The organism is Natronomonas aquatica, from assembly GCF_024449025.1.
Classification (GTDB): Archaea; Halobacteriota; Halobacteria; order Halobacteriales; family Haloarculaceae; genus Natronomonas; species Natronomonas aquatica.
In genome coordinates, this window is sequence record NZ_JAHLKM010000004.1 from 1 (window position 1) to 56,840 (window position 56,840).

The following is a 56,840-nucleotide window of genomic DNA, read 5'->3' on the forward strand; positions in this document are numbered from 1 at the left end:
ACCCAGTTCATGAACTGGTCGAACTTCGTGAGGATAAACGGCGTCGAACCGAACGCCTCCCGGAGCTTCGAGTTGAATCGGCTGTCGACGCCCTCGCCCATTCGGGCTTCCTGCGTCGAGACTGTGTCGTTGTGTTGGTCGCTGCTCATAGTTGGCTCTTGATCTCTACACGCTCGCTTCTGATCCAGCGAACGGCGCCGTTGCGCCACGCCCACCCGAGTCCGACGACGAGGATCACGAGGAAGACGAGCATCGGTCCCAGTACCGATCCGAGTCCGAACTCCGCGACGGCGTCGCTGTAGATCAGCGCCCACGGGAAGATGAGCACCGTTTCGATGTCGAAGACGACGAAAAGCAACGCCACCATGTAGTACTGGATGTTGAACCGGATCCGCGTGTCCCCGGTCGGGACTTCGCCGGACTCGTAGACGGCGCGTTTCCCCTGTTCGGGCACGCTGGGGCGGAGAAGACTCGAGACGACGATCATCGATATCGGGATGGCGAGCCCTACAAGCGCCAGCGCGCCGACGGCGATCCATGGATCACTCATGCGGTCTGTATCGTACGCAAATTCGGAAGTCAGCCTAATAAGGATTGTTGAGTTGCGTGACGGCGGCGTGACACGTTCGGGACGAACGTCCGGTATGTCCGGTATCGCCCCGCGAAGGCGACTCCCGCGTGGCTACCGGTTCTCGCGGAACCGCTCGGTCCCGTCGCTGTGGAGCCGCTTCGAGACCGCCCCTACCCCCTCCTGCAGGTCGTCGTGGTACTCCTCGAGCCGTCCCTCCAGTTCGGGGTGGGCCCGCGAGAGGATCTGTACGGCCGACAGCGCGGCGTTGAACGACTTGCCGGCGTCGACGGCGACGATCGGCGCGCCGGTCGGCATCCCGATGACCGAACTGACGGAATTCTCCTGGACCGGGACCCCGACGACCGGGATCGGGTAGGCGATCGAGGCCGTCATGTTCGGCAAATCGGCCGATTTCCCGCCCGCCCCGGCGATGATGACGTCGAGGCCACGATCGCGGGCGGTCTCGCCGTAGGCGTACATCAACCCGGGCGTCCGGTGGGCCGAGACGACGAACGTCTCGAAGGTGAACCGACTCTCGGGGGGGTCGTCGTAATCCGTCACTTCCTCGAACCCGAGTTCGGTCAGCGCCTCGTATGCCCCGTACATCGTATCGAGATCCGAGTCCGACCCCATGACGATCCCGACTTCGGGCGTCTCCTCCTCGGAGCGATCGCGGTCGGCCTCGGCTTCGAGAAGATCGATGAGGTCCCGTACCCCGGCGGAGCGTGTCATATCGAGGTCCCCGTCCGGCGGGCGCTTGGGCGTTGTGGTTCGGTGCCCGCGTCCGGACCGGATCCGTGGTGGCGACTCCGATATATGCCGTCCGCGACGATCCGTGAAACGCCCCTTTCAGTTTCCGGCAGGACTTTTTTCGACGCCCTCCCCTTCGGACGCATGAACCGGCGGGAACTGCTCCGGTGTTCCGGCGCCGTCGGCGCGCTGGTCCTCGCCGGTTGCGTCGGCGAACGCCCGCGGGATCGGCTGGCCGTCGAGGGATCGTCCCCGACGATCGGGCCGGGCGATGACGCTACGATCGTGGCTCGCATTTATCGGGCGGATCGGGTCGCGTTTTCCCTCCCGGCCGCCGACCGAATCGAGGCGACGGGGACGGACGTTTCGCCGTCACCGGACGGGCAGGCGGACAGCTTCCCGCCGATATGGCTCTGGGACGACCCCCAGCAGTCCATCGAAGCGACGCTCGATGTCTCCGTCGCGTCCGATGCCGACACCGGCGCGTACACCTACAGCGTGACCGCATCGAACGGGACCAGAGAGATCGTCGCCGAGTTCACGGTCACGGTCGGTGACACTGCCTGAAGGGGGATCGACTGGTTCTGACTCGACGGTACTGGCCGTGATCTCGTCACATCCGTATCAAAACTCATTCGTCCGCCCCGAACCGGGCCGACATCCTCCGGCTACTTGAAGGACACCGAACCGACCAGCTTTCGCGCCCGCGAGAGAAGCGTGTCCCGGTCGGCGTCGGCCTCGGTCAGCGTCACGTGACCCATCTTCCGGAGCGGGCGGGCCTCGCGTTTCCCGTACCAGTGCAGTGACGCCTCGGCTGTCCCGAGGATCGACTCCGTGCCGGCGAGCTCGGCGACCCGTGGGTCCGTGACGTCGCCCAGCAGGTTCGCCGTCACTGCGGGCGAACGGAGCGACGCGTCCCCCAGCGGCCACCCGAGCACGGCCCGGACGTGCTGTTCGAACTGCGAACAGCCCGCGCCCTCGATGGTCCAGTGTCCGGAGTTGTGCGGCCGGGGGGCGATCTCGTTAACCAGGATCTCGCCGTCGGCCGTCTCGAACAGCTCGATCCCGTAGACGCCGCGGCCCTCGAGGATCTCGAGGACGTCGAAGGCGATCTCCCGCGCCCGCGAGCGGACGGCCTCGTTGGTCCGGGCCGGTGTGACCGATTCTCTGAGGATCTCTTCTTCGTGGATCGTCTCGGTGACCGGATACGCACGCGTTTCGCCGTCGCCGACTGCGCCCATGACGGCGAGTTCCCGCTCGAAGTCGACGAATTCCTCGGCCAGCGCCGCACCGCCGACCTCTTCGAGCGCCTCGGCCGCCGCTTCGGGCCCCTCGACCGGGCGGTTCCCCCGGCCGTCGTAGCCGCCCTCGCGGGCCTTGAGCATCACCGGCCAGCCCAGTTCCTCGCCCGCCTTTCGGAGGTCGGCCTCCGTATCGACCCGCCGGAACGCGGGGACCGGTAACCCACCCTTCTCGAGCGTCCGGTTCTGGACGAGTTTGTCCTGGATCGTCCGCAGCGTTCCCGGGTCCGGATGGATCGGCGTGTCGGTCTCCTCGCCGACCCGCTCCATCGCGTCCGGGTCGGCGAGTTCGATCTCGAAGGTGAGGACGTCGGCGCGTTCGGCGAGCGTTCGGATCGCCTCGTAGTCTTCGAAGTCACCGACGACTTGATCGCGCACGACCGGGGCGGCCGGGCAGTCCGGCGTCGGGTCGGAGACGACTAGCTCGACGCCGAGCGGACCGGCGGCCTCGCCCATCATCCGGCCGAGCTGACCGCCGCCGACGACGCCGACGGTCGCGGCTGGAGTGCGGTGGTCCATACCCGTCTTTGGTCGTCCGTCGACTGATAAGGTTGCTGTTCGGACCGGACAGCGGAGAGAACTTACGGATAATCGAGGAGAAAGCCTCGCGCTTCAGCGCGGGGAGGATGTCAAGCGTAGCGTTCGAGTTCGGGCCGGTCGAGCTCTTCGAGCACTTCCTCGGCGGTCTCGTCTAAAAGAGCCTTTCCCTCGCCGGTGACGGTCCGGCCGCGCTTCTCGGAGGTATCGACGTAGCCGGCCTCCTCGAGCTGCTGGAGCGCCGTCCGGATGATGTTCCCGGAGCCGTCACGTTTGTGATTCGGCCGGACGCGGTACCGTGTCGAGCCGTTCGCAGCGTCGCCGTAGGCGGATCGGAGCCGCTGGACGCCGACGGGGCCGTCCTCGGCGACCTTTCGGAGCAGACTGGCCGCACGGCGGCTCCAGAAGTCTTCCTGCTCGGGCGGGAGCTCTCGGCCGGTTCCGGTCGTCACGAACTCGAGCCACTCGGGCTCCTCGAGGTCGTCTTCGAGCTTCTCGGCGACCGCCTCGATGAGGTTTTCGGCGGGAACGTCGTAGAGTGTCGTCATTACGTTCCGGTTCCGCTCGGGCGCGTTTAACGCTGTTGATGTCCGGCGCCCCGTAATGATCCGTCCGTGAGGGTCTCCCGGGGTCGATCGCGCACCGACGGGCCTATTGTTCGGGCACTCGACGGGCCGATATGGACGAACGGGCGGCACTTTCGCTCGTCGGTGACACCCTCCCCCATGCGGGTGACGACTGTGCGGTGTTCGATGATCTCGTACTCACTACCGACATGCTCCACGAGACGACGGACTTCCCGGACGGGGTAACCCGATACACCGCGGGCTGGCGGGCCGTCGGCGCGTCGCTTTCCGACGTGGCGGCGATGGGTGCCGAGGCCGACGCCGCCCTCGCGGTCTATGCCGCCCCGCGATTCGAGGCCGCCGAACTCGGGGCGTTCATCGAGGGCTGTGTCGACGTTTGTGAGGCCGTCGACGCGGCCTACGTCGGCGGCGACCTCGACGGTCACGAGGAGTTCACCGTCTCGACGACGGCCGTCGGCCGGACGGACGCTCCGGTCTACCGGTCGGGGGCCGAGCCGGGTGACGCGGTCTGTGTGACGGGGACGTTCGGTCGGAGCGGGGCCGCACTCCGGCTGTTCGAGGCCGGCGAGACCGACCGGGCGAACGATCTCTTCCGGTTCGAACCGCGTGTCGCGGCCGGGCTGGCGCTGGCGCCGTACGCGACAGCCATGATGGACTCCAGCGACGGGCTCGCCCGGTCGTTGCACCAACTCGCCGAGGCGAGCGGTTGCGGGATGGCGGTCACCTACGCGGACGTGCCGGTCGACCCGGCCGTCGAGGCGGTCGCCGCAAGCCCGACCGAGCGGCGCGAACTGGGCGTTCACTTCGGGGAGGACTTCGAACTCGTCTGTACGGTCCCCGAAGCCGCCCTTTCGGAGGCGAAAACCTCCACCGCGGTCGAGCTGACGCGGATCGGGACCGTTACCGACGAGGGCGTTCGGATGGACGACGATCCCCTCGAAGATCGGGGGTTCACACACTGATGTGGCCCGACGGTCGCGGGGTCACCCGCCGACGATCTGGATCGGCACCGGCGTGAAACAGAGCACCCCGAGGACGAGCGTCAGAACCCCGACCGCGATCCGCCTCCGGTCGAGCGGTTCGTCGAAGATCGGGGTGACGGGGCCGACGTAGGCGAGCGCCATCGTTACGAGCCCCCAAAACCCCCACAGAACGGGCGCGTTCTGGCTCACGTTTCCGAAGGTGAGCAGATACGCCGCCAGCGAGAGGAGGGCGGCCGGGACGAGCGATCCGACGGTCTCGGCTCGCTCGCCGATCATCGAACGGACCATGTGGCCGCCGTCGAGCTGGCCGACCGGGAGGAGGTTGAGAAACGTCACGAAGAGCCCGACCCACGCCCCGAAAATAACCGGACTGGCGACGAGTTCCGGGGATTCGTAGGTGAGCTGTTGACCCGTCGCCCACGCCAGGAACTCGAGCAGCGGCGGGTACCCGAGTTCGATCATGACCGACGACTCGCTTTCGAGGACGTGTTCGGGGACCTGAATCGGATCCAGATGGAGGCCGATCACTGCGACGGTGACTGCCGCGATGAGGCCGGCAAGCGGTCCCGAGACGCCGATGTCGAAAAGCGCCTTCCGGTCGGGGATCCGCCCCCGGATCGAGATCATAGCCCCGAACGTCCCGATGAAGGTAGGCACCGGGATGAAATACGGCAGGCTCGCGTCGACGCTGTGGTACCGCGAGAGGGCATAGTGGCCGAGTTCGTGGACCGCGAGCACGCCGAGGACGGCGGCGGCGAAGGGCCACCCGGCGAGGAGATCGAGCGGTCCCTCGATGGGCTGGTAATACCAGATCGTCCCGGCATACAGCGTCGTCAGCACCGTCGCCAGAAACATCACGACGTTCGTCCACGGGACGCCGCCGCCCCCGACCCGCCGTGGTTTGGCGACGAGCGCACGGCGCGTCTCTCCGACCTCGACACCAGTGATCGGGTCGGGCTCGCTGTCCTGTACCGTCTCGAACCGGACCTCGTATCCCTGTTCGCGGAACAACGGCCACACTTGGCGTTCGAGCTGGCGGACGCCGGTCTGGGGGTGGCCATAGTAGATGAGGCGGCCGTCGTCGGTTCGTTCGATATCGGTCGTCCGAAAGGCCGGCAAAAGCGCCTCGGGTGACGGGCCGGCGCGGTCCGACGACCGATGGGGGACATCCATCGTTCGAACCGAACGCGTCTGAAAGGAATAAATCCCTTGGCACCGACGGCGTCTGCCGGTTGGTAGGTACCGCGGGACGATACGGCGGAAGACGGGGACCACGGGCAACGGTCGGTGTCGCCCCGCCGGCTGGCGGGTCGGCCGGAGGGATCAGCGGATACCGCCGAGCGGCCCTGCTACCCGTGTGTCACGCGCCACGTGGTCGCGGACGTGTAGGACCACTTTTCGATCTCGAGTTCGGCCGCGGAGTCGCGCAGCTTCACCATCAGGGCGCCGATCTCCTTCGGCGAGAGGTTCACGTCATCGGCGATGAACTTGCTTTTGATGTAGACCTCGCCGTCCTCGGCTCGCTGTCGGAGGTACTCGCGGAGCCGCGTTTCCTTGCTGTCGGTGGAGGGTTCCGTTGTGGCGCTCATGTATGACACCTCACTCCCCCCTTTCCCTCGGAGGGGTATATAAACGAGTGAAGCTTCGGCTCACTTCGGCCCGATTCGGAATAAATCGACGTTAAGGGTTCGTTTTACTATCCGCTTAAATGTTTTAGAACGTTTTATGAACTCCCTAGAATATTCTATTCAAAATTTTTGTCTAGAAATTAATAACCGGCGTCGGGCCCGGTTTCGGGGCGAAAGCCTCCTCCGTCGGCGGCCTCGGCGGCGTTTCCGACGTCACTCGCGTTCGTGAACCCAGAACGTCTCCCCGTCGGTGACCTCCTTTTTGAACAGCGGGACTTCGTCCTTCAGGCGGTTGATACCGTCCTCGACGGCGGCGAACGCCTCCTCCCGGTGGCCGGCGAGCACGACGACGAAGACGATGTCCTCGCCCCCGGGGATCCGCCCGGTGCGGTGGTGGAGCCTGACGTCCAACACGCCCTCGCGGTCCTCTAGGTCCGTCTCGATCGCTTCCATTCGGTCCTCCGCGACGCCGTCGTACTTTTCGAACTCCAGATACCGCGTTCGTTCGTCCGCCGGGTCCTCCTTCGCGCGGACACGCCCGGTGAAGGTCGCGATCGCACCCGAGTAGGTCGCCTCGTCGCTCCGTTTCACCGCGGCGGCGAGCGATTCGAGCGTCTCGTAGGGTTCGGTCCCTTCGACCGCCTCGATCGTCGCCGCCGGATCGAGCGCGTCGGCGCTCGGAGCCGAAACGAGCGCGTCGGCCCGTTCCTCGCCCACGACGATCTCCGGGAGCCGCGCACCCGGCGCTCCGATCACGAAGGCGTACCTGTGATCGGGCGCGAGCCGGTCGATCGCGCCGGTGACAGACAGCTCCGTTCCGCTTCCGTGCCAGCCGTCGTCGACGACGTACTCGGTCCCGTATCCGGCTTTCAGGACGCCGCCGTCCGTGTCGGTCGGTTCGTGTCGGACGATCCCGACCCGGCCGTCGGCCGCGGCCGAGAGCCGTTCGACCGCCCGCGCCGCCTCCGGGCCGAGTACCGAGACTGCATACATACACGTCCCTTCGCCTCGGACGGCTTGTAGGTGTCGGACGGCTTGATAACGCTTAAGACCGGAACACGGCAACCGGACCCCAATGAGAGTCGTTATCTGTATCGGCGGGAGCGTACTCGTGCCCGGACTCCAGGCCGATCGTGTGGACGCACACGCCGGCGTCATCGACGGGCTGGTCTCGGATGGCCACGAGGTCGCGACCATCGTCGGGGGCGGCGACGTCGCCCGCCGGTACATCGGGACGGCTCGGGATCTCGGGGCGACCGAGTACGACCTCGACGCGATCGGGATCGACGTGACGCGGCTGAACGCCCGGCTTTTGATCACCGCTCTGGAGAGTTCGGCGACGCCGGAACCGGCCGAGAGCCACGAGGACGCGCGCGCTTCGCTCCGTCGCGGCGAGGTCGCCGTGATGGGGGGAACCGTCCCCGGTCACACGACTGACGCCGTCGCTGCACTGCTGGCGGAGATGGCCGGGGCCGATCTGCTCGTTTACGCGACGAGCGTCCCCGGCGTCTTTTCGGCCGATCCGAACGAACGCGACGACGCCGAGCGATACGACCGGCTGACCGCGGGTGAACTCGTCGACGTGATCTCGACGATCGAGACGGCTGCCGGCTCGAAGGCGCCGGTCGATCTGCTCGCGACGAAGATCATCGAGCGATCCGGGCTCCGCGCCGTCGTGCTCGATGGGACCGAGCCGTCCCGGATCGCCGACGCCGTCGCCGGCAACGCCGACGGGACGGAGGTCGTCCCCGATGGGTGACCCCTACGAGATCGGGACCGGCGAACACCGCGCCTTCTGGGCCGACGCGGCCGCCGACGAGGTCGAGACACGCGTCGGCGACCCCGGAGAGCCGATCGTCATCAAGGGCGGCGTCTCCCCCTCCGGCGTCCCGCATCTCGGCCATTTCAACGAGATCATGCGGGGGTACTTCGTTGCCGAGGCGCTCAGAGAGCGCGGCTACGGGGTCCGGCAGGTGTTCACGACCGACGACAGGGACCGCCTGCGAAAGCTGCCGCGAAAACTCGCGGATCTGGAGTGGAACGTCGTCGGTCTCGGGGAGGTCGACGCCGGCGCCCTCGGTCGAAACCTGGGAAACCCCTACACCGATATCCCCGATCCGTTCGGCTGCTGTGACTCCTACGGCGCACATTTCACCGAACTGCTCCGACGCTCGGCGGCGGCGATCGGCGTCCCGATCGAGACCGTCTCCAACACCGAGCAATACGAGTCGGGCGGCTTCGACGAGGCGATCGCACACGTCCTTGAGAACCGCGAGACGGCCCGGGAAGTCCTCGGAGAGTTCCAGAACAAGGTCGACGAGGAGTACGTCCCCTTCTTCGCGCAGTGTTCGGAGTGTGGGCACCTCACGGAGACGATCACCGACGTCGATCTCGACGCCGAAACCGTCGGGTACGTCTGTGCGGACGTCACCGCCGGCGACGAGACGATCGAGGGCTGTGGCCACGAGGGGACGGCGACGTTCCGGGAGGGGAAGCTCCCGTGGCGATTCGAGTGGCCGGCCCAGTGGGTGACGCTCGGCGTCGACTTCGAGCCGTTCGGCAAGGACCACGCCGAGGGCTCTTGGCCCTCCGGCGAGACGATCGCCCGGGAGGTATTCGGCCTTGAGCCGCCGGTTCCGATGGTTTACGAGTGGTTCACGCTGAACGGCGAGGCGCTGTCGTCGTCGGCCGGCAACCTCATCACCGTCGCGGAGGTACTCGAACTGCTCGAGGTCGAGGTGCTCCGATATTTCTTTACGAAGAACCCGCAGAAACAGCGCGATTTCGACGTCGGGAGCCTCGATCGGCTGGTCGATGAGTTCGACCGGTTCGAGGCGATCTACTTCGGCGACGTCGAGGCCGACGACACGGAGACGGAACTGGCCGAACGCGCCTACCCGATGGTCGCACCGGAGAACGCCGGGAGGGACGACCGGCCGATCCGGATCCCGTATACGTTCGCCGCCGTCCTCGGGATGACCGACGACCGGGATCTGCGTGTACGGATGGCCCGGCGGTCGGGACACCTCCCCGAGAACGCCGCCGAGTCAGAGATCGACGCCGCCTTAGAACGCGTCGGGAAGGCGCGGGCGTGGGCGGTCCGGACCGACAACGCGTTCAACTACCGGCTCGCCGAGACGCTCCCCGACGTCGAGTTCGACCCGGCGACGGCGGCGGCGCTGGACGAACTGGCCGACTTTATTTCGGCGGAATCGCCCGACGAGGGGACGCTCCAGGAGGAAATATACGAGACCGCACGCCGAAACGACGTCCCCGTCGGCGACCTCTTCGAGGCCGGCTACCGGCTGTTCCTCGACGAGGACGAGGGTCCCCGGCTGGGCCCGTTCCTCGCGGCGATGGAGGAGTCGTTCGTCGTCGACCGACTCCGACGCGACCGGTAGATCCCCTTGTCCCCGTCCACCCGACCTGCTTTTATGATAATTCCTATCTGTGCCCGAGACCGTAGGGGAACACGATGAATACGCTGCTGTGGATACTGGTCGGGATCCTCCTGTATATGTCCGCGGCGATGGCGCTGAAATCGCGGGGACTGTTGCCCGACGCGGTCAAGGTGTCCGGCCCGATCGTCACCGTCCACACGAAGCGCGGGCGGGCGTTCCTCGATCGACTCGCGGCGCCGAAGCGACTCTGGCGCGCCTGGGGAAACTTCGGCGTCGGCATCGCTTTGGTCCTCATGGTCGGCTCGTTTCTCGCCGTGCTTCTGTCGGGAATCAGTTCGTTCACCGACCCCCAGACTGCGGGGTTCGTCAGACCGCAGGACGCCCTGGTGATCCCGGGTGTCAACCAGTTCCTGCCGTGGGCGGCGGCGGTCGATATCGTTGTGGGGCTGCTCGTCGGGCTGGTCGTCCACGAGGGCGGCCACGGGATCCTGTGTCGCGTCGAGGACATCGACATCGACTCGATGGGGATCGCGCTGTTCGCGTTCGTCCCGATGGGCGCGTTCGTCCAGCCCGACGAGGACAGCCAGGAAGCCGCCGACCGCGGCGGGAAGACCCGGATGTTCGCCGCCGGCGTGACGAACAACTTCCTCGTGACCGTGATCAGCTTCGCGTTGCTCTTTGCGATCGTCGGGAGCCTCGTTTCGGTCGCTCCCGGCGTCGCTGTCGGCGGCACCCTTCCGGGTTCGGCCGCCGAGGAGGCGGGGATCGAGCGCGGGGACGTGCTGGTCGGCGTCGACGGCGAGTCGGTCGACGGCGAGTCGTCCTTCTCGGCGGCGTTGTCCGACGCCGACAGGGAGGTAACAGTCGATCGAAAGGACGGCGACCCGGTGACTGTCCGGCGGGATCTCATCGTTACCCGCGCGGTCGTCGACGGGCCGATCGCGACCGGCACCGAGATCCGGCGCGTGAACGGCGAGCAGGTCTTCACCGAATCGGCCTTCGTCGCGGCGGTCGACGGCGAGGAGACCGTCGACCTCGGGACCGAGAACGGGACCGTTCGACTCCCGGTCGGCACGTTCGTGAGTACGGTCCCGTCCGACGGGCCGCTCGGGAGCGAGGGCGCCCCCGACACGCCGACGATCGTCCACAGCGTCGGCGGCGAACCGACGCCGGATCCGGAGGCACTCTCTTCGGTCCTCTCCGGGACCGCCCCCGGCGACACCGTCGAGGTCGTCGTCTACCACGGGGACGAAAGCGACGATCCCTGGGGCGGCGACCGGGCGGTCTATGAGGTCACGCTCGGCGAACACCCGAGCGAGGACTACGGTTTCCTCGGCGTCGGCGGGATCCAGACGGGAACGAGCGGGATCGCCGTCGACGATTTCGGTATCGACGCCTATCCCGCCGACCGGTATCACGCGACGTTGGGCGGGTCGGGCTTGGGCGAGGACCCGGTAACGACGTTCGTCTCCCGGACGTTCGCTGCGCTCGTGTTGCCCTTCATGAGCATGATCGATCCGAACGCCGGCTACAACTTCGCCGGATTCAACGGCGAACTCACGAACTTCTACTCGGTGTCGGGACCGCTTGGCGCCGGCGTCGTCTTCGCGCTCGTCAACGTTCTCTTTTGGACCGGGTGGGTCAACATCAACCTCGGGATCTTCAACTGCATCCCCTCGTATCCGCTCGACGGCGGCCACATCCTCAGATCGAGCGTCGAAGCGACGCTCGCCCGCCTCCCGGGCGACGGGAGTCAGGTCACGGTCAGCGCGATAACGGGGGTGATAAGCGTCGCGATGATCCTCAGCCTGCTCGGTATGCTTTTCGCTCCGTGGCTTTTGGGTTAGCTTCGTCGCCGTGAGACCCGCCAGACCGTCCGTGGCGACCGGGCGGCGATCGAAAAGGAAAGCCCCGGCGTCGAGCCCGAAAGCTCCCGGAGGAGTCGATCGATCTTCCCCGGCGGGAGATCCAGCGCCGGAGCGAGACGGTCGCCGTTGACGTAGACGTCGCCGCCCGACCGTTCGGTCTCCTGATGGAGGTATTCCGTCAGCTGTTCGACCTGATACGAACGGGGCGACGATCTCCCGAGGCTGTTCGTGCTCATGATCGACCACCTCCGGGGGTGTGTTCGTGTCCGACGACGGCACAGATCACGTTGAGCGCCAGCACGCCGGAGAGAACCGCGGGATACTGACCGACCGGCGCGGACACGATCGCGAGTATCACGGCGAGCGGCAGGACGGCGGCGCTCCAGAAGGCTGTCGCCCGGACCCCGGCGACGATCCGGTCGGTCCAGGCCGCGAGGGCGCTTCGGTCGTCTGCGGTGAGAGGGGCAGGACGGGAGGGCGTGGCGCTTGACATGGGTGATCTCCTCACTCGAGCCATGGGTCCGTACCCCTATATAAACCCCAGAGCCTTCGCGTCGATTCGGGAACGTTCGCACGCTTTAGGGCGAGCGAAACGGCGCCCTGTTCGTTTAACAACGCTTCAAATGACGCTTAGAGCTTTTATAATGTTCTCTAATGGCTTATTATCGTCACGAGCCGTATCCGTACGGGCGCGGTCCGCCGCCGGTCGGGATCCGCGTCGTGGCGACTCCGGCCGGGAGCGCGGACACAAAAGCGACATTACTCGGGCGGCCGAACGGTTTCAGTATGCAACAGCGACGACCACCGGGGACGGAGGAGGGCTGGTACGCTCTCCACGACCTCCGCCGGATCGACTGGGATGCCTGGCGCGACGCCACGGAACGGGAACGCGAGCGGGCCCTCGAGGAGGGCATCGAGTACTTGCGGGCCCACGTCGAGGTGACCGACAGCGAGGAAGGCGGCTCGGCGGCTTTCACCGTCGTCGGTCACAAGGCGGATCTCATGGTGCTTCACTTGCGACCGACGCTCGAGGACCTCGACCGGGCCGAGCGCCGGTTCGAATCGACCGCGCTCGCCGAGTTCACCGAGCGGGCCTCCTCGTACGTCTCCGTGACCGAGGTCTCGGGGTACATGCACGAGGAGCTCGCCGACGGGATCGAGGACATCGAGGACGCGGGGATGCGAAACTACATGAAACAGCGCATCTACCCGGAGATCCCCGACGCCGAACACGTCTGTTTCTACCCGATGGACAAACGCCGCGATCCGGAGTACAACTGGTACGATCTGCCCTTCGAGGAACGGAGCGAACTCATGTCCGCCCACGGCGATATCGGCCGCGAGTACGCCGGGAAGGTCAGCCAGATCATCTCCGGCAGCGTCGGTCTGGACGACCACGAGTGGGGGGTGACGCTCTTCGCTGACGATCCGACCGATATCAAGCACCTGCTCTATGAGATGCGGTTCGATCCCTCCTCGTCGAAGTTCGCCGAGTTCGGCACCTTCTACGTCGGCCGGCGGTTCCCGCCGGCGGATCTGCCGGCTGTCTTCGCCGGGGAGACCGTACCGACAGAGGGCCCGGATACCGGGACGGGTGAATCCGGGACTGACCGAGCCGAGGACGAACGCCACCCCGGCGGGACGGACGAGGGCTCAGGTTCCGGTTCCGGATCCGGCGGCCGCCCCGACACAGGCGGCCCCGACCACGAGGAGATCGACGCCGGGACGCTTTCGGCCCGGCTCGGGCAGTTCGGCGTCGATCTCGAGGAGTACCCCGAGGCCGGCTACGGCCTCCTGTTTCGCTCGGACGCCGACGCCGAGGAGCTCAACGAGGCCGTCGAGGGGCTCCGGGGGAACTTCGACCACTACGATACCCACGTTCTGACGGCGGTGCGGGCCGATTCAGGCGAGACGGCCGTCGTCTCGCTGTGGCGAAACGAGCGGGCCGCGAACACCGCCTCGGGGTTTCTGGCCGACCTCCCCGGCGTCGGAAGCGGGACCGGGGCGGCGTTCGAGACCGACAGCGCCGACAGCGCCGACAGCACTGACACGGAAACGCACGGCACCGACGAGGACGGCGATATCCGCGGGCAACTCGAGGATCTCGATATCTACGCCGGCACACCCCACGGCGAGGACGTCTACGCGTTGGTGTTGTACTCGGAGGCCGACCCCGATCGGCTCCGGTCGGAACTGAGCGACCTCGGTGAACGGTTCGACCACTACGATACCCACGTCAAATCAGCCGTCTACGCCGACGAACACGGCGGCGGTCGCTCGGCGATCGTCTCGATCTGGGAGACGAAAGACGCCGCCGACACCGCGGGCGGGTATCTCTCGGAACTGCCGGGGATCGTCGCCCGCGCCGGCGAGGAAAGCGGCTTCGGCACGATGGGGATGTTCTACACCGTCAAGCCGGCACACCGCGAGGACTTCGTCGAAACCTTCGGAGAGGTCGGGGGGATCCTCGAGGAGATGGACGGCCACCTCGAGACGGCTCTCATGACCAACGAGACCGACGAAAACGACATGTTCATCGCCAGCCAGTGGCGCGACCGGGAGGACGCCATGGAGTTTTTCCGCTCGGAGGCGTTCCGCGAGACCGTCGAGTGGGGTCGGGAGGTCCTGGCCGACCGGCCACGACACGTCTTTCTGGCGTAGGATTAACAGCTAACGTCCGAAGCCGCTTTTCGATTTACATGGGACGGTCGTTATAGTGACAGTTTTAACGTGATGGGGGGTCAAGCTGAGGTACATGAGCACTGACACACCGGTCGTCGTGAAAGCGTACCGAACCCCCCTCGGCAAGGAGGGCGGCGTCTTCGCCGACGTCCGCCCCGAGGACCTGTCGATCCCGCTCATCGATCGGATCCTCGAGGAGACCGACCTGACCGGCGGGGACGTCGACGACCTCAAGTGGGGCTGTGCCCAGCAGCGGAGCGAGCAGGGCAACAACATGGCCCGCGTGATCGCGCTGATGTCCGGGCTGGGCGAGGCCACGCCGGCGTCGACGATCAACCGCTGGTGTGCCTCCTCGGCGGAGGCGATCATCAACGCGGCGGACGCGATCCGCGCCGGCCAGCGGGAGTGTATCATCGCCGGCGGCGTCGAGTCGATGTCCCGGGTCCAGATGGGCGAAAACGACGAGATCCACCCCGGACTCGACGAATACCACAACATCGCGGATCTACGGATGGGGATGACCGCCGAGACAGTCGCCGAGCGATACGACGTGACCCGCGGGATGCAGGACGAGTACGCCGCCCAGTCCCAACAGCGCTCGGTCGCGGCGACCGAGGCGGGCCGCTTCGACGACGAGATCGTCCCGATCGAGGGCCACAACGAGGACGGCGAGTCGATCACTGTCACCGACGACGAGGGGCTCCGACCCGGCACGACCGCCGAGAAACTCGCGGAACTCCCGACCGTCTTCAAATCCGACGGGACGGTCACCGCCGGCAACGCCTCCCAGCGGACCGACGGCGCCGCCGCGCTGTTGATCACCTCCCGCTCGTTCGCCGACGAACACGGCTTCGAGGAGATCGCCGAGGTCGGCAACAACGCCGTCGCCGGCGTCGAGCCGGAAGTGATGGGGATCGGCCCGGTCCCGGCATGCCGGCAACTCTTCGAGCGTTCGGGGACCGGTGTCGACGATTACGATCTGGTCGAACTCAACGAGGCCTTCGCTTCCCAGTGTGTCTACTGTCGGGACGAACTGGGCTTCGACAACGACATCTACAACGTCAACGGCGGGGCGATCGCTATCGGCCACCCGCTGGGAGCGACCGGCGCGCGGCTCCCCGTCACCCTGATCCACGAGATGCACAAACGGGATGCAGACCGCGGGCTCGCGACCGAGTGTGTCGGGTTCGGACAGGGCGCAGCCATCGAGTTCCTCGTCCAGTAGGGACGCGAACGGTGGGCCGGCCGGTATCTCCCCGAAACCAAACCATTATTATCGCAATTGTCCATTCTCCGGACACTCTTGACCGGATTATACGGGTGGACCATCGTGCTAGGCTCGCTGGCCGCCGGCGTCGGGAGCCTTGCTTTGGTTCAGTATCTCTCCCGGTACCGCGGGGACGCCGGCGCGACCTGGTTCATGGCTACCCTCGCGATCCAGGCGGTGCCCGCGTTCGCCTACGGTGGTGGACTCCTGCTCTTCGATCCGGCGTGGCGGGCGTTCGCCGAGGCGTTCGTCTGGATCGGACTGGCCTGGATCGGCCCGCTCTTTTTGGGGTTCGCCCTCGAGTACACCGGTAGAGGCGAAGCCGTCCGTTCGAACTGGTTCCGGTTACTGTTCGTGTCACCGGTCGGCACGACCCTTCTGGCGTTGACCCATCCCTTCCATGACCTGCTGTGGCGCGGGTTCCGCCTCGCTCCCGTCCTCGATCTGGCGACGGTGCTGTACACGATCCGACCCTGGGGCTACGTCGCCGTCGGGATCACGCTGGCTACGGCCGGCGTCGGTGTGTTGTTGATGCTCGAGACGATCCTCTCGTACGGCCCGCTCTATCGGCGGGAAGCGGTCGCCGTCGCGCTCAGCACCGCTCCGCCGACGGTCGCGCTGTTGGTCTGGCTCGCGGGGGTCGGTCCGTGGCCGGCGCTCAACCTCGCGCCGCTGTTTCTGTTGCCACACGTCGCACTCGACGCGTACGCATTCGTCGGCACCCATATGTTCGAAACGAACCCGGTGACGCGGCGAGCCGCCGAGCGGAGCGCCAGCAACGCGCTCAGAGATCCGATGCTCACGGTTGACACCGAAGAGCGGATCGTCCATCTCAACGGTCGGGCGAGGGAACTGTTCGGGGTCGACGAGAGCGACGCGCTGCCCGTCCCGCTCGCCCGTCTCACCGGTACGGGGCTCGACGGGATGCGATCGACCGGCGAGATCGACGTGTCGGGGAGCGACGGCGGGGTGTTTGCGGTCTCGTACACGCCGCTGACCGACCCCCGGGCTGAATCGGTCGGCGGCGTGATCGTCCTGTACGACGTCACCGAGGAGCGACAGCGAAAACAGCAACTCGCCGTGTTCAACCACGTTCTCAGACACAACCTCCGGAACGAGATGACCGTGATCAGGGGACACGCGAAATCGATCCAATCCAGCGCCGGTGACCCGACCCTCGAAAAGCAAACCGGGGCGATCGTCGATTCTGGACAGCGGTTGTTGTCCATCGCCAACAAAGCAAAGAAGTTCGATCGCATCCAGGAACGCGAGCGGCGAACGGTGGCGGTTTCGGTTCGGGAGTCCCTCGAGGAGATCAGGGCCGGGATGGCCGCGGACCACCCTGACGCCGACATCGCCGTCGAGATCGGAATGTCCGATCCACGCGTTCGGACCGATCCGGAACTCCTCTCGTTGATCCTCTCGAACCTCGTCGAGAACGCGGTCGTTCATACGTCCCGACCCGACCCGGGCGTGACCGTCCGCGTCCGTGAGACCGAAAACGGCTCGGAGGGGACCGCCTTCGAGGTCCGGGACGACAACGAACGGATCCCCGACATCGAGATCGACTCCATTCGGGCGGGCGACGAGACGCCGCTGCAGCACGGAACCGGGGTCGGGCTGTGGCTCGTACAGTGGTGCGTGACCGCCCTCAACGGCACGCTGACGTTCGAATACGATGACGGCAACGTCGTCACTGTCGTGATCCCGGCATCGTGAACGTTGGCTTCGCCTCGCCACCGCTCTAACGGGTCAGCCTCGGCGTGGTTCGCTCACAGCCGGGAAAGCTACGGGTCCGGATACCGGCCGGCCCACGGCCGGGCTTCCTCGAGCGCCGCCGCGACGGCCAGTACGTCCGCTTCGGCGTACCGACCGCCGACGACCTGTAGCCCCACCGGAAGCCCATCGTCGGTAACGCCCGCCGGGACCGACGCCGCGGGGTGGCCGGTCAGGTTGAACACCCACGTCAGCATGGCGTCTGTCGGGACGCCGCGGACGGTCTCGCCGTCGATCTCCGTCGGGAAGGGATCCCCGAGGTGCTTGCCGTACGGCGGGACGGTCAGCGTCGGCGTAATCAAAGCGTCGTGACCGGAGAGGGCCGCTTCGATCCCGTCGTAGGCGGCGGTCCGGGGAACGTTCCGGCTCCGTTCGTCGGTCGCCTCGATCCCCTCCGCCAGATCGATCGTCGCCCGGACGGTCGGCTCCAGATCGGCGGCCCCGAAATCGAGGCCGTATCCCTCGGCGATCCGGTCGGCGAAGGCGCCGAAGAACGCGCCGACCTGCGTGACGTACGCCATCGAGAGTTCCTCGTAGGGCGGCAGCGAGACCCCGGTCGGATCGACTCTCGAACCGGCGGCTGCCAGATCGTCGACGGCCGCCCCGACCGTCTCGCGAACCTCGGGGGCGACGGGCTGTAGATCCAGGTTCGGGCTGTAAGCGACCGAAAGCTCCCCGGCGGGCCGGTCTATCGCTCCGGCGTAGTCGGCGTCGGTTTCGGGGACGCTGTGGGGATCCCGGCCGTCCGGCCCGGCGAGGACGTCCAAAAGGAGGGCGGTGTCCGCGGCGCTCCGGGCCATCGGGCCGCTCACCAGAAACGGGGTGTGGGCGCTGAACCCGTCGGACGGATCGCGTTCGGGAACGACGCCGAGCGTCGGCTTCAGCCCGACGACGTTACAGCAGGCGGCCGGGACACGCAGCGAGCCGCCGATGTCCGACCCGGTCGCCAGGCGGACGCTCCCGGCCGAAAGCGCCGCCGCCGATCCGCCCGACGACCCGCCCGCCGAACGCTCCCGGTCGAACGGCGTCGGGGTCGCCCCGACGAGGCGGTTCTCCGTTCTGATCGTGTGTCCGAGCGCCGGCGTGCTCGTGGTCCCGACGATCACGGCGCCGGCCGCCTCCAGCCGCTCGACACCGATCGAATCCGAGTCCGCGATGTTCTCCGAGAGCTGTTCGAGTCCGAGCGTGTGTCTGACGCCCCGCTTTCGGTTCCGGAGGTCCTTGATCGCGACCGGGACGCCACACAGTGGGCCGGGATCCTCGCTGCGGACGACGGCGGCGTCGATCTTTCGGGCCTGCTCGCGCGCCTCGTCGCCGAGAACTGTAATAAAGGCGTTCAGGTCGGCGGTCGCTTCGATCCGGTCCAGCACCGCCTCGACGAGACCGAGTGCCGAACGGCGCCCCTCGCGGACGGCGGCGGCCGACTTCCGGACGGACGGCTCCGGTGGGGTACTCATGCCGGCGTTATCTCGCTCTCGGAAAATAAGTCCGGGGGACCCCCGTGCTGTCGGGCCCGGATCGTACCGACGCCCCGGGTTATACGTAATCCTTAATATTTGAGCGTGGTTCAGTTAATATATGACCGTCGTCAGCGTCTCGATGCCCGACTCACTTCTGGACCGCCTCGACGAGTTCGCCGAGGAACACGGCTACACGGGCCGCAGCGAGGTCGTCCGTGAAGCCTCCCGGAACCTGCTGGGCGAGTTCGAGGACCGGAAACTGGAGGGCCGGGACCTGATGGGCGTCGTCACCGTCGTCTTCGATCACGAGACCTCAAGCGCCGAAGAGCGGATGATGAGCATCCGACACGACCACGAGGGGCTGGTCGTCTCGAACATTCACAACCACGTCGGCGACCACTACTGTATGGAGCTTTTCACCCTCGAGGGAACTCTCGAGGAGATCTCGACGTTCGTCGGGAAGGTCCGGGCGACGAGCGATATCCTGTCTGTGGATTACTCGGTCGTCCCGATCGACGACTTTGGGGCGGCACTCGCCGAGTGACGGGGCTCGCGGCCCGCTCACACCCCGTTGACGGTCACGTCGAGGTCGCGGCCGACGGCCGCGACGGTCACCGTCGTCGCCCGGTCGGTCGGCGCCGCGCCGGCGAAAGGAGCTATACGGACGGCCCCCTACGTTCCGGGCGATGAGTGACCGCGACACGCCGGGGCGGGGGCGAACGCCCGAACCCCGCGAGATCGAACCGGCCGCGCCCGAATCGTTCGGCCTGACGCAGGTGTGGTGGGGCGACGGCAAAGGAAAGACGACTGCGACGCTGGGGATGGCCTTCCGGGCGGCGGGCCACGGCTTTCGGGTCCACGTCCTGCAGTTCATGAAAGGCGGCGCCGACAGCGTCGAGGACGTTCGCGGGGAGTACAACGCCATCGCCGCCTTGCCCGGTCTGAGCTACGAGAACCTCGGTCACTACGGCTGGCACGCGATGAACGACGGGACCGAAGAGCGCGACCACGAGGCCGAAGCACGGGCGGGCTTCGAGCGCGCTAAAGAACTCGTCGAGGCGGCAGACGCGGCCGATCTGACGACGCCGTTCGATCTCGACGGCGATCCGGACGACGGGGTTCACATGCTCGTTCTCGACGAAATCCTCTATGCCGCCGACCGGGGGCTCGTCGACTCCGGGGCGGTCCTCGAGTTGATCGAGGACAAACCCGAATCCCTGGAACTCGTGTTGTCGGGGAGCCACAGCCGCCCCGGGTATCTCATGGAGGCGGCCGACCTCGTCACGAACGTCCGAAAAGAGAAACACCCGATCGATGCCGGCCAGCGCGCGCGGAAGGGAACAGAGTACTAGACGGCCGAAGCGGCGGCGGTCAGTCGCCGGAGACCTTCCCCTGGATATCTTCGACGACGTCGGGGTTTCTGAGCGTGCTTGTGTCGCCGAGTTCCTCGTCGTTGGCGATGTCCTCCAACAGCCGGCGCATGATCTTCCCGGAGCGGGTTTTGGGTAGTTCCGACGTGAAGACGACCTTCTCGGGGCGGGCGATCGGGCCGATCGCCTCCTCGACGCCCTCGATGATCGCCTGCTCCATCTCCTCGCCGGGCTCGTAGCCGTCCTCGAGGATGGCGTAAACGTAGACCGCCTCGCCTTTCATCTCGTGGTCGCCGCCGACCGTGGCGGCTTCGGCGACGCCCTCGACGCCGACGACCGCCGACTCGATCTCCATCGTCCCGAGCCGGTGACCCGAGACGTTGATCACGTCGTCGACCCGGCCGAGGATGGTGATGTAGCCGTCATCGTCGATCTTCGCGCCGTCCTCGGGGAAGTACACCCATTCGTCTTCCTCCTCGTCGGAGTAGGCCGACCAGTACTCGTCGATGAACCGTTCGTCGTTTCTGTACAGCGTCCGGAGCATGCCGGGCCAGGGCCTGTCGACGACGACGTAGCCGGCCTCTCCGGGAGCGACCTCCTCGCCGGTCTCGTCGACGAGTTTGGCGCTGATACCGGGCAGCGGTGGCCCCGCCGACCCGGGCTTCATCTCGCCGATCGCCGGCAGCGTCGTAATCATCATGCCGCCGGTCTCGGTCTGCCACCAGGTGTCGACGATCGGACACGCCTCGTTGCCGATGTGTTTGTAATACCACTTCCAGGCCTTCGGGTTGATCGGTTCGCCGACGGTACCGAGCAGCCGCAGACTGGAGAGATCGTGCCGTTCGGGGTACTCCGAGCCCCACTTCATGAACGCCCGGATCGCGGTCGGGGCGGTGTACAACTGGTTGACGCCGTAGTCTTCGACGATCTCCCAGAGGCGGTCCTTCTCCGGGTAATCCGGCGTTCCCTCGTACATAACGCTGGTCGTCCCCAGCGCGAGCGGGCCGTAGACGATGTAGCTGTGGCCGGTGATCCAGCCGATATCGGCCGCACACCAGTAGGTGTCGTCGGGCTTGACGTCGAGCACTGCGTGTGAGGTCCAGGCGGCATAGGAGAGATAGCCCCCGGTGGTGTGTTTGACACCCTTCGGTTCGCCCGTCGTCCCCGAGGTGTACATGAGAAACAGCATGTCCTCGGCGTCGCGGACGACCGGCTCGACCACGGCGCCCGCCTGTTCGGCGACGAGATCGTCGTAATCGTGCTGGTTCTCGCCCAGTTCGTGATCGAGGTCGTCGCCGAGCCGGTCGACCACGACCGTCGTCGTCTCCCGTTCGGCGTCCTCGAGTCCCTCGTTGGCCTTCGAGAGGTGATCCAGCGGGTCGCCCCGGCGGTAGTAGCCGTCGCAGGTGACGAGGTACTCGGAATCGGCCGAGTTCATCCGGGTCGCCAGGGCGTCGGCAGAAAAGCCCGCGAAGACGACGGAGTGTGGCGCGCCGATGCGGGCACACGCGAGCATCGCGATCGGCAACTCGGGGATCATCGGCATGTACATCGTCACGACGTCGTCCTCCTCGACGCCGAGGTCCCGCAGTACCGCCGCGAACTCGTTCACCTCGCGGTGGAGTTCCTCGTAGGTGAACTCCCGGGTCTCGCCGAGTTCGCCCTCCCACTGGATCGCGAGTTCCTCGCCGCGATCGTCGAGATGTCTGTCGAGACAGTTCGCCGAGGCGTTCAGCTTCCCGCCCGTGAACCACTCGTAGAACGGCTCGTCGTCGTCGACGAGGACCTCGTCGTAGGGCTCGTCCCACTCCAGCAGGTCGGCGGCCCGCTCCCAGCACTCGGGCCAGTTCTCCTCGAACTCGTCGTAGATCGCCGGATCCGAGACGTTCGCCCCCTCGACGAACGACGCCGGCGGCTCGAAGGAGTCCTGTTCTTCGAGTCGGGCTTCCAGTTGTGTCTCTTCGTCTGACATCGTGTCCTAACCGACAGTGTCGTGTATAATAATGATTGTTGTCTGTAAACACGCTCGTACGTCTCGCGCCGGTCGGATGCCCGAGCGTCACGTCCCCGAGGGCGTAAGCCGTATGTCTCTGCCATCCTCAGAAACGATGTGCCACGCGCCGAGACGGTCCTCGTCGCCGGGACGGCGAGCCACGTCGGGAAGTCGACGGTCGCCGCCGGACTCTGTCGGTACCTCGCCGACCGCGGGGTCGACGTCGCCCCGTTCAAGGCCCAGAACATGTCCAACAACGCGCGTGCGGTCGCCCGAGCCGACGGCGAGGGGTTCGGCGAAATCGGCGTCTCACAGTACGTCCAGGCCAACGCCGCCGGGATCGCGGCGACGACGGACCACAACCCCGTCCTGTTGAAGCCCCGTGGCGACGGCGAGTCACAGCTCGTCCTCGACGGCGAGGCGGTCGGTCACTTCGAATCCGGCGCGTACTACGACGACCACTGGGAGCGCGCCCGCGAGACCGCCCGGAGGGCCCACGGACGGCTGGCGGCGGCCCACGACGTCGTCGTCGCCGAGGGTGCCGGCTCGATCGCCGAGATCAACCTCCACGATCGGGACCTGGCGAACCTCGAGACGGCCCGTTTCGCCGACGCCGACGTCCTTCTGGTCGCCGATATCGAACGCGGCGGCGTCTTCGCCGCCCTCGTCGGAACGCTCGAGCTCCTGCCCGCCGACGTCCGCGAGCGCGTCGTCGGCGCGGTCATCACGAAGTTCCGGGGCGACCGATCGATCCTCGAACCGGGGCTGGAGGCGTTCGAAGACCGAACCGGTGTACCGATACTGGGAGTACTCCCGTACGACGATCCCGGGTTGCCGGAGGAGGACAGCGTCTCGTTGCCCGCCCTCGACGCCGCGGCGACGATCGGCGACGACGGCGTCGACGAGCGGAACGCCGTCACGATCGCGGTTCCACGGTTCCCGAGGGCGTCGAACGTCACCGACGTCGAACCGCTCGCCCGGATTCCCGGCGTCAGGGTTCGGTTCGTCCCCCTCGATTCGCCGCTTTCGGCCGACGCCGTCGTCCTCACCGGCACGAAAAACACCGTCGACGACGCGATCGCGGCCCGGGAGGGGGGACTGTACGGACGGCTCCGGGATTTTGCGGGCCCGATCGTCGGGCTGTGCGGCGGCTACCAGTTGCTCGGCGAACGGCTAGAAAACGCCGAAATCGAGGGGACGGGCGACACCGGGACCGTTCCGGGCGTCGGGCTGTTGCCGATCGAGACCCGCTTTAGTCCCGACAAGACCGTCGAGCCGGTGGAGCGACGACTGGACGGCTGTGGCCCCCTCACCGGCGCCGAGGGAATCGTCTCGGGTTACGAGATCCACATGGGCGACAGCATCCTCCTCGAGGCCGTCGAGCGACCCTTCGGGGACGACGGCGCCGCCGCCGGCGACGTCCTCGGGACCTACCTGCATGGGCTCTTCGAGAACCGGCTCGCACGGGAGGCGTTCCTCGATCGCGTCTACGAGTCGGCCGGACGCGTTCGACCCGAAACGGGGGGAGACGACGGGTCGCCCTACGATCGAGCCGCCGATCTCGTCGTGGGGATCGACCTCGGACCGCTCGGGTTCGACCGCGTCGAGTGACCGCCGAGGCGACGGCTACAGCCGCCCGACGACGATATAAAAGGGGACGGTCTCCGTGCGGCGGTACTCGCCCTGTTTGAGCTGTGCGAGCGCCTCCCGGCCCATCTCGCGCCAGGCGGCGCGCAGCGAATCGAGCGCCTCCTCGCTACCCGCCATCGTCTCCCGCCGATCGCGGAGCCCCGCGCCGCTTGCCTTCCGGCCGACTGCCGTCACGTCGGTGTCGGTGTAGGGCGGCTCGATCGCGAGCCGTTGCTCGTACCGGGCCGTCGTTACCCCAGCGAGCCCGGCCTCACGGAGCAGCCCGGCGGCGTCGGCACCCAACGCGACGTCCGTGTCGACCCCCTCGAGATACCGGCGTCGGGCCGTCTCCGCGAGCCGGCCCTCGGACTCGACGCTCGATTCGACCGTGACCGCGCCGTTGTCGGGTTCGATGCAGGCGACCCGATCGCGGCTCACGCGGGCGAACTCCTCGATCGCCCGCCCGGGATCTGGGAGGTTGATCAAAAGCGCCTGACAGACAACGAGATCGAAACTGTCGTCCGCGAAGGGCAGCCGGTAGGCGTCGCCCCGGACGGTCGGCCCTTCGAGTTCGGTCAAAAGGCGGGCGTCCCGGTCGCAGCCGACGACCTCGCCGGGGGACTCCTCGCGGAGCACCCGGGTCAGCGCGCCCTCGCCACAGCCCACATCGAGGACGCGATCGCACGACTCGAGTCCGAGCCCCGAAAGCGCCGCCCGGCCGTCCTCCCACATCCCCCGGCGGGTTTCCCGCAAGTAGTCGGCATCGAACTCCCGCATCGGCGGCCCTTGGGCGGTACCGCTCAAAAGCCCTCCGCCCTCTCGGGGGACTGTCAGCGCCGGAGCAACGGATACCCGACCGCCCCGGCCGCGAGGATTACGACGCCACAGACGACGAGGAGGAGCCGATATCCGGTCGACGGCGTCGGAAAGAAGGTCTCGGCGAGGAAGGTAAAGGCGATCGGCCCGGCCGTCTGGCCGAGCCGGAGGACGCTGGTCCGCATCCCCATCATGCCGGCCCGGAGCCGATCGGGGACGGCGGTCACGATGGCGGTATCGATCGACGGCATCACGAGCCCGAAGCCGACGCCGAAGATCAAAAGCGAGGCGCCGACGAAAAGCGGCGACGGCGCCAGCCGGACGCCCAGCAAACTACACCCGTAGGCGAGAAAGCCGAGCGCGATCAGTTCGGGCGCGCTCCGCCACTGGGAGATCCGACCGTACTGCGAGGAGACGACGGCGCTCGCGAGCGAGACCATAGAGAGCGTGAGGCCGATCCCTCCCGAGGAGAGGCCGAACTCGTCGGTCAAAAGCAACGGCAGCGCGGTCTGGACCGCGCCATAGAAGACGAAGAAGACGATAAATATTGCCGCAAAAATCGCGAGCGCCTCCGGGCTGGTCACCACGTCGGAGAGCCCGCTGAGGTACGTCCGGATGTCGTCCGGCTCGGTCCCCTCCGGTTCCGGGAGGGCGACCAGGGCGACCAGTGCGACGACAATACCGATCCCGAAGAACAGAAACGGGAGGTTCCACCGGACGCTCGCCAGGGCGCCGCCGATCAGCGGGTACAGCGCCGCCCCGGTCCCGATCGTACTCGAGTTGACGCCCATGACGGCGTTGCGGCGCGCGCCCTCGTAGACGTCGCCGATCAGCGTCACTGCGAGTGTGACGAGCGCGCTCGCGCCGATGCCCTGGAGGAACCGGAGAGCGAGTACCGCCCGGAAGCTGTGTGCGACGGCGATGCCGGCCCCGCCGATCCCGAAAACGAACAAAAGCGGGATGATGACCCGCCGCCGGCCGATCCGGTCGGCGACCAGTCCGATAAAGGGCGTCAGAAACACGCCCGGGAGGGTATAGACGGTGATGACGAGCCCGATCTGGGCGTCGGAGACGCCGAATACGCCCCGGAGGGACGGCAGCAGGGGGCTGATGAGCGAGACGCCCATCACGCCCATGAGCGAACTCGCGAGGATGACGTGCAACGTCGCCGACCGCCACGGCACGATCGAGCCTCCGCGTTCGTCGTTCCCGTCGGACATCCTCGCGTACGTCTCCCCCGTGGGCGGATCAGGGGTTAAAAAGCGCGGTTCGGTTCCCCGCCGGGCGCGCCGCGTCTACGCCCCGTGAAGCTCCCGGACCCGCTCGACGTTCCACCCGTAGGACTTGCCGTCCTCGGTCGGCGTCTCGAGGACGAGGGGAACCTCCGCCACCGCGTCGTGGTTTATGAACGCGCGCATCCCCGCTTCGCCGATCAGCCCCTCGCCGACGTGGGCGTGTTCGTCTTTGTTCGTTCCACACCCGTGTTTCGAGTCGTTGAGATGGACACACTCGAGGTGTTCCAGCCCGACGACCGAATCGAAGGTATCGAACGTCCCGTCGACGCCCTCGGGCGTCGAGAGGTCGTAGCCGGCGGCGAACATGTGTGCCGTATCGAGACAGACGTCCAGGTCCAGCGAACAGCGATCCAACACGCCCGCCAGCTCCTCGAACGTGCTGCCGAGTTTCGTCCCGCCGCCGGCGTCAGATTCGACGAGTACGCTGACGCCGTCGGGAACGTCGAGTTCATCGAGCGCCGAGGCGGCGTTGTCGAGGCCCCCTTCGACGCCCGCGCCCGTGTGTGCGCCGAGGTGGACGTTGACGTAGGGGATATCGAGTTTCGACGCGGCGTCGAGTTCGGCCTGCATCGAGGCGATCGACTTCTCCCGGAGGCCCTCCTTCGGCGTACAGAGGTTCACAAGGTACGAACTGTGGATGACCCACGGTTCGACGCCGCCTTCGGCCGAGCGCTCGCGGAACCGCTCGGCCTCCTCGTCGTCGATGTTCGGCTCCTGCCAGACCTGCGGCGAGTGGGTGAAGATCTGCCCGCAGTTGCCGTCGTACTCGAGTTGCTCTTCGACTGCGTTGTAGACGCCCCCCGCGATGGAGGTATGTGCGCCGATCCGGAGCATACGCTCTCTCGGGGCAGACGGCACATAGGGGCGTCGGATCGCGACACTCGCCCGGGGCGGCGGCTCAGCCGGTCGGATCCGTCCGGGAGCGCACCCACCGGTCGTGGCCGTACTTCTCGGCGACGAGCTCCTCTGCGCGTTCGCGCTCCGAATCGCTCCAGGACCCGCGCTCGGCGTCAGCCCACCCGGCGAGGGCGTCGGTCAGACGATCGACGAACGTCGATCGATCGAGCGTTCCCGCCGTGATGTCCGTGAGGCCGCATACCCGATCGGCGAACTCGGCCGTCGAGACCGGCGGATCGACGAACGGCCCCAGATGGGCGGCGGGATCGGACTCGAACGTCAAAGATCCATGTTGGACGATCGCCTCGCTGGTCCGGTACTGGGCGTTACCGGCGATCTTCCGGCCGTCGGGGCCCACGAGGTCGTGGGCGGGGTCGAGCCCGAGCAGGTAACACAGCGGGCCCCACAGCGTCCCGGATTCGGCGTCGGCGAACCCGACCTCGGTGCCGACGGCCTCGAAGGCCTCGAAGACGGGTTTTAGGAGCTGTCGGTAACACTCGGTGACGTCGCCCGGGAACTCCGAGGCGGGGGCGACGATCGAGTAGGCCACGTCGCCGAACCCGTCGTGGTAGATCGCGCCGCCGCCGGTCTGCCGTCTGGTGACGTCGATAGCGTGTTCGGCACAGTACCTCCAGTCGACGATGTCGGCGTCGTTGCCGTAGCCGAGCGAAACGGTGCTCGGGGTCCACCGGTAGAGCCGTACCGTCGCCGGACCCCCCTCGGCGACCGCCTCGGCGGCGACTTCGTCGAGCGCCATCGCGGTCGGGCCGCCGATCCGTTCTTCGGGGATGAGCCGCCAGTCCATACGTGCGGTGTCGGCGGGGGAATAAAAGCGGTTGCGGATCGACTGTACACGCTGACTTTCGCGGCGCGTCCCCCGACTGTGAACGCCGAACGGCCACGGCCGAGAACGTCAGGGCAAAAGCTTCCGATCGAGCCGTTCGACGGTCCCCTCGGCGACCGTCCGCAGGTTGACCGCGTCCTCGCGGTTGTACGAGACGAGCGTCTCGAGGGCGCCGTCGACGCCGCGTTCGTGTTCGCGCCACAGCCGGACGGCGTCCTCCCCGGAGATGTCCGGGCGGTCGCGTTTGACGCCCACCTCGGGTTCGATGGCCTTCAGCCCGCCCGTCAGGCCGACGCGCCGGCAGGGGTACATCAGGTCGAGATGCGGCGAATCGACGTCGAGATCAAACGACGACTCGAGGAACGGGACGTCGAACCGGGCGCCGTTGAACGTGACGAGCAGGGGCACGTCCAGTAGCTCCCGGAGGTTCTCCCGGGTCAGGTCATCGCCGCGGACGAGCGTCTCCGTCCGGCCACCTTGATGGAAGCTCACGCAGGTGACCGCGTCGCGGTCGCGGTCCAGTCCGGTCGTCTCGATGTCGAAGAAACACGCCGCTTCGCTGAAGTTCTCGTAGAGCCGCCAGCGTTCGCTTTTCGGTAGCGCCCGCTCGAAGAACGTCGAATCGCCCTCGGCCAGCCGCGGGCGGGCGCGATCGATGAACGACCCGATCCGGTCGGCGGTCCGCGAGCCACACAGCGTCGGATCGAACTCCGACCAGGTCAGTGCGCCGGACTCCCACAGCTTCCGTTCGGTCGTCTCGCCGACCCCGTCGACGCCGATGTAGGTGTTTTCGAGTCGCACGCCTATTGGTGTGCGGGCAGTCCTCTAAAAACGCTCGCTCGTCGGCCGTCGCTTCGATGGGAGCACGGTCAGTCGGGAAGCGGGTGCTCGAAGAGCCGATCGCCCGTCTCCTCACAGACGACGGCGACGACCGTCTCGGAGCTACAGCAAGAGGTCACCGTCTCCTCTGTCAGCTCGACGCCACCCTCGGCGGTCGGACACGTCTCCAGGAACATCCGGAGCCCCCCGGGGAGCCGTCCCTTCGCCTCCGGCCCGTAGGCGTCCCAGTCTTCGAGCCACGATCCGAGCCGCCTGCTCGCGGCGATGTCGGCGACCAACGCGGCGTAGGACGGCCACGTCCCGGCGTTGCGCCTGCGGCCCTCGTCGCTTTCGCTTCCGTACTGGAGCGCGTAGGCGCCGTTTCCCTTCTCTTCGAGGTCGAACGCCGCCGGACCGTCCTCGAACCCGAACGCCCCGACGACCGCCCCGGTATCGACCCCCGACTCGAGGACCGAATCGATCGCGTCGATCCACTCGGCCTCGAACGCCCCGGTGAGCTGGAGGTCTCCGTCGCTTTCGCGCGGTTCGAGGATCCCGGCCTCCAGGAAGTACGTCTCGAGGTCCTCCGGAACCGTCGCCGCTCCGCCGTCGTCCCCGGCGGTCGGTCCCGACCGACGTTCGCCGTTCGCGGCAGGTTCGGCGTCGACTCCGACCGCGAGGCCGGGATCCGGCTCCTTCCCGAACCACCGCAGTACCGACGGCGGGAGGTACCGCTTCGTCAGTTCGGGCGTCCCCGGGACCAGATACCCCCGGAGGTAGATCAGCCCGATCGAGACGACGGTGACGGCCGCGCCGGCCGGTTTCGACCGCCGCGAAACCAGCGCCCCGAGAGCGGCCGCGAGAAGCACGTTCACCACGGTACACGGCGGGCACCGGTTCTCGCCGGTATGCTCCGGTTGCCGCACCGCTTCGAGGACGTCGCGTATCATTCGACCGTCTCTCGGTGTTCGTCGGCCAACTGTGTTCCGGGATCCGGCGACCGACGCCGGCAGAATTGAACGCTGAGTCGGAGTGAGCTATTATATACGATATTTACCCTGTACTACGTATGCGAGTTTCAAGCGGCGTCTCCGGTCTGGATCCGCTCGTTGGGGGTGGGTTGCCCGCGGGCCGTCTCTACGTGCTTTCCGGTCCGCCCGGGAGCGGGAAGACGACGATATCCACGCAGTTTCTGGTCGAGGGGGCCCGACAGGGCGAGAACTGTCTGTTCGTGAGCATGCACGAATCGCGCGCCGACATCGTCGAGGACATGTCGGGCTACGAGTTCGGGTTCGACCGGGCGATCGAGACCGACCGGCTGACGTTCGTCGACGTGTTCTCCTCGGAGGGGAAACGGCTCTTTCGGCCCCCCGGGAAACACCGGGACGCCTCGAGTCTCGTCAACCGGCTTACCGGGTTCATCGATTCCAACGGGATCGATCGGGTCGTCATCGATTCGACGATGCTTCTGGATCACTTCCTCGCGGACGCCGAGAGCAACACCATACAGTTTCTGACCTCGCTGAAGCGCACCGACGCGACCGTCGTGTTGATCTCGGAGATGACCGACCCGACCGCCTACGCCGACGAACACTACCTCGCCCACGGGGTCGTCTTCCTGCATAACTTCCTCGAGGACGGCGGGATGCAGCGGGGGATCCAGGTGCTGAAGATGCGCGGGACGGCGATCGATACCGACATCCACGACCTCTCGTTCGACGATAGCGGGGTCTCGGTCGGGACGAAGCGAACCGAGAGATGACGATGTACGACCGATACTTCGACGAACGGGAAGAGTACACCACAGAGGAGGTACTCAGGCGGGCCTACGCGCTCGGCGTCGCGTCGGTCTGTGGCGACCCCGACGACGGGGCCTACGAGCGACTCAAAGAGCGCTCGCCGGACACCTACGACCGGAGCATCGTCGAACTCGCCTACGAGGAGGGGCGGGCGGAGGCGCTCGAACTCGAGGCGACCGTCGGGGACGACGAGGAGATCTGGGACCGGCTCGTCGAGACGACGCTGGATCCCGGGACGACCGACGGGGCGGACCTCCCGGCGGGGCTCCCCGATCTGCTCTCGAGGGAGGGGACGTCCGGCCCGGCGGCGGACCTCCCCGAGCATCTCGATCTCCCGTCGTTTCTGCGCCGGTAAGATCGGTGTCCCGACCGTCCCAGCACCACCCTGCGTCGTGACTATTCACTGTCGATCTCGTCGTCGACACGGAGCGTTTCACCGCGATCTGGCTCGGGGATCGACGTGATAACCATCACGGTATAGAGATGTTCGAACGCGTCCTCGTCGATCCACTCCGGGAGGGTTTCTCTGCGTCGTTCGATGAATCGCTGTCGGAACTCCTCGATCGGTTCGCCGGTATCCGGATCGCGTGTGGGAACGACACAGCGCCCGCAGGCTTCGGCTCCCTCGAGGCGGATCCCGTCGATCTCGAACCCGGACGGATCGTCGCCGAGGAACCGGTCCTCCCAGAAGGCGGGGACGCCGCCGACCTCGACGTTGGGGCGGAGCCGCCGGCGCGCGCCGTCGGCCGTCATCCCCTCGAACCACGAGGCGATCTCCTCGAGGGTTCCGGTGCTGATGACCGAGGGACCGAGCGCCGGGCGGTCGACGAAGGCGGGCGGCTCGCGGCGGCGCAACTCGATCGGTTCGCCGGCGAAATCGCTGAACCACTCGCTGGCCTCGTCCCGCTCCGTGGTGAGATCGAACCGGCGCGTCGTATCGGCCTCGCGTACGGTGAGAACGTCCGTCTCCGGGTCGAACCGCGAGGTAATCTCGTTGATGTCGTCGATCTGTTTCCCGTTGAGCGTCTCCCCGTCCGAACCGACCATCGCGTATTTCCGATCGCCCTTCAGCGTCCCGGCGCCGGAGACAGTAACCGACTCGATTGCCGTCGGATCCAGTCCTTTGACCGGGTAGATACGGATGTTCTCGACGTGTGCCATTAGAGGGGTCTCGGGGATCGTCCCCTAAAAGATGGTACCTCCGGGGGCAGACCTGATTTGATATCGCGCTATACGGTTTATTTTATTTCCGGCCGTACACGGGGCGTTTTTGCCTGTGGGGCCACTAGAACCGCCGAGATGGTACAGAACGTCGCCACGCGGATGGCCGAGTTGGAGGAGGGGGACTTCCATCTACTCTCGGGGATCGAACACGGGATGCGCTTTTCGGATTGGGTGGCCGAGGGGAAGCTCCCGGAGTTCTCCCGGCTCGATCCGGGAGAGATCGACTACCGGATCGACCGCTGTATGGACCGCGAACTCCTCGAGCGGAAGACGATCCAGTACACCGGCTACCGGCTCACCTTCGAGGGGTACGACGCGCTCGCGTTGCGGACCTTCGCCGAGCGGGAGACGATCGACGGCGTCGGCGCACCGCTCGGCGTCGGCAAGGAAAGCGACGTCTACGAGGCCCGCTCGTTTCAGCCGCTCGCGCTCAAATACCACCGCGAGGGGTATACGAACTTCCGGGCGGTCCAGAAGGAACGGGAGTACACCGCCGACAAGGAACACCGGTCGTGGCTCTACACCGCTCGAAAGGCCGCCGAACGCGAGTACGACGCACTCGAGGCGCTGTATCCCGACGTCTCGGTCCCCCGTCCGGTCGACCAGAACCGCCACGCGGTCGTCATGGAGCGGATCGATGGGGTCGAACTCTCCCGGGCGAAACTCGATCCCGAGCAGGTCGTCGGCGCCCTCGATCTCGTCTTAGAGGAGATGGCGGCGGCCTACCGGGCTGGCTACGTGCACGCCGATATGAGCGAGTACAACGTCTTCGTCGCCAGCGACGGGGTGACCGTTTTCGATTGGCCGCAGGCCGTCCCGACCGACCACGAGAACAGCCGCGAGTTGCTGGCCAGGGACGTCGAGAACCTGCTCGGACACTTCAGCCAGAAATATCCGCAGGAAACCCCGGATGTCGGCGAAGAGACGCTCACAACGGAGCTGGCGGAGGGGACGTTCGAAACCGTCAGAACGACCGTAAACCAGTAACGACGATACAAAACCGACTCCGAACCGCCCGAAGCGAGCGCGGCGGCTCCCGGAGCAAGCCGGTATCCAGAGGGCGGTCCCGTTCTTCGTCCGCGACGACCGCCGGCGGGCGTCGGGCCCGGATCGTGCGACCGCCGATCCGGCGTTCGTGATGATACCGTCGGATCCCGACCGGTCGAACCGGCGAACGGAGGCTGCTACGGGTCGGCCGTGATCGCCCTCGCGGCCGTCGTTTTGAACGCGGCGACCACGTCCGTCCCTTCCGTGATACCGAGTCGGTCCACGCTCTCTTCGGTTACAACCGACTCGATCATTACGCCGTCGTCGATCTCGACGGTCACGGTGGCGATCGCGTCGTCGATCGCGACCCCGGTGACGACCCCCGGGATCTGATTGCGGATGCTCGTCCGGTCGTGTGCCGGCGATCGGGGTTCGATAAGGACAACGGCGTCGGCTCGCACGGCGATCTCTACGTCCTCCGCCCGCGTCGGGACGCGGGCCGTCATCTCTCCGGCGGCCGTACGAACGGTCGCCAGTTCCCCCGACCGCTCCGTGACTGTTCCGGAGATGACCGATTCGGGAACCGTCGTCACGCCCGAGAGTTCGACCCGCAACCGTTCGAACTGCCGGATGAGACCGAGCGCGTCGGGCGTCAGTTGCGTGCCGCCCCCGCCTTCGCCCCCCCGAACCCGCTCCGTTAGCTGACCGATCGCCTCCTCGAGTTCGACCACGCGCCGCTGGAGGTGCGGATACGATCGCCCCAGTTCGTTCGCCGCCTCGTGCATCGACCCGAACCGGTCGATCGCACGGAGCATCTCGATATCCCGGCCGGTGACGGTCGTCTCGCCGATCGCGAGATGGGGTTCGAAGCCTTTTTCGAGCGTCATCGGTGGGAACGGTCGCGTGGATGGTTCGCGGGCACGTGTCCGGTCAGTATACCAACTCGCCCGAAATAAATTTCCGGGTGCGCTCGTTCGAGGGGTGCTCGAAGATCTCCTCGGTCGGACCGATCTCCGTGATGCTGTCCCCGAGCAACACTGCGGCCCGATCCGCGACGCGCTCCGCCTGGTGCATATCGTGTGTGGCCACGACGACCCCGATCCCCCGATCCCGGGCCTCGGCGATCGCCTCCTCGATCACGGCGGTGTTTCGCGGGTCCAGATCGGACGTCGGCTCGTCGAGCAGCAGGACGTCCGGATCGTACGCCAACGCCCGGGCGAAGGAGACCCGCTGGGCTTCACCACCGGACAGCGACGCTACATGCTGGTTCGTTTTGTCGGTCAGCCCGACGACATCGAGGGATTCGCGGACGGCCTCGTTGGTCCCGTCCGGGCGCACGGTCGAGCGGAGTCCCTCACGGAGCCGCTCGGACCACGACCGGCGAATACGGAGCCCGTATTCGACGTTCCGGGCGACCGAGGCGTCGAAGAGGCTCGCCTCCTGAAACACCATCCCGACCCGTCGCCGCAGCGAGAGCCGTTCGGCTTCCTCGAGGGTCCATGCGTCCGCGCCGTCGAAGGTGACGGCCCCGCCGTCCGGCTCGAGAGACAGGGCGAGCGTTCGCAGCAGCGTCGTCTTCCCGACCCCCGACGGTCCGATGACGGCGACGACCTCACCCGCGTCGATCCCGATGGAAAGCTCCCGGAACACCGATTCGTCCCTGTAGGACTGTGAGACGTCGGTCGCTCGAAGCATCAGCGTTGCACCCCCCGATCGCCGAAGCGAACGACGACGGCGTTGACTGCCAACACGAGCACGACCAGGATCGCCCCCAGTACCATCGCCGTCTCGTATCGCCCCTGGCGGGCTTCGAGCTGGATGGCGGTCGTCAGCGTCCGGGTCTTCGAGATCCCGTCCGAGCCGGTGATGTTGCCGCCGACGATCAGGACCGACCCCACCTCGCTGATGGCGCGGCCGAACCCGGCCAGGATCGCCGTCGCGATCCCGTATCGCGCTTCCTTGAGGACGACCAGCGCCACGTCGAGCCGCGTCCCGCCGAGAACGTGGGCCGCACCGCGGACGTTCTCGTCGACGCCGGTGATCGCCGCGAGGCTGATCGCCGTGATCGGCGGCGTCGCTAGCACGAACTGCGAGATGATCATCGCCTCCCTGGTGAAGACGAGCTCCAGGGACCCGAGCGGCCCCTGGTTCGAAACGGCGAAAAGGACCACGAGCCCGACGACCACGCTGGGAAATCCCATCCCCGTGTTGATAACCGACTTCACGAACCGCTTGCCGAAGAAGTCGTTAAAGCCCAACACGACGGCGACCGGGACGCTGAACAGCGTACTCAGCGTCACGGCGGTGAGACTCACGTACAGCGAGACGTAGATGATACTCGGAACGTAGCCCTCCCTGAACGGGGAGTCGAAGACGGCCAACAGCAGCTCTGTGAGTGGTTCCAGTGGCACGCTTACTCGTCGGTGGAGCCGCTACTCCACCCCTCGGGGACGTACTGCTGGAAGTTCGGATCCTCCGAGACGGCCTCGGGGAAGAACAGCTGTTCGCCGTTCGCCCGGTACTCCGCGATGGCTTCCTGGGCTCCGGGGCTGGTGATCCACCCGATGTAGGCCATCGCCAGATCGTAGTTGGCGTTCTCGTGGACGCCGGGGTTGACCGCCATGACTCCGTAGGGGTTCGAGAGGATCTCCGGGCCGCCCTCGATGGGGCCTTCCACGAGGACGGTGAGGTCGATCTCCGAGCGCTGTGAAATGAAGGTCCCCCGGTCCGAGAGCGTGTAGGCGCCCTGCTGGTTGGCGTTGTTCAGCGCCTCGCCCATCCCGCCGCCGATCTCCTGATACCACTCGCCGCCCGGTTCGGTTCCGGCGGCCTCCCACAGGTTCAGCTCCTTGGTGTGGGTTCCGGAGTTGTCCCCCCGCGAGACGAACGGCGCCCCCGCCTCGGCTATGGTGCCGAGCGCCTCGGTCGCGGACTCCGTCCCCTCGATCCCAGCCGGATCGTCCGTCGGCCCGACGATGACGAAGTCGTTGAACATGAGATCGCGGCGGTTGATCCCGTAGCCGTTGTGCATGAACTCGTCTTCGAGGCCGCGGGCGTGGACCATCACGATGTCCGAGTCCCCGTTGCGGGCGGTCTCCAGGGCCGCCCCGGTCCCCTGGGCGACCGCGTCGACGGTCACGCCGTACATCTCCTCGAAGTCGGGGTGAATCGCATCGAGCAACCCGGTGTCGTAGGTACTCGTCGTCGTCGTGAGCGTCAGCCTTTCGCCGGCCACGTCCGGCTGGTTGGCACTCCCGCTGTCCGCCCCGCCGCCGTCTTCGCCGTCGGATCCGCCGTCGGTTCCGTCGCCGTTCCCTCCGGCCTGTGCACATCCGGCAGCGCTCGCCAGTGTCCCTGCACCTATCGCCGCGATGAACCGTCGGCGTTGTATCGACATAGATACACCGTCGAACTGATAACAAATATACCTTCCGCAATCCATGTAACCAATAGTGGTTATCGACGACCGGAGCAAAAACCGACACTTCGATACAAGCGGTGCAAGCTACCGCATTCGAACCGCTCGGCCGTTTTCCGGAGAAAGGGTGTATCCACAAACGGTTACGTCAGCCCGCTTCAGAACACGACGAACAGCCCACCCACGAGGCCGATCGTGACGACGAGCCGGCCGAGGCTCCCGAGGAACGTCGCCGCGGCGAACCGGACGTAGTCACGTTCGAGCACGGCGAAGGCGTAAATCGAGATCGTATCGGGGAAGAACGGAACCGACAGCGCGATCGCGAGGCCGCCGTACCCGTACCGCTGTGCGAGCTGGACCGACCGCTTTTCGGACCACTGCATGACGTCCCACCGGGAGCGGCGCAACCACCGGACGATCGGCCCGGCCCGTTTGACCTCCTGGCCGATGTGGAACGCGAACACGCTGCCGATGGCCTTCCCGGTCGCGCTGACGAGCATGATGCTCCCGAGGCGGGCCCACCGCGACAGGCCGAGATCGATCGGCGCCGCGAGGACGACCTCGCTTGGCCCCGGCAGTATGAACGCGATCAGAAACGAGTACACGAAGATGATACCCATCCCGGGCCATCCGGTCGCCGATTCGACGACCGCTTCCATCGTCCCGGCCAGCGGGATCCCCGAGAGACCGATCGCGAACGACGGGACGGTCACGACCATGGTGTTCGAACCTTCCCGGAGTCGGGTGTGTTTTTCGTTTCCCCGGCGGGTCGGCCGGGGACCGGCGGTTCGACGCTGTGACGGGACGGAACCGGCATCGCTACTTTTATCCCCACGTCCACCGGGCGTCCAGGACGTACCGGTACACGCCGCTGATCACGATCGCGATGCCGTTCGCCGGCAGATACGGGACGAGCAACCACTCTACGAACACGAAAAGGACCGAGAGCTGGATCGGGATCGCGGTCCCGCGGACGAGGTTGGTCTTGACTAGCCCGACGAGATAGCCGACGGTTCCGGTGTTCTGTATCTGTTGAAACGTCCAGGCGTTGTTGAGCACGTACGAGAGGGCGATCGTGATTTCGATGGCGATCAGGGCGCCGAGGATGTAGTTCACGCCAGCGAGTTCGACGAAAATCCAAAGCAGCAGCATCTGTGTGCCGGCAGCGACGGCGCCGACGAGGACGAACCGCCGCAGCCGCAGCGCGAGCGCGCCGCTCAGGAGGTTGCGGAGGAACGCCCGGAGCATCTATCGGTAGCCCAGTGCCTCCAGCCGGTGTCCGAGGTCCTCGTCGACGTCCTGGCTCCGGTCCCGAACTGACTCCCCGTCGGGTCCCGCCCGGAGCAGCCGCGCGTGACCGTCGGCGATCGAGCCGAACCGATCGAGCACGCGTCGCCGTTCGGCGTCCCCACCGTCCGATAGATCCCGCTGTTCGTCCGAATCGCCGGGGCGGTAGTACAGCTCTTCGGTCCCCTGATCGATGTTCTCGATGTAGGTCCACTCCCGATCGCGGACGCTCACCACCAGATCGCCGTCCTCCAGCGATCGGGGGATCGGCTGTGTCGTCACTTCTTCGCCGCGAACCGTCACCGAGACCACCGGCTCGTCGGCCGGGGGTTCCCCTTCGCGGACGGTCGGCGCGAGTGTCGATCCGGTCCACTCCGCCGGCGCCTCGACGCCCAGCAGGTCGGTCACCGTCGGCGGGATCGAATCGAGCCCCACCTGCCCGTCGATCCGGCGGCTGTCGGCGCCGGGGACGTCGACGACGAACGGCACCCGGATCAGTTCGCCGTACAGCTTCGGGTAGTGAGCGAGGTGGCCGTGTTCCTGAAACTCCTCGCCGTGATCGCCCGCGAGAACGACCGCGGTTTCGTCCCTGACGCCGCTCGCGGAAAGCGACGCCAGAAGGCGACCGATGCTCGCGTCGACCTGCCGTACCGCCGCCTGATAGAGCGTCCGGAGGTCCGAAAGCGTCCGATCGCCGACCTCCCATCCGAGTCCGGTTCGCGTGTGGGCGTGGATCATCCGGTGGGTGCCGAGCAGGTTCGATGACACCTCCCGGATGTACCGTGGCGCCGGCACGTACGGCGTGTGGGCGTCCATGTAGTGGATCCAGAGGAAAAACGGTTCGTCGGTTTCCTCGATGAACGAGTTCGCGGCGTGTTCGACGTCGAACATCCGGGAGGTATCGAGGAACGGTCGGTCGTCGCTCTCCCCGCGGAGCCACGAACTCAGACGCCGGACGGGCGAGGTCGCGAACTGGAGCCACGCCTCGACCGTCGGGTGAGTGGCGAGATACCGGCTGTAGATGCTGGACCCGACGCTGGCGACGAACGGTTCGAACTCGTCGAAGCCCTCGTCGTACCCCCAGTGTGAGGTGAGAAACCCGTTTGCGGCGTTGAACCCGCCCGTCGAGACGTCGGCTTCAGAAAGCGTCTCGGCGAGCGTCGGGGTTCCGTCGACGCCGATCCGGCCCGTATCCGCAAACACCGGCCGCGAGGCCAGCATCGACGGGAAGGAAAACGGCGTCCAGTTGCCGGTCGCGAAGGCCCGATCGAACACGGCGCCGCGATCGGCGAGCGAGTCCATGACCGGCGTGTGACGTTTCTCGTCGTAGGCGCCGATCGCATCTGCCCGGAGCGAATCGACCGTGACGAGTACGACGTTCGATATTTCGGTGTGGTCCATGTGTGTCGTGTGTGCTCCCGTCCGGTTGTCTCGGGCGATCGTCCGCGCGTTCGGCGGCAATCCCCGGGCCACCTACGCTGGTGGGAAGTGCCTCTAGCCCCGACGGCACCGGCTGACGGAGCGCTCACGTTGGCTATCGAACGGTCAGTTCGGGCTTTACTGTTTCGGTTCCACCGACGGCCCGACGACTCCTGGAACTCGCCAGACCCCCCGGTTCAGCCAACCGGGTTGGGTACAACAGCCCGTTCGATCTCCGATCAGCTTCCCCGTTCACTCCCTTCCGAGAGGACCGAATCGACGTACTCTTCGGCGGCCCGCCGGCCGGTCCCGAGGGCCTCGAGGTCCTCGAGAACGACCGCCCGGGTTCGGGCACCGTTGGCGATCGTCAAAAGCGTCGTCGCCACGTGTTCGGCGTCGACTTCGGGGAAGGTTCCCTCCTTGATCCCGCGTTCGATTGCGGTTTCGAGCATGTAGCCGATGTACTCGTCGTTCTGCTGGAACCGCTCGCGGAACGTCCCGTTGTAGGGGGCCTGACTTTCCATCTCCAGCATCGAAACGAGCAGATCGTAGTGTTCCGCCGGTTCGACGAGCAGTTTGTTCAAAAGCAGCTCGAGCCGCTCGGCGGGGTTGATCGTCTCGACGCCGCGTACCGTCTCGACGAACCGATCGAGGATGTAATCCAAAAACGCCGCCAGGAGTTCGTCCTTCGTCTCGTAGTGATAGTGGACGGCGGCCGTCGACTTCCCGTACTCCTCGGCGATGCGTTTGATCGTCAGATCGGCGTAGCCGTGCTCCCGAAGCGCACGGTAGGTCGCACGCATGATCTCCTCATCGGATTCCGAGAAGGATCGTTCCGGCGGGTCAGCCATTGCTACCGCATAACGGTTTTGACCAGCGATCAGGGTTCGGTGGTCGGTCCCCGCCGGCCCCGGGCGCTCTCCGGTGGCGTGGAATCGACGGACAACTGACGACGCTTCCGTCGGGCGCGAGGGGTCTTAAGATTCGTTAACCGAGGCGGTGAGCTCTTCGGCGGCTTCGAGATCGAGTTCCTCGACCGAGATGACCGGCAGGAGCTTCTTGAGTTGCCTTTTCACCTGATCGACGCCGGGGTGAGGTGGTTCGACGACGAACGTGATCCGCGAACGCGTCCCGTCGCCCATCGGCTCGCCGACGATGCGTTCGATGTTGACCTGTCGACGGGCGAACAGCCCGGTTATCTTGGCGGTCACGCCCGGTTCGTTTTTGACGACCGTCGTCAGCACCGCCCGCCGTTCGTCGGCGTCCCTGTCGGGGGGCGTCTCATCCATGTCGATCCGCGTCCCGTCGGGGTTCCGCCGGCCCGACGGCTGGGCGCGCTCGTGAGGGCCCGGATATCCGGTTTCACCGCTCATCTCACAGTTCCTCCAGTTGGGCCTCGTTCATCGCGAACTTCGTGTTGTCGCCGCCGCTTGGGACCATCGGGTAGACGTCCTCCTCGGGGTCGACGTGGGCGTCGACGACGGCGGGGCCGTCGTACTCGTAGGCCGCCCGGAGCGTCTCGTCGACCTCCTCGTAGGTCTCGATCCGGAACCCACGGGCGCCGAACCCCTCCGCGAGGACGTCGAACCCGGGCACCCACGGGTACTCCGAAGCCATCCGACGGCCTTCGAAGAAGGCGTCCTGCCACTGTCTGACCATCCCGACGGCGGCGTTGTTGAGCACGACGACCGTGATGTCTAGTTCCTCCCGGACGGCGACGGAGAGTTCCTGTAGCGTCATCAAAAAGGAGCCGTCGCCGTCGAAGCAGACGACCGACTGGTCGTCGTCGGCCGCAAAGCGGGCGCCGATCGCCGCCGGCAGCCCATAGCCCATCGTCCCCAGCCCGTGCGAGGAGACCCACGTTCGGGGGTGGCGGTACGTCCAGTACTGCATCGCCCACATCTGGTGTTGGCCGACGCCGGTCGTGACGACCGTGTCGTCGGGGGTCAGTTCGTCCATCGCCTCCACGAGGAACTGCGGCTTGACCGGTTCGTCCTCGGAGGCCGAGTACTCCAGCGGGTACTCTTCACGCCACTCCCGGCACTGTTGGCGCCACTCGCCGGCCTCGGGCGCGGCCGGCATCGCGTCGTGGAGCTGATCCAGCACCGTCCCGGCGTCGCCGACGAGCGGGTAATCGGCGTGGACGATCTTCGAGATCTCGGCGGGATCGATGTCGACGTGGACGATCTCGGCGTCGGGTGCGAACGTCTCGACGCCGCCGGTCAGCCGGTCGTCGAAGCGCGTCCCGAGGGCCAACATGACGTCACAGTGTTGCAGCGTCATGTTCGCGTAGCCGGTGCCGTGCATCCCGGCGACCTCCATCGCCAGATCGTGGTCCTCCGGGAACGATCCGATCCCCGGCATCGTCGTGACGACGGGAACCCCGTACTCGGTCGCGAACGCCCGGAGTTCCTCCCACGCCTCGCCCTTGATGACGCCGCCGCCGGAGAGGATCGCGGGCCGCTCGGCGTCGGCCAGCGCCTCGGCCGCCTCCGCGACGGTTTCGCCGTCGGCCGCGTCCGGAACGTCGAAACCGTCGGGGAGTTCCGGCCCGACCGGCTCTCCCGCCGAGTCGGCCTTCGTGACGTCCTTCGGGAGGTCGACCAGCGTCGGTCCCGGTCGCCCCTCCCGGGCGAGCGCGAAGGCCTCACCCACGGTGTGGCCGGTCGTGTCGGGATCGGTGCTCACGTAGTTCGTCTTCGTCACCGGCATCGTGACGCCCGTGGTATCGGTCTCCTGGAAGGCGTCCCGGCCGAGGAAGTCCGTCGCGACCTGTCCGGTCAGCGCGACCATCGGGTCCGAGTCCATGTCGGCGTCGGCGAGCCCCGTCACCAGGTTCGTCGCGCCGGGGCCCGAGGTGGCCAGACAGACGCCGGGGTCGCCGGAGACGATCCCGTAGGCGTCGGCCGCGTGGGCGGCGCCCTGCTCGTGGCCCATCGTGACGTGCTGGATGTCGGAGTGATACAGCGCGTCGTAGACGGGCATGATCGCACCGCCCTGCAGGCCGAAGGCGTGTTCGACGCCGGCGGCCTCGAGCGCCACGATGGCGGCGTCGGCGCCGGTCGGGGCTGATCGTCCGGGCGATTCGTCGGTCGGTTCTTCGGGGGCGGTCGTTCGTTTTGACATCCGTCTGTGGTGTCCGTGGCGTCGCCGGAACACCGGCGACAGGGTTAGTTATCGAGCGTTTCGAGCCGGATCGAAAAGTAGTGTTTTGGTGGGGCTACTGGGGAGCCCCAATAATACCGATGATACCGATGATACCGGTAGCGCTATCGGAGATACCGCTGGTGACGAGGGTGGACTCGGGTGCGGTACTCCGCGTCATGTAGTTGAAACAAGTGTCATCTATGCTTATTAAACTTACTGTCGGGCTCGATCGTCGATCCGCCGTTCGCGGCGTTTCGAAGCGCTTAACCGCGGTTGTCGTGAAAACCGTCACAACTCGCTGGACGACGGGCACCAGCGGGCGCCTGTCCACACAGGTCGGGATGTGATTCCCACCCGGGAATTGAACCACACAACGCCCGTGGTGAAACCATGGCACGAAGCTTCTACTCACACATCCGGGAGGCGTGGAAGACGCCGAAGGAAGGAAAGCTCGCGGAACTGCAGTGGCAGCGCCAACAGGAGTGGCGCGACCAGGGATCGATCGAGCGCATCGAGCGCCCGACGCGGCTGGATAAGGCGCGCTCGCTCGGCTACAAAGCCAAGCAGGGCGTCGTCGTCGCTCGCGTCTCGATCCGGAAAGGCAGCGCCCGCAAACAGCGGTTCAAGGCCGGCCGCCGCTCGAAGCGGCAGGGTGTCAACAAGATCACCCGCCGGAAGAACCTCCAGCGCATCGCCGAAGAGCGCGCCGGACGGAAGTTCCGGAACCTCCGCGTTCTGAACAGCTACTGGGTCGGCGAGGACGGCTCCCAGAAGTGGTTCGAAGTGATCCTCCTGGATCCCGAACACGGGGCGATCGAAAACGACGACGATCTGGGCTGGATCTGTGCGGACAGCCAGCGGGGCCGCGCCTACCGGGGCCGGACCTCCGCCGGCCAGCGCGGTCGGGGGCTCCAGCAACGCGGCAAGGGAACCGAACACACCCGTCCGAGCGTCCGCGCGAACGACAACCGCGGCAAGTAACGCCGCCGCGACCCCGGTTTTCGGCTTACATCACGCCGGAACAGCGACAGCTATCTGTGCAGGGTCGATCGAAAGCGACTCTCGGTCTCCTAGAAGACGGACGTCCAAGCGAACCGATATCCGTTCCGTCGGATCGAGTGCGCGTACCCGCTATCCCGCCCGACAGAACGGCTGATACGCCCGATCGGAACCGCTCCGGGCCGACGGCGTAAAACATCTGTCCGACGGGAGAACGAGCGTCGATCCCTCTGTAATGAATATTATATGTCACTTCAGGTGAAGATTTATTATAATCAAAAATTAATATGGTATTATGGCACAAGATACGACGAAAGAAAACACCCTGGTGGCGTTTTACAACGAACGAATCACGGAACCGTCGACGAACGACGAGGTGTACGGCTACTGGCTGTTCGCGCTCGGACTCGTAGCCAGCGTCGTCGGCGTCGTGTTCTTCATGTACAGCGGGACGTATCCGCGGCCACCGGCCTCGGAGGGCGGTACTTACTGGCTGTTACGCGAGATCGGCGGTGTCTTCATCGGGGTGGGCTTTCCCCTGTTGCTTGGTGGGGTTGCTATCCGGCTTCCCCTCCGACAGTTAGCAACCAGGGTCGTCGGTGTCGGCGTCGTGCTCTGTCTGGCCGCCGTCCTGTGGTTTATCGTGGTGTACCCGGCCGGTGGATGGCCCGTCTCGACCGGTCACACGGGCGTCATCGGGCTCTACACCGTCGGGCTCGCGGCTATCGGGATCGCATTGATCGTCGTCCCGATGCTCTCTCGCGCGGAGACGGAGACCGAAAGCGAGCGGGTAACACGGGAACAGGACAAAGCGGAGCGGTCCGAACTCGAAGCCGAAAAGGCGGAACTCGAGGAGAGAACGACCGAACTGGGAGCGGATCTCGAGTCAGCACGCGAAGAGCGCGACGAGGCGGCGGCCGCGACCGAGGCCGCCGAGGCCGAACTCGAGGCGCTCCGGCAGTCGAAGGCCCGATTCGAGATCTATCGGGACAGGGGTGGCGGCCACCGCTGGCGGCTCCGGCACCGCAACGGCAACATCATCGCCACCAGCGGCGAGGCCTACGCCAGCCGACAGAAGGCCCAGCAGGGCATGCACAGCGTGATGCGGAACGCCCTGGGTGCGGCGGTGATGACGATCGAACCCGAGGATCCGGAAACCATCGAGGGGGAGACCGAGACCGACCCGATAGAGATCGAGAGCCGGGCCGAGTTCGAACTCTACGAGGATGCGGCGGGCGAGTACCGCTGGCGGCTGGTCCACGACAACGGGAACATCATCGCCGACTCCGGCGAGGGCTACGCGTCGAAAAGCAACGTCAGGCGGGCGATGGATAGCGTCCGAAAGCACGCCGAAGCCGCCGACTACCTCAGGATCGATCCGACAGGCTTCGAGGTCTATCGGGACGCGGCGGGCGAGTACCGCTGGCGGCTCGTCCACCAGAACGGCGAAATCCTGGCCGACTCCGGGCAGGGCTATGCGAGCCGACAGAAGGCACGACAGGGCGTCGACAGCGTCCGCGATAACGCCGGCGAGGCCGACATCGAAGAACAGTAATCCGACCGACCAACCGATCCAACAACAATGAGCAAGGCAACATTCGAACTGTACGAGGACGCGGCGGGCGAGTACCGGTGGCGGCTCCGGCACCGCAACGGGAACATCATCGCCGACTCCGGCGAGGGATACAACAGCAAGTCATCCGCGCGTGAGGCGATCGAACGGGTCCAGGGATACGCCCCCGAGGCGGACGTTCTCGACGTCGGCCAGGCCTCCTTCGAACTCTACGAGGATGCGGCGGGCGAGTATCGCTGGCGGCTCCGGCACCGCAACGGCAACATCGTCGCCGATTCCGGCGAGGGATACTCCTCGCGGAGCGCGGCGGAGGACGCAGTCAACAGCGTCAAACAGAACGCGCCGGGGGCAGAGGCGACCGACTAACCCGTCGCGGAACCCGATTATCCGGCAGCGTTTTCCGGCCGGCCGACGACTGAGGAACATGCGTAGCTTCGAGATCGGCCGGATCACCGGTATTCCGATCCGGCTCAACATCACCCTCGTCGTCTTCCTGCCTCTTCTGGCGTGGCTCATCAGCCGCGAGGAACAGCTCGGGTTCTACACCGACGTGGTCAACGAGCTCTCGCCGCAGGCCATCGACATCGCCGTGATCCAGTCGGGTTCGACGCCGATCGTCGCCGGCGCGGCGACCGCCGTCGGGCTCTTCGTCGGCGTGTTGCTCCACGAACTCGGCCACTCCTGGACAGCCCGCCGGTACGGCGTGACGATCAGCTCGATCACCCTGTGGATCTTCGGCGGGATGGCCCACATGGAGGACCTCCCGGAGGACTGGGACGTCGAACTCTACGTCGCGCTGGCCGGCCCGGCGATGAGCGTCCTCGTCGCCGCGGTCTGTTACGGGCTGCTCTTTGTCGTCCCCGCACAGCCGGTCTTTCTCTTCGTCGTCGGCTCGCTCGCCGTGATCAACGCGGTGCTCGCGGTCTTCAATCTGCTCCCGGCGTTTCCCATGGACGGCGGTCGCGTGCTTCGAGCACTGCTTGCTCGCAACCGTCCGTACGCCGAGGCGACCCAGACCGCCGCGACCGTCGGCAAGTTCATGGCGATCCTGATGGCGGTCTTCGCGGTCTTCGCGTTCGCGCCCATCCTGTTGCTCGTCGCGATGTTCGTCTACATCGCCGCCGGGGCGGAATCACGGACGACCGTTCTCCGGGATCTGCTCCGTGGAATGACCGTCCGGGAGCTGATGTCGAGTGACGTCCGGACCGTCACGCCGGAGACGACCGTCGCGGAGTTCTTCGATCGCGTCCTCACCGACCGGACGACCGCCTACCCCGTGATGGATCGGGGCACGGTCACCGGTCTCGTCACGCTCGAATCGGTCCGGGGGATCGCCCCCGACGCCCGCGAGACCACGACCGTCGCCGACGTGATGGGGCCTGCGCCGCCCTCGCTCGAACCCGACGCCGACGCCTTCGAGGCGCTGGTCGCGATGAGCGCCGCGCGCGGTGACCGGATACTCGTCGTCGAGGACGGCCGGTTCCTCGGCCAGCTCACTGCGGGGGACTTCACGACCGCGATCGAGGTCTTACAGGGGCTCGGCCCCCGCCGGGAAATCGATCTCCCCGACGGGTACGCCTGATACTGTCGGCTATAGCTATTTGGAGATATTCGCTCCCCGGTAACGCGATATATTCACGAAATTATAGCCGACAGTATGAGGGACGGTCGGACGGGTAATTTTTAGGCCCCCCTCCGTCCCACTACGGGTGTGAACGTCAACGAAGCGATCATCGACTGTTTGACCGAGAACGGTATCGATGCCCTGTTCGGCATTCCGGGCAAGCAGTCGCTCCCGCTGAACGAGGCGATCAGCGAGCGAGACGACATCCGGTTCGTCGTGGCGCGCCACGAGACCGCCGTCTCACATCAGGCGTGGGGGTACGCCGAAACCAGCGGCGGGATGGCCGGGACGGTCGTCATCCCCGGTCCGGGCGATATGAACGCGATGAACGGGCTCAAGAACGCGTTGAACGACTGTACCCCGCTTCTCCACGTCGCCGTCGAGACCGAACCGGAGATCCGCGGCGGCGACGGGATCCACGAGACGCCGCCGGACACCTACGACAACGTCGTCAAGGAGAACATCACCGTCGAGACGCCACAGAGTACGGTCGCGGAACTCCAGCGGGCGATCGACGCCGCGAGGACCCCCCCGAAGGGGCCGGTTCGGATCGGCATCCCGAAGAACTTCCTCTCGATGGACGTCGAACTCGCCGAGCGCGGCGAGACCGACCCGCCGTCGGTCGGCGGCGTTCCCGAGACGAAAGTAGAGGCGGCGGCGACGCTTCTCGCCGGGGCGTCGAAGCCGATCATCGTCGCCGGCGGCGGGGTGCGGGCCGCCGACGCGAGCGATGAACTGCGGGCCGTCGCCGAACGGCTCGAGGCGCCGGTCGTCCCCACGTACAAAGGCAAAGCCGTCTTTCCCGACGAACACGAACTCATGGGAGGTGTACTCTGTGGCGGGGCCGGGCGCCCCACGAAGGAACTGATCGCCGACGCCGACGCGGCGCTGGGGGTCGGCACCGACTTCGACGCGGTCAGCTTCCGCCACTGGTCGATCGAGATCCCCGAGGATCTGGTACACGTCACGCTCGCGGCCGACGACATCGGCACCGGCTACGATCCGGCCGTCGGGATCGTCGCCGACGCGGCCCGGACGCTCGATGCGCTCGATGCCGCCTTGGCCGAACGGTCGATCGCGAGCGAGACCGGCCCCGAGCGCGCCGCCGATACGCGGGAAGCGATAGACAGCCGGCTCGCGGAACTGCGGGACGTGACCGAACCGCCGCTGACCTCGGTCGCGGCGCTGGATGCGATCCGGGAGGCCACGCCCCGGGACGCGGTCGTGAGCCCGGACGCGGGCGGGTTCCGGCTGTGGGCGCTGGTGTCGTTTCCGGCGTACGAACCCCGCGATTGGGTCACGCCGGGATCGTGGGCGACGATGGGATCGGGCGTGCCGGGCGCCATCGGGGCGAAACTGGCCAACCCCGACCAGGACGTCGTGGCACTCACCGGCGACGGGGGGCTGTTGATGTGTCTTCACGAACTGCACACTCTGGCACACGAGGCGATCGACGTGACTGTTGTCGTCCTCGACAACAGCGACTACGCGATCATCAGCGAGGAGGCCGGCCGGAGCTACCGGATGGACGACGGCGAGTACGGCTGGGGAGAGACTCCCGTCTCGTATACGACCGTCGCCGAGGGTCTCGGCCTCGACGTCGAGCGGGCCGAAACCCCCGACGAAATCGAGACGACCGTCGCCGACGCGATCGAAAGCGACGGGGCGACGCTCGTCGAGATCCCCACCGATCCCTACGAGCCACAGTCCGGCGTCTGGATGAACGAGTGACCGATCAGCCCGGCGATTCGTTCGCCGTCGCTCCCGCTCACTCGCGGTCCTCGCGTTCGGTCTCGTAGGTCTCGCGGATCCGTTCGCCGGCCTCGATGAGCGTCGTCATGTCCTTGCCGGCGATCTGGTAGTCGAACCCCCGCTCGACGTGGTCCCCGACGTCGGCCCCCCGGACGGCGATCGTCCCGACTGGGGTATCGAGGGCTTCCCCCGCCTCGATGACCTCGGCCATCGCCTCCTCGAGTTCGGGCGCGTCCCACTCCCCGAAGACGCCGAGCGAGGCAGAGAGGTCGGCCGGGCCGACGAAGAGCGCGTCGATGCCCTCGACCCTCGCGATGTCGCCGGCGTTTTCGACGCCGGTCGGCGTCTCGATCTGGGCGATCGTCAACAGCGACCGGTGATCCGACTCGACGTACTCGAGGAAGCGCTGGCCGTACCCCGTCGCGCGCCCGGACGCGAGGCCGCGGTCGCCCTCCGGCGGGTACCTCGTCGCGCGCACCAGTTCCTCGGCGGCTTCCGCGGTGTCGATCATCGGGACCATGATCCCGTCGACGCCGAGATCGAGGATCCGCTTGATCCGCACCGGGTCGTTCCAGGCCGGCCGGACGATCACGCCGAGCGATCCGGGCGCGGCCGCCGCCGCCCGGACGAGTTCGGCCACGGTCTCGAGGCTCATCTCGGTGTGTTCGGTGTCCACGAGGACGAAATCGAACTCGGCTCTCGCGGCCGCTTCCACGATCATCGGGTGCCCGATCGAAACCCAGGTACCGAGCGCGCTTCCGGCGTCGAATCGCTCTCTGAGTTCCTCTGTGGTCGATTCTTCCGTCATCGCGCTCGCCTCGGCTCGCTCCGGTGATCGTTCGGACCGGACACGCTCGTCGGACGGGACGGTCCCTCCGGAGCGACGGATCGGACGGCTTCACACTGGCTCGGTTCCATCGGTTCGTCGTTCCGATAGGAGTCCAAAGAACGTTCGGGTCCGTGCCGCCGCTCTTGGGAGATCGGACGCACGATCGAGATAACCGGCCCGCTTCCGGACACGGATTTATAACCGAATACGCGCCCACGCGGCGTATGGGCCATCGAACCCTCGTTGCATACGACAGGGACGGCTACGACCTCCATTACGCACACTGGCGGGTCGATCCCGCGGCGCTCACCTCCGAGACGCCCTTCGGCGGCCGATCGGACGACGCCTGGGCACGCGAGCGGGCCGAAGAGTTGCTCGAGCCGGCGGGCGGACGGCTGAGCGAGCCACCCGGGACCGCCGTCGAGACGGATCCGATCGCTACGGAGCTTTCGTTCGTCGATCTGGAGGCGTACGTCGACCCGATCGAACACGAGGCGCTGTACGTCGTCGACGACGATTTCTCCGTGCGGACGTATCTCGTCTTCGGGATCGACGGATACGCCGTCGGACGGGCCGATAGCCCCGCCGTCGCGCTCGTCGGATACGACGGCGAGGCCGACGCCGCTTACCTCCGCGGCTGGCTGGCCGGCGCGCGCGCCGTCCGCGGCGTCTGTGGCCCCGACGACGGGGCGATCGTCCGGGCGCTCCGGTGGCTCGACCCCGAGCGCGGCACGGTCGTGTGGATGCCAACCGGCGACGCCGGGGTCGGCGACCGTCCCGGGACGACGACGGGGACCGCGGACAGGCCGTGATGAGCCGTCCGGAAGCCGGACCGTGGGCTCGACTCACGCGTCGGGATCGTCGAGCAGCCGCCGCGAGGAGTTGCTCACCACGAGCAGGCTGCTCGTCGCCATCGCGGCGGCGGCGAAAAGCGGGTTCAACAGACCGGTCACGGCCAGCGGGATCGCGATCGCGTTGTACAGGAACGCCCACGCGAGGTTCCCCTTGATCCGCCGTCCCGCGGCCGCGGAGAGCTCGAAGACCGCCTCGACCGACCGGAGGTCGTCGTCGACGATCGCGACGTCGGCGGCGTCGACCGCCATCGCCGTGCCGCCGCCCAGCGCGATCCCGAGATCCGAGCGGGCAAGCGCCGGCGCGTCGTTGGTGCCGTCCCCGACCATGACGGTCTCGCCGCGGTCCGATAGCCGTGCGACCGTCTCGGCTTTCCCCTCCGGCGGCACGCCGGCGAACACGCGGTCGACGGCCTCGTGGTCCCGGAACACCGCGGCGGCGCGCTCGTCGTCGCCGGTCAGTACGACGATCTCGACGCCGCGCTCGGAGAGGGACTCGACCGTTTCCGCCCACCACTCGCGGATCTCGTCCCCGACGACGACGATCCCCTCGGCGCGTCCCTCGTGGCCGACGACGACCGGGACGCGCCCGACGTCCCTGGCTGTCTCGGCCGAGGTGGCGATCTCCGGCGGAAGGTCCCATCCGAGTTCGGAAAAGAGGTCCGGATGGCCGACGACGACGCGCCGACCGTCGACGAGGCCCGAGACACCGTTGTCGTGGCTCTCGAATGACTCGACGGCGGGGCGATCGCCGGGGTCGGTGTCGGCCGCGTCGTCGGCCACCCGCTCGCGTTCCCGTTCTCGCTCGATCGACCCGCCGTCGGTGGCCGCCGGGGCCGCGTCCCCGGAGCCGTCGACGAGGGCGGCGATCGCCTTCCCGACGGGGTGGGCAGACCGGCTTTCGAGGGCCGCGGCGTCTTCGAGCAACTCCGGCGAGAGGGTCGACTCCACGACGTCCATCTCGCCGGTCGTCAGCGTCCCTGTCTTGTCGAAGACAACCGTGTCGGCCTCCCGGAGCCGTTCGAAGACGGTCTCGTCGAAGACGACGATCTGCCGCCGTAGCGCGTCCCGGATCCCGGCGGCGACCGCAAGCGGCGTCGCCAACCCGAGCGCACACGGACAGGAGACGATGAGGACCGTCAGCCCGACGAGCAACGCCCCGGTGATCCCGCCGCCGACCGCGAGGGTGAAGGCAGCCGCGAGCGCCGCGATCGAGAGCACGAGCGGGACGAACACCGTCGCGAGCCGGTCGGCCAGCCCCTGAATCCCGCTGTTGGCGCTCTGGAGATCCCAGACCAGCTCCGTGATCCGATCGAGGCTGCTCGTCGCCCGCTCGTCGACGCCGACGGTGACGGCCCCGTCCGCAACGACGGCCCCGCCGACCACGCGGTCGCCCTCGCGTTTGTCGACGGGCATCGACTCCCCGGTGACGACGGATTCGTCGACGGCGGCCTCGCCCTCCCGGACTGTTCCGTCGACGGGGATCCGCTCGCCCGTCCGGACGAGGATCCGTTCGCCGGCCTCCAGGTCCTCGACGGCGACCTCCTCGTAGCTTCCGTCCTCCCGGCGGCGACGCGCCTCGTCGACCTGTACCGAGGTGAGCTCCGAGAGCCGCTCTGTCGCCCGGCGCTTGAGGCTGGACTCGTGGTAGTTGCCGACGGTGACGACCACGACGATCGCGACCGTCACGTCGTAGTAGACGTGCGGTTCCTCGACGACGATGACGGCGAGTGTGCTGTAGAGGTAGGCGCTGACCGCCGCGATGGCGACTAGGAGGTCCATGTTCGGGGTCCGGGTCCGGACGGCGACGTAGGCGCCCTGGAGGATCGGCTTCCCGGTCACGAGCAACACGACCGTCGTCAGCACGGCGACGACGATGAAGAAGGGCGTGCCGCCCTCGTGGGCCATCGCGTCGGCCAGAAACTCCGCCGTCCGCTCGTCGTAGTAGAGCCCGCCGAAGTACGTCGGATAGATGATCGTGATGTACTGCAACATCACCGCCATCCCGACGAGGACGCCGACTGCGACCCGGACCGTCTCCATGTGGTTCGCCTGCCGCTGGCTGTAGGCGTCCTCCCGGGGGAAGGCGGTGTACCCGAGCCCCGAGATCACCTCACACAGCTCCCCGACCGAGACCCGATCGGGATCGTGATCGATCCGGACGGTCTCGGTGACGTAACTGACACTGACCGAGCGGACGCCCTCTGTTTCGCGTGCGATCGATTCGATGAACGCCTCGCAGGTCGCACAGTACATCCCCCGCACTTCGAGGAACGTCCGCTCGTAGCCGTCGGGCAGCGACGGCGCCGTTTCCTCCCGGTCCCCCTCCGGGGCGTCGGTCCGGTCGATGCGCTCTCTGACGTCGTCGGCGTCGACCGAATCGACTCGATCGAGGCTCTCGTGGACGTCGAGACAGCCACGACAGCAGAACGGGTTGCCGTCGGCGTCGGTGATATCGCTCCCGTCGGTCGGGAGGTCACACAGCGTACAGCCGGCGTCGGTATCGTTCGTCATGGGTTGTCGTGATCCGGAACCCGCGGGTCGGCTTTCCCCGGACGGACGAGGTCGGCCGCGGGCGGCCGGCGGCGATCGTGGTCGTTACCGTCCGGTAGGGTTTCGTCGCTTCTAAACGTTCGTATCGCCGGCCGCGATCGCGGGCGACAGACACCGCGAGAGCAGGGGACTTAATCCCCGGCGGCGACTACTCGTCCCCGTGAACGAGGATCGACCGTCCGGGGGGTTCCCACAGTCCCTGCAGGATCCGACGGTGACAGAGGCGGCGGCGCTCGTTTCCGACGCGCTCGATCGGGCGGCACTCGTGACGCTCTTCGGGCGGTGTACGGTCGAGTACGAGGGGCGTGCGGCCTCCGAACTCGCTCCCGGCGACAGACACGTCATGCTGAAGCCGGACGGCACGCATCTCGTCCACGGCGACGAGGGCCAAAAGCCGGTGAACTGGCAGCCGCCGGGCAGCGAGCACGACTGTCGAATCGAGGACGCCGCCCTGGTGATCGAGAGCGTCCGGACGAACCCCGAGGAACGGCTCGCCGTCACGCTCTCGACGGTCGTCCACGTCGCCGCCTTCGATCCCACCGACGACGAGTCGATCGATCTCGTCGGGACCGAGGCGGACCTGAAACGACGGATCCTGAAATCGCCCGACCTCGTCGAGGCGGGCTTTCGGCCCCTCTCGACCGAACGCGAGACGCCGGCCGGCGCGGTCGACGTCTACGGCGAGGATCGGGAGGGTCGGACGGTCGTCCTCGAGTTGAAACGGCGGCGGGTCGGCCCGGACGCGGTCGGACAGTTGAACCGGTACGTCGAGGCGCTCGAACGGGATCTGCACGCCGACGCCGAGATCCGGGGGGTACTCGTCGCGCCTTCGGTCACCGAGCGGGCGAAGGCGCTGCTCGCGGAGCGTGGGCTTGAGTTCGTCTCGCTGACGCCACAGGCGGACTAGATCAGACCGATCGCAAGCCCCACGGCGACGAGCACCCCCAAGACGAGGACGGCGGTTAACCGCGGGTTCTCCAGCGCCTTCCGGTAGAACGGCATCGCCTCGTACCGGTTTCGGAACGTCTCGGCGTTTTCGGTATCGAAGAAGTGTTTCTCGGCGAAAAAGAACGACTCCGTGACCGAACAGCCGGTACAGACCGGTTCGCCGGTGAGCCGTTCGGTCTCGGTGTGGCTCTCACAGGCGATCGCGCCGCAGTTCTCACAGTAGGTGTACGCCTCCTCGTCAGCGTCGGCGTCGGTTCCACAGTGGACACACCGCCGTACCGCGTCGTTTCGAGTCGCGTGTCGGTTCCCGCCGGCGTCGTACTCGTAGCTGTGGGTGTAGTCCCCCGTTTCGACGGCGACCTCGACGCGGGGCACGTAGATCGGCTCGACGGACCGAAACGAGACGTCGTCCGGGGTAGGCCGGCAGTCCCTGGTGTAGGTGACGTTGTTGTCGCCGGTGTAGGTGACGGTCGTCTCGAGGGCGTCACACAGCCGTTCTCTGGCCCACTCGCGGTAGTCGGATTCGGTCCACCCGAAGCGGCGGGCCTCGCCGCCGTGTCTCGATCGGGCCTCAGAGAGCGCGATCGGGTCGGTGTCGACGATCCCCGAAAGCCCCTCGGGCGCCACTCGCGGCCCCGAGGGGTCGGCCTCGACGACGAGGTGATCCCGGCGGTCGATCCGGTGGATGACGCCGACGCTCGTCTCGAACGTCGCCCGCGTGTGGGCCCGGACGTCCACGACCGGACGGTACGTGACGCCGACCGACGGCTCCGGCAGCGTCGCAGGGGCGTTCTCGACCGCTTCGAAGACCGCCGCGAGGACCGCCTCGGGCTCGCCGACCGGCAGCGTCTCCTCGCAGACGATCTCGATGCGGCCGTTATACAGGTCCATCCCGACCGGCTCGCCGAGTTCCCGGAGGGCACGGCCGTCGATCAGTTCGATCGGGTGGGGATCGCCGTTCTCCCTGAGCCGTTCGGCGTAGGCCTCGGCGGGCCCGGTGAACCGGCCGGAGGTGACGACCATCCCCCGCCTCGGGCCGTCGTGGGGGTAGGTCGCGACCGCCGAGTGGAGCTTCTGGACGACCGGCCGCGAGACGGTGTCGGTGTGTTTGCACTCGACGACGTAGGCCGTCCCGTCGTCGTACATCGTGATGTCCCGCCCCTCGTCGGCGACGCGGGTCGCGACGGAGACATCGTCGTACCCGAGCGCGCGGAACAGCGAGGCGACCGCGTCCTCGAACTCGTACCCCGAAAGCTCGTCTAAAAGCGTCGTCACTGTCGGGGGCTTCTCGCGGAGACACAAAAACCGTGGCCTCACTCGCGTTCCGATTTGAGCCGCGAGAGCAGGTTCAACGCCTCGAGCGGCGTCGTCTCGGCGAGATCGACCGAGTCGAGTTCGGCGAGGATAGCCTCCCGGCCGCCGTCGGTGGAGGCTGTCTCGGAGATAGTCGCTTCGGCGTCGGTCGGGGTCGGTGAATCGACCGCCGCCAGCAGTTGTCCAGCGCGATCGACCACCTCGGCCGGCACGCCCGCCATCTCCGCTACCTCGACGCCGTAGGAGGCCTCGGCCGGCCCCTCCCTGAGATCGTGTTCGAACTCGACGCCGTCGGCGGTCCGGGCGGCCGAGAAGTGGTAGTTTCTCGCCCGTGGGAGCCGTTCGGCCACGTCCGTGAGTTCGTGGTGATGCGTCGCAAAGAGCGTGTACGCCCCGATCTCGTCGTGGAGGTGTTCCGTCGCCGCCTGCGCGATCGCGTAGCCGTCCCGCGTCGAGGTTCCCCGGCCGACCTCGTCCAAGACGACCAGCGAGTCCTCGCCGGCCTCGGCGAGAATGTCGGCGAGTTCGGTCATCTCGACCATGAACGTCGAGCGGCCGCCGGCGATGTCGTCGGAGGCGCCGACGCGGGTGAAGACCCGATCGACGACCGGGAGTTCGGCGCGCTCCGCCGGGACGAAGCTCCCGAGCTGGGCGAGCACACAGATCAGCGCGACCTGTCGCATGTAGGTGGATTTCCCGGACATGTTGGGGCCGGTGACGACCGCCATCGGCCGATCGCGGGGGAGATCGACCGGGTTCGGGACGAACGCGGATTCGGTCCGTTCGACGACGGGATGACGGCCCCCCTCGATGTCGATCCCGTCGGCGCCGACCGCCGGCCGGCAGTAGTCGTACTCGGCGGCGACCGACGCGAGCGAACACAGCGCGTCCAGCCGGGCGATCGCCGAGGCCGTCCGCTGTATCCGTTCGGTCGCCTCCGCGACCCGACTCCGGAGTTCGGTGAACAGTTCGTACTCCCGTTCGTCCGCCCGCCCTTCCGCGCGGATGATCTCGTCTTCGCGCTCCTTCAGCTCCGGCGTGTAGAACCGTTCGGCGTTCTTCAGCGTCTGCCGGCGGTGGTAGTCCCCGGGGACGGCATCGAGGTTCGGATCGGTCACCTCGATGTAGTACCCGTGGACGGAGTTGTGACCGACCTTCAGCGAGTCGATCCCGGTCCGTTCCCGCTCCTCGGCCTCGAGGTCCTCGATCCAGGCCTTCCCCTCTCGTTCGGTCGTCCGCAACGAATCCAGCGTCTCGTCGTACCCCTCGCGGACGAGACCGCCCTCGGTGATCTCTGCGGGCGGGGACTCGACGATCGCGGCGTCGATCAGTTCCCGGACGTCGGGACAGTCGTCGAGGTCGTCGGCGATCTCTGTGAGAACGTCGCTTCCTGTCGCCGCTTCGTCGAGACACGCCCGGAGGTCGGGGACGACCGACAGCGTCGACTCCAGCGCCCGGAGATCACGGGCGTCCGCCCGTCCCCGGGAGATCCCCGCGACGAGCCGTTCGAGGTCGTAGACGTCCGCGAGCAGTTCGCTCGCCCGTTCCCGCTCGCCGACACGCGCGAGCAGCGCCTCGACGGCGTCGAGGCGGGCGTCGATGCGGTCCGGGTCCAACAGCGGTCGCCGGAGCCGATCGCGTAGCTCCCGACCGCCGAGAGCGCTCGCCGTCCGGTCGATCGTCTCCGAGAGCGCCGCCCCCTCCAGCCCGTGGACGTGTCTGGGTTCGAAGATCTCCAGCGAGCGGGTCGCGACCGCATCGAGCAGCATGTACTCGCGTGGATCGTACCGGGTGAGGTGGTTGAGATACGAGAGGCGGGTCGTCTCGCCGTCGGTCCTCGCGCCGCGGGCGTACTCCGCGTAGGCGAGCAGGGCGCCGCAGGCCCGGACTTCGGCGTCGCTGGCCAGCGAGATTTCCCCGAAGTACGATCGGACCTTCTTTCGGGCCGTCTCGAGTTCGAACGCCGACCGCTCGTAGGGTGTGACCATGCAGTTCGACCCGAACGGCTCCGTCGGGGCGTCCGGACCGACGACGGCCTCGGCGGCGTCGAAGCGTTCGAGTTCGTCGGCGACGGCGTCGATCCGGTCGAGCCGTGTCGCGTAGAAATCGCCCGTCGAAACGTCGAGCACGGCGAGCCCGTACCCGTCGGTCAGACAGGCGACGAAGTTGTTGTCGCCGTCGGCCAGAAGCTCGGTTTCGGTGAGCGTTCCGGGCGTGACGACCCGGGTGACGGCCCGATCGACCAGCCCGGAGGTCTCCTCGGGCGCTTCGACCTGATCGGCGACGGCGACCCGATACCCCGCATCGAGCAGCGTCTCGATGTACGACTCGGCGTTGTCGATCGGGATCCCGGCCATCGGATACGTCCCGGTCGAGTCCTCCCGCTGGGTGAGCGTGATCTCCAGGATGCGGGCGGTCGTCTCGGCGGCCGCACAGAACGTCTCGTAGAAGTCCCCGACCTGGAACAACACGAGGGCGTCGTCGTAGCGTTCACACAGCTCGAGGTACTGCGACAGCATCGGCGTGAGGTCGTCGGCCTTCTCGGCCATCTCGGGCGGCGGTCCCAGCGCCTCGTCCATACCCGACCCTGCGGCTCGCCGGTCAAATACTCACCGGACGCCGGGGTCGGGGTCGGTACCGGC

At 67.0% G+C, this 56,840-nt stretch carries 51 protein-coding genes and 2 pseudogenes; 20 read left to right on the forward strand and 33 right to left on the reverse strand.

Annotation, left to right across the window (positions count from 1 at the left end; all coding sequences use genetic code 11):
- The 3 genes and pseudogenes from KM295_RS04835 to purE all read right to left on the reverse strand — a co-directional run.
- Positions 1-149: pseudogene (locus KM295_RS04835) on the reverse strand (NADH-quinone oxidoreductase subunit B); the annotation flags it as partial.
- Positions 146-550, reverse strand: a complete 405-nt coding sequence (locus tag KM295_RS04840; RefSeq protein WP_256028756.1) for an NADH-quinone oxidoreductase subunit A — start codon at positions 548-550, stop codon at positions 146-148. The gene KM295_RS04840 and the pseudogene KM295_RS04835, both read right to left, overlap by 4 nt.
- Positions 551-682: 132 nt before the next feature.
- Entirely contained in the window at positions 683-1,303 is a 621-nt protein-coding gene (purE, locus tag KM295_RS04845) for a 5-(carboxyamino)imidazole ribonucleotide mutase (protein WP_256028757.1), read from the reverse strand.
- 162 nt (positions 1,304-1,465) lie between these two features.
- Here purE and KM295_RS04850 point away from each other — a divergent pair, with 162 nt between their 5' ends.
- Positions 1,466-1,888, forward strand: coding sequence for a hypothetical protein (locus tag KM295_RS04850; protein ID WP_256028758.1), 423 nt, complete (start codon positions 1,466-1,468; stop codon positions 1,886-1,888).
- Between the two features lie 101 nt (positions 1,889-1,989).
- Here the strand turns inward: KM295_RS04850 and KM295_RS04855 are convergent, their stop codons facing one another.
- Positions 1,990-3,141, reverse strand: a complete 1,152-nt coding sequence (locus KM295_RS04855; protein ID WP_256028759.1) for a 5-(carboxyamino)imidazole ribonucleotide synthase — start codon at positions 3,139-3,141, stop codon at positions 1,990-1,992.
- 110 nt (positions 3,142-3,251) lie between these two features.
- Positions 3,252-3,707 (reverse strand): 30S ribosomal protein S19e, encoded by a 456-nt coding sequence (locus KM295_RS04860; RefSeq protein WP_256028760.1) that lies wholly within the window; start codon positions 3,705-3,707, stop codon positions 3,252-3,254.
- Positions 3,708-3,838: 131 nt separating this feature from the next.
- On the opposite strand from KM295_RS04860, the gene thiL reads away from it, so the two are divergent.
- Positions 3,839-4,708 (forward strand): thiamine-phosphate kinase, encoded by an 870-nt coding sequence (gene thiL / locus KM295_RS04865; RefSeq protein WP_256028761.1) that lies wholly within the window; start codon positions 3,839-3,841, stop codon positions 4,706-4,708.
- Between the two features lie 21 nt (positions 4,709-4,729).
- Here the strand turns inward: thiL and KM295_RS04870 are convergent, their stop codons facing one another.
- The 3 genes from KM295_RS04870 to KM295_RS04880 all read right to left on the reverse strand — a co-directional run bounded on the left by KM295_RS04870 (position 4,730) and on the right by KM295_RS04880 (position 7,350).
- Entirely contained in the window at positions 4,730-5,902 is a 1,173-nt protein-coding gene (locus KM295_RS04870) for a site-2 protease family protein (RefSeq protein ID WP_256028762.1), read from the reverse strand.
- Positions 5,903-6,078: 176 nt separating this feature from the next.
- On the reverse strand, positions 6,079-6,318 hold the full coding sequence (locus tag KM295_RS04875) for a DUF7123 family protein (protein WP_256028763.1): 240 nt from the start codon (positions 6,316-6,318) through the stop codon (positions 6,079-6,081).
- A 252-nt stretch (positions 6,319-6,570) separates the two neighbouring features.
- Positions 6,571-7,350, reverse strand: a complete 780-nt coding sequence (locus tag KM295_RS04880; protein WP_256028764.1) for a molybdopterin synthase — start codon at positions 7,348-7,350, stop codon at positions 6,571-6,573.
- Between the two features lie 82 nt (positions 7,351-7,432).
- On the opposite strand from KM295_RS04880, the gene pyrH reads away from it, so the two are divergent.
- The 3 genes from pyrH (at position 7,433) to KM295_RS04895 (ending at position 11,605) form a co-directional block, all read left to right on the forward strand.
- A complete protein-coding gene (gene pyrH / locus KM295_RS04885) occupies positions 7,433-8,116 on the forward strand; it encodes a UMP kinase (protein WP_256028765.1) in 684 nt (227 codons plus the stop codon).
- On the forward strand, positions 8,109-9,758 hold the full coding sequence (gene lysS, locus KM295_RS04890) for a lysine--tRNA ligase (protein ID WP_256028766.1): 1,650 nt from the start codon (positions 8,109-8,111) through the stop codon (positions 9,756-9,758). The genes pyrH and lysS overlap by 8 nt, the downstream gene beginning before the upstream one ends.
- A gap of 74 nt (positions 9,759-9,832) precedes the next feature.
- A complete protein-coding gene (locus KM295_RS04895) occupies positions 9,833-11,605 on the forward strand; it encodes a site-2 protease family protein (protein WP_256028767.1) in 1,773 nt (590 codons plus the stop codon).
- Here KM295_RS04895 and KM295_RS04900 read toward each other — a convergent pair.
- Positions 11,602-11,862 (reverse strand): hypothetical protein, encoded by a 261-nt coding sequence (locus KM295_RS04900; RefSeq protein WP_256028768.1) that lies wholly within the window; start codon positions 11,860-11,862, stop codon positions 11,602-11,604. The genes KM295_RS04895 and KM295_RS04900 overlap by 4 nt on opposite strands.
- On the reverse strand, positions 11,859-12,119 hold the full coding sequence (locus KM295_RS04905; RefSeq protein ID WP_256028769.1) for a DUF8028 family protein: 261 nt from the start codon (positions 12,117-12,119) through the stop codon (positions 11,859-11,861). The genes KM295_RS04900 and KM295_RS04905 overlap by 4 nt, the downstream gene beginning before the upstream one ends.
- A gap of 293 nt (positions 12,120-12,412) precedes the next feature.
- Here KM295_RS04905 and KM295_RS04910 point away from each other — a divergent pair, with 293 nt between their 5' ends.
- The 3 genes from KM295_RS04910 to KM295_RS04920 all read left to right on the forward strand — a co-directional run bounded on the left by KM295_RS04910 (position 12,413) and on the right by KM295_RS04920 (position 17,294).
- Positions 12,413-14,287 (forward strand): heme-binding protein, encoded by a 1,875-nt coding sequence (locus KM295_RS04910; protein WP_256028770.1) that lies wholly within the window; start codon positions 12,413-12,415, stop codon positions 14,285-14,287.
- Positions 14,288-14,381: 94 nt separating this feature from the next.
- Positions 14,382-15,533, forward strand: coding sequence for a thiolase family protein (locus KM295_RS04915; RefSeq protein WP_256028771.1), 1,152 nt, complete (start codon positions 14,382-14,384; stop codon positions 15,531-15,533).
- A 105-nt stretch (positions 15,534-15,638) separates the two neighbouring features.
- Positions 15,639-17,294 carry a histidine kinase N-terminal 7TM domain-containing protein gene (locus KM295_RS04920; protein WP_256028772.1) on the forward strand — a complete coding sequence of 552 codons (1,656 nt, stop codon included), beginning with the start codon at positions 15,639-15,641 and terminating at the stop codon, positions 17,292-17,294.
- Between the two features lie 68 nt (positions 17,295-17,362).
- On the opposite strand, the gene KM295_RS04925 is transcribed toward KM295_RS04920, so the two are convergent.
- On the reverse strand, positions 17,363-18,808 hold the full coding sequence (locus KM295_RS04925) for an amidase (RefSeq protein WP_256028773.1): 1,446 nt from the start codon (positions 18,806-18,808) through the stop codon (positions 17,363-17,365).
- A 121-nt stretch (positions 18,809-18,929) separates the two neighbouring features.
- On the opposite strand from KM295_RS04925, the gene nikR reads away from it, so the two are divergent.
- Complete coding sequence (gene nikR / locus KM295_RS04930; protein ID WP_256028774.1) at positions 18,930-19,355, forward strand: nickel-responsive transcriptional regulator NikR; 426 nt, start codon at positions 18,930-18,932, stop codon at positions 19,353-19,355.
- A gap of 142 nt (positions 19,356-19,497) precedes the next feature.
- Positions 19,498-20,163, forward strand: a complete 666-nt coding sequence (locus tag KM295_RS04935) for a cob(I)yrinic acid a,c-diamide adenosyltransferase (RefSeq protein WP_256028775.1) — start codon at positions 19,498-19,500, stop codon at positions 20,161-20,163.
- 19 nt (positions 20,164-20,182) lie between these two features.
- Here the strand turns inward: KM295_RS04935 and acs are convergent, their stop codons facing one another.
- The gene (acs, locus tag KM295_RS04940; protein WP_256028776.1) at positions 20,183-22,153 is read right to left on the reverse strand and encodes an acetate--CoA ligase; all 1,971 of its coding nucleotides are present in this window, start codon (positions 22,151-22,153) and stop codon (positions 20,183-20,185) included.
- 138 nt (positions 22,154-22,291) lie between these two features.
- On the opposite strand from acs, the gene KM295_RS04945 reads away from it, so the two are divergent.
- Positions 22,292-23,785: a cobyric acid synthase gene (locus KM295_RS04945; RefSeq protein ID WP_256028777.1), complete on the forward strand. Its 1,494-nt coding sequence runs from the start codon at positions 22,292-22,294 to the stop codon at positions 23,783-23,785.
- A 15-nt stretch (positions 23,786-23,800) separates the two neighbouring features.
- Here KM295_RS04945 and KM295_RS04950 read toward each other — a convergent pair whose 3' ends face one another.
- The 6 genes from KM295_RS04950 to KM295_RS04975 all read right to left on the reverse strand — a co-directional run bounded on the left by KM295_RS04950 (position 23,801) and on the right by KM295_RS04975 (position 29,424).
- Positions 23,801-24,580: a class I SAM-dependent methyltransferase gene (locus KM295_RS04950; RefSeq protein ID WP_256028778.1), complete on the reverse strand. Its 780-nt coding sequence runs from the start codon at positions 24,578-24,580 to the stop codon at positions 23,801-23,803.
- A gap of 53 nt (positions 24,581-24,633) precedes the next feature.
- Positions 24,634-25,839, reverse strand: a complete 1,206-nt coding sequence (locus tag KM295_RS04955) for an MFS transporter (RefSeq protein ID WP_256028779.1) — start codon at positions 25,837-25,839, stop codon at positions 24,634-24,636.
- 75 nt (positions 25,840-25,914) lie between these two features.
- Positions 25,915-26,748: a deoxyribonuclease IV gene (locus KM295_RS04960; RefSeq protein ID WP_256028780.1), complete on the reverse strand. Its 834-nt coding sequence runs from the start codon at positions 26,746-26,748 to the stop codon at positions 25,915-25,917.
- A 64-nt stretch (positions 26,749-26,812) separates the two neighbouring features.
- The gene (locus tag KM295_RS04965) at positions 26,813-27,616 is read right to left on the reverse strand and encodes a lipoate--protein ligase family protein (RefSeq protein ID WP_256028781.1); all 804 of its coding nucleotides are present in this window, start codon (positions 27,614-27,616) and stop codon (positions 26,813-26,815) included.
- 108 nt (positions 27,617-27,724) lie between these two features.
- The gene (locus KM295_RS04970) at positions 27,725-28,456 is read right to left on the reverse strand and encodes a ribonuclease H-like domain-containing protein (RefSeq protein ID WP_256028782.1); all 732 of its coding nucleotides are present in this window, start codon (positions 28,454-28,456) and stop codon (positions 27,725-27,727) included.
- 68 nt (positions 28,457-28,524) lie between these two features.
- Complete coding sequence (locus KM295_RS04975; RefSeq protein WP_256028783.1) at positions 28,525-29,424, reverse strand: DUF8054 domain-containing protein; 900 nt, start codon at positions 29,422-29,424, stop codon at positions 28,525-28,527.
- A 119-nt stretch (positions 29,425-29,543) separates the two neighbouring features.
- On the opposite strand from KM295_RS04975, the gene KM295_RS04980 reads away from it, so the two are divergent.
- The gene (locus tag KM295_RS04980; RefSeq protein ID WP_256028784.1) at positions 29,544-30,236 is read left to right on the forward strand and encodes an RAD55 family ATPase; all 693 of its coding nucleotides are present in this window, start codon (positions 29,544-29,546) and stop codon (positions 30,234-30,236) included.
- 2 nt (positions 30,237-30,238) lie between these two features.
- Positions 30,239-30,628 (forward strand): DUF8057 family protein, encoded by a 390-nt coding sequence (locus tag KM295_RS04985; protein WP_256028785.1) that lies wholly within the window; start codon positions 30,239-30,241, stop codon positions 30,626-30,628.
- 41 nt (positions 30,629-30,669) lie between these two features.
- Here the strand turns inward: KM295_RS04985 and KM295_RS04990 are convergent, their stop codons facing one another.
- Positions 30,670-31,434, reverse strand: a complete 765-nt coding sequence (locus KM295_RS04990) for an MOSC domain-containing protein (protein WP_256028786.1) — start codon at positions 31,432-31,434, stop codon at positions 30,670-30,672.
- Positions 31,435-31,572: 138 nt separating this feature from the next.
- Between KM295_RS04990 and KM295_RS04995 the strand changes: the two genes are divergently transcribed.
- Positions 31,573-32,484, forward strand: a complete 912-nt coding sequence (locus tag KM295_RS04995; RefSeq protein WP_256028787.1) for a serine/threonine-protein kinase RIO2 — start codon at positions 31,573-31,575, stop codon at positions 32,482-32,484.
- 197 nt (positions 32,485-32,681) lie between these two features.
- Here the strand turns inward: KM295_RS04995 and KM295_RS05000 are convergent, their stop codons facing one another.
- The 10 genes from KM295_RS05000 to ilvB all read right to left on the reverse strand — a co-directional run bounded on the left by KM295_RS05000 (position 32,682) and on the right by ilvB (position 41,734).
- Positions 32,682-33,371 carry a TOBE domain-containing protein gene (locus tag KM295_RS05000; protein WP_256028788.1) on the reverse strand — a complete coding sequence of 230 codons (690 nt, stop codon included), beginning with the start codon at positions 33,369-33,371 and terminating at the stop codon, positions 32,682-32,684.
- 43 nt (positions 33,372-33,414) lie between these two features.
- A complete protein-coding gene (locus tag KM295_RS05005; RefSeq protein WP_256028789.1) occupies positions 33,415-34,179 on the reverse strand; it encodes an ABC transporter ATP-binding protein in 765 nt (254 codons plus the stop codon).
- Positions 34,179-34,895: an ABC transporter permease gene (locus KM295_RS05010; protein WP_256028790.1), complete on the reverse strand. Its 717-nt coding sequence runs from the start codon at positions 34,893-34,895 to the stop codon at positions 34,179-34,181. Before KM295_RS05010 ends, KM295_RS05005 begins: the two co-directional genes overlap by 1 nt.
- Before the next feature lie 2 nt (positions 34,896-34,897).
- Positions 34,898-35,881: an ABC transporter substrate-binding protein gene (locus KM295_RS05015; protein WP_256028791.1), complete on the reverse strand. Its 984-nt coding sequence runs from the start codon at positions 35,879-35,881 to the stop codon at positions 34,898-34,900.
- A gap of 179 nt (positions 35,882-36,060) precedes the next feature.
- On the reverse strand, positions 36,061-36,621 hold the full coding sequence (locus KM295_RS05020; RefSeq protein ID WP_256028792.1) for a YqaA family protein: 561 nt from the start codon (positions 36,619-36,621) through the stop codon (positions 36,061-36,063).
- A 106-nt stretch (positions 36,622-36,727) separates the two neighbouring features.
- Entirely contained in the window at positions 36,728-37,150 is a 423-nt protein-coding gene (locus KM295_RS05025) for a GtrA family protein (protein WP_256028793.1), read from the reverse strand.
- The gene (locus tag KM295_RS05030; protein ID WP_256028794.1) at positions 37,151-38,590 is read right to left on the reverse strand and encodes a sulfatase; all 1,440 of its coding nucleotides are present in this window, start codon (positions 38,588-38,590) and stop codon (positions 37,151-37,153) included.
- A gap of 257 nt (positions 38,591-38,847) precedes the next feature.
- Positions 38,848-39,459: a TetR/AcrR family transcriptional regulator gene (locus tag KM295_RS05035; protein WP_256028795.1), complete on the reverse strand. Its 612-nt coding sequence runs from the start codon at positions 39,457-39,459 to the stop codon at positions 38,848-38,850.
- Positions 39,460-39,585: 126 nt separating this feature from the next.
- Complete coding sequence (gene ilvN, locus KM295_RS05040) at positions 39,586-39,981, reverse strand: acetolactate synthase small subunit (RefSeq protein WP_256028796.1); 396 nt, start codon at positions 39,979-39,981, stop codon at positions 39,586-39,588.
- A 1-nt stretch (position 39,982) separates the two neighbouring features.
- Positions 39,983-41,734 carry a biosynthetic-type acetolactate synthase large subunit gene (gene ilvB / locus KM295_RS05045; protein ID WP_256028797.1) on the reverse strand — a complete coding sequence of 584 codons (1,752 nt, stop codon included), beginning with the start codon at positions 41,732-41,734 and terminating at the stop codon, positions 39,983-39,985.
- A 411-nt stretch (positions 41,735-42,145) separates the two neighbouring features.
- Between ilvB and KM295_RS05050 the strand changes: the two genes are divergently transcribed.
- The 4 genes and pseudogenes from KM295_RS05050 to KM295_RS05065 all read left to right on the forward strand — a co-directional run bounded on the left by KM295_RS05050 (position 42,146) and on the right by KM295_RS05065 (position 47,682).
- Positions 42,146-42,736 carry a 50S ribosomal protein L15e gene (locus tag KM295_RS05050; protein WP_256028798.1) on the forward strand — a complete coding sequence of 197 codons (591 nt, stop codon included), beginning with the start codon at positions 42,146-42,148 and terminating at the stop codon, positions 42,734-42,736.
- 313 nt (positions 42,737-43,049) lie between these two features.
- Positions 43,050-44,693, forward strand: a pseudogene (locus tag KM295_RS05055) (HVO_2922 family protein).
- A gap of 58 nt (positions 44,694-44,751) precedes the next feature.
- A complete protein-coding gene (locus KM295_RS05060) occupies positions 44,752-45,909 on the forward strand; it encodes a site-2 protease family protein (protein WP_256028799.1) in 1,158 nt (385 codons plus the stop codon).
- 129 nt (positions 45,910-46,038) lie between these two features.
- Positions 46,039-47,682: a thiamine pyrophosphate-binding protein gene (locus tag KM295_RS05065; protein WP_256028800.1), complete on the forward strand. Its 1,644-nt coding sequence runs from the start codon at positions 46,039-46,041 to the stop codon at positions 47,680-47,682.
- 37 nt (positions 47,683-47,719) lie between these two features.
- On the opposite strand, the gene KM295_RS05070 is transcribed toward KM295_RS05065, so the two are convergent.
- Positions 47,720-48,511 (reverse strand): HpcH/HpaI aldolase family protein, encoded by a 792-nt coding sequence (locus KM295_RS05070; protein ID WP_256028801.1) that lies wholly within the window; start codon positions 48,509-48,511, stop codon positions 47,720-47,722.
- Positions 48,512-48,756: 245 nt separating this feature from the next.
- On the opposite strand from KM295_RS05070, the gene KM295_RS05075 reads away from it, so the two are divergent.
- The gene (locus KM295_RS05075; RefSeq protein WP_256028802.1) at positions 48,757-49,344 is read left to right on the forward strand and encodes a DUF6735 family protein; all 588 of its coding nucleotides are present in this window, start codon (positions 48,757-48,759) and stop codon (positions 49,342-49,344) included.
- Positions 49,345-49,377: 33 nt separating this feature from the next.
- Here the strand turns inward: KM295_RS05075 and KM295_RS05080 are convergent, their stop codons facing one another.
- Positions 49,378-51,897: a heavy metal translocating P-type ATPase gene (locus tag KM295_RS05080; RefSeq protein ID WP_256028803.1), complete on the reverse strand. Its 2,520-nt coding sequence runs from the start codon at positions 51,895-51,897 to the stop codon at positions 49,378-49,380.
- A 238-nt stretch (positions 51,898-52,135) separates the two neighbouring features.
- Between KM295_RS05080 and nucS the strand changes: the two genes are divergently transcribed.
- Positions 52,136-52,843 (forward strand): endonuclease NucS, encoded by a 708-nt coding sequence (gene nucS, locus KM295_RS05085; protein ID WP_256028976.1) that lies wholly within the window; start codon positions 52,136-52,138, stop codon positions 52,841-52,843.
- Here the strand turns inward: nucS and KM295_RS05090 are convergent.
- A complete protein-coding gene (locus tag KM295_RS05090; protein WP_256028804.1) occupies positions 52,840-54,159 on the reverse strand; it encodes a restriction endonuclease in 1,320 nt (439 codons plus the stop codon). The genes nucS and KM295_RS05090 overlap by 4 nt on opposite strands.
- Before the next feature lie 38 nt (positions 54,160-54,197).
- Positions 54,198-56,777, reverse strand: a complete 2,580-nt coding sequence (mutS, locus tag KM295_RS05095) for a DNA mismatch repair protein MutS (RefSeq protein WP_256028805.1) — start codon at positions 56,775-56,777, stop codon at positions 54,198-54,200.
- Between the last annotated feature and the right edge of the window lie 63 nt (positions 56,778-56,840).

What these genes read in the sequence shown, in the direction of transcription:
- KM295_RS04840 (WP_256028756.1), bottom strand. Translation starts at nt 550, where the DNA reads ATGAGTGATCCATGGATCGCCGTCGGCGCGCTGGCGCTTGTAGGGCTC.
- purE (WP_256028757.1), bottom strand. Translation starts at nt 1,303, where the DNA reads ATGACACGCTCCGCCGGGGTACGGGACCTCATCGATCTTCTCGAAGCC.
- KM295_RS04850 (WP_256028758.1), top strand. Translation starts at nt 1,466, where the DNA reads ATGAACCGGCGGGAACTGCTCCGGTGTTCCGGCGCCGTCGGCGCGCTG.
- KM295_RS04855 (WP_256028759.1), bottom strand. Translation starts at nt 3,141, where the DNA reads ATGGACCACCGCACTCCAGCCGCGACCGTCGGCGTCGTCGGCGGCGGT.
- KM295_RS04860 (WP_256028760.1), bottom strand. Translation starts at nt 3,707, where the DNA reads ATGACGACACTCTACGACGTTCCCGCCGAAAACCTCATCGAGGCGGTC.
- thiL (WP_256028761.1), top strand. Translation starts at nt 3,839, where the DNA reads ATGGACGAACGGGCGGCACTTTCGCTCGTCGGTGACACCCTCCCCCAT.
- KM295_RS04870 (WP_256028762.1), bottom strand. Translation starts at nt 5,902, where the DNA reads ATGGATGTCCCCCATCGGTCGTCGGACCGCGCCGGCCCGTCACCCGAG.
- KM295_RS04875 (WP_256028763.1), bottom strand. Translation starts at nt 6,318, where the DNA reads ATGAGCGCCACAACGGAACCCTCCACCGACAGCAAGGAAACGCGGCTC.
- KM295_RS04880 (WP_256028764.1), bottom strand. Translation starts at nt 7,350, where the DNA reads ATGTATGCAGTCTCGGTACTCGGCCCGGAGGCGGCGCGGGCGGTCGAA.
- pyrH (WP_256028765.1), top strand. Translation starts at nt 7,433, where the DNA reads ATGAGAGTCGTTATCTGTATCGGCGGGAGCGTACTCGTGCCCGGACTC.
- lysS (WP_256028766.1), top strand. Translation starts at nt 8,109, where the DNA reads ATGGGTGACCCCTACGAGATCGGGACCGGCGAACACCGCGCCTTCTGG.
- KM295_RS04895 (WP_256028767.1), top strand. Translation starts at nt 9,833, where the DNA reads ATGAATACGCTGCTGTGGATACTGGTCGGGATCCTCCTGTATATGTCC.
- KM295_RS04900 (WP_256028768.1), bottom strand. Translation starts at nt 11,862, where the DNA reads ATGAGCACGAACAGCCTCGGGAGATCGTCGCCCCGTTCGTATCAGGTC.
- KM295_RS04905 (WP_256028769.1), bottom strand. Translation starts at nt 12,119, where the DNA reads ATGTCAAGCGCCACGCCCTCCCGTCCTGCCCCTCTCACCGCAGACGAC.
- KM295_RS04910 (WP_256028770.1), top strand. Translation starts at nt 12,413, where the DNA reads ATGCAACAGCGACGACCACCGGGGACGGAGGAGGGCTGGTACGCTCTC.
- KM295_RS04915 (WP_256028771.1), top strand. Translation starts at nt 14,382, where the DNA reads ATGAGCACTGACACACCGGTCGTCGTGAAAGCGTACCGAACCCCCCTC.
- KM295_RS04925 (WP_256028773.1), bottom strand. Translation starts at nt 18,808, where the DNA reads ATGAGTACCCCACCGGAGCCGTCCGTCCGGAAGTCGGCCGCCGCCGTC.
- nikR (WP_256028774.1), top strand. Translation starts at nt 18,930, where the DNA reads ATGACCGTCGTCAGCGTCTCGATGCCCGACTCACTTCTGGACCGCCTC.
- KM295_RS04935 (WP_256028775.1), top strand. Translation starts at nt 19,498, where the DNA reads ATGAGTGACCGCGACACGCCGGGGCGGGGGCGAACGCCCGAACCCCGC.
- acs (WP_256028776.1), bottom strand. Translation starts at nt 22,153, where the DNA reads ATGTCAGACGAAGAGACACAACTGGAAGCCCGACTCGAAGAACAGGAC.
- KM295_RS04950 (WP_256028778.1), bottom strand. Translation starts at nt 24,580, where the DNA reads ATGCGGGAGTTCGATGCCGACTACTTGCGGGAAACCCGCCGGGGGATG.
- KM295_RS04955 (WP_256028779.1), bottom strand. Translation starts at nt 25,839, where the DNA reads ATGTCCGACGGGAACGACGAACGCGGAGGCTCGATCGTGCCGTGGCGG.
- KM295_RS04960 (WP_256028780.1), bottom strand. Translation starts at nt 26,748, where the DNA reads ATGCTCCGGATCGGCGCACATACCTCCATCGCGGGGGGCGTCTACAAC.
- KM295_RS04965 (WP_256028781.1), bottom strand. Translation starts at nt 27,616, where the DNA reads ATGGACTGGCGGCTCATCCCCGAAGAACGGATCGGCGGCCCGACCGCG.
- KM295_RS04975 (WP_256028783.1), bottom strand. Translation starts at nt 29,424, where the DNA reads ATGATACGCGACGTCCTCGAAGCGGTGCGGCAACCGGAGCATACCGGC.
- KM295_RS04980 (WP_256028784.1), top strand. Translation starts at nt 29,544, where the DNA reads ATGCGAGTTTCAAGCGGCGTCTCCGGTCTGGATCCGCTCGTTGGGGGT.
- KM295_RS04985 (WP_256028785.1), top strand. Translation starts at nt 30,239, where the DNA reads ATGTACGACCGATACTTCGACGAACGGGAAGAGTACACCACAGAGGAG.
- KM295_RS04990 (WP_256028786.1), bottom strand. Translation starts at nt 31,434, where the DNA reads ATGGCACACGTCGAGAACATCCGTATCTACCCGGTCAAAGGACTGGAT.
- KM295_RS04995 (WP_256028787.1), top strand. Translation starts at nt 31,573, where the DNA reads ATGGTACAGAACGTCGCCACGCGGATGGCCGAGTTGGAGGAGGGGGAC.
- KM295_RS05000 (WP_256028788.1), bottom strand. Translation starts at nt 33,371, where the DNA reads ATGACGCTCGAAAAAGGCTTCGAACCCCATCTCGCGATCGGCGAGACG.
- KM295_RS05005 (WP_256028789.1), bottom strand. Translation starts at nt 34,179, where the DNA reads ATGCTTCGAGCGACCGACGTCTCACAGTCCTACAGGGACGAATCGGTG.
- KM295_RS05015 (WP_256028791.1), bottom strand. Translation starts at nt 35,881, where the DNA reads ATGTCGATACAACGCCGACGGTTCATCGCGGCGATAGGTGCAGGGACA.
- KM295_RS05020 (WP_256028792.1), bottom strand. Translation starts at nt 36,621, where the DNA reads ATGGTCGTGACCGTCCCGTCGTTCGCGATCGGTCTCTCGGGGATCCCG.
- KM295_RS05025 (WP_256028793.1), bottom strand. Translation starts at nt 37,150, where the DNA reads ATGCTCCGGGCGTTCCTCCGCAACCTCCTGAGCGGCGCGCTCGCGCTG.
- KM295_RS05030 (WP_256028794.1), bottom strand. Translation starts at nt 38,590, where the DNA reads ATGGACCACACCGAAATATCGAACGTCGTACTCGTCACGGTCGATTCG.
- KM295_RS05035 (WP_256028795.1), bottom strand. Translation starts at nt 39,459, where the DNA reads ATGGCTGACCCGCCGGAACGATCCTTCTCGGAATCCGATGAGGAGATC.
- ilvN (WP_256028796.1), bottom strand. Translation starts at nt 39,981, where the DNA reads ATGAGCGGTGAAACCGGATATCCGGGCCCTCACGAGCGCGCCCAGCCG.
- ilvB (WP_256028797.1), bottom strand. Translation starts at nt 41,734, where the DNA reads ATGTCAAAACGAACGACCGCCCCCGAAGAACCGACCGACGAATCGCCC.
- KM295_RS05050 (WP_256028798.1), top strand. Translation starts at nt 42,146, where the DNA reads ATGGCACGAAGCTTCTACTCACACATCCGGGAGGCGTGGAAGACGCCG.
- KM295_RS05060 (WP_256028799.1), top strand. Translation starts at nt 44,752, where the DNA reads ATGCGTAGCTTCGAGATCGGCCGGATCACCGGTATTCCGATCCGGCTC.
- KM295_RS05070 (WP_256028801.1), bottom strand. Translation starts at nt 48,511, where the DNA reads ATGACGGAAGAATCGACCACAGAGGAACTCAGAGAGCGATTCGACGCC.
- KM295_RS05075 (WP_256028802.1), top strand. Translation starts at nt 48,757, where the DNA reads ATGGGCCATCGAACCCTCGTTGCATACGACAGGGACGGCTACGACCTC.
- KM295_RS05080 (WP_256028803.1), bottom strand. Translation starts at nt 51,897, where the DNA reads ATGACGAACGATACCGACGCCGGCTGTACGCTGTGTGACCTCCCGACC.
- mutS (WP_256028805.1), bottom strand. Translation starts at nt 56,777, where the DNA reads ATGGACGAGGCGCTGGGACCGCCGCCCGAGATGGCCGAGAAGGCCGAC.